Source organism: Marinobacter sp. Hex_13, from assembly GCF_001566815.1.
In the GTDB taxonomy this organism is placed as follows: domain Bacteria; phylum Pseudomonadota; class Gammaproteobacteria; order Pseudomonadales; family Oleiphilaceae; genus Marinobacter; species Marinobacter salarius.
The window spans coordinates 1-57671 of the sequence record NZ_LSMM01000078.1 but is presented as its reverse complement, the minus strand read 5'-3'; the positions used below and the strand labels follow the sequence as shown (position 1 = coordinate 57671).

Sequence of the window (57671 nt, the reverse complement as noted above, 5' to 3'; positions counted from 1 at the left end):
GGTCTATACCCTCATCAAAGTCCAGGGCAATAGGAGCGGTTTGGATGGTCAAGGCGACTCCGCGGGAGAGGTTCTTTCCGATACCATTATCAGTATGATGACCGAATCGTGGCAAAATCGGCAAAAAAATAAAAGCGGGAGAACATTAGCACGCTCCTGCCACAACTTGGCTGAGGCTTTTCCGTCGTGAAAGAATTCTTTATCCGTCGAGACCGTTCCGACACCCCCCAGGGTGCCGAACGTCGAACCCTGATCCGCATCAACGACGACGGCGTCATCCTGTTCGCTGATCATCACGCCGAGGCAGTGCTGGGCTACGACGCCAGCGAACTGGAGGGTCGCAAGGTTCAGTGCATCCTGGCCGCACGCCAGGACGATCCCTTTGCACCGGCCCATCGCCACCGAATTGAAAATGGCGAGTCGATACTGATCACCTTCCGCCACAAGGAAGGCTTTTTCTTCACAGCGGGTCTCAGCCTGCGCATGGACATTCGCGATTCCGACCAGGCCGCCAGCGCATTTATAAGCCAGCGGGATCATTCCCCCATCGACCACCGCCTGATTCGGCTGACTGAAACTTCCGCCGGCGTTGGTATCTGGGAGCTGGACCTCCACAGCAATGAGTTGATCTGGACGGACGGCATGTATCATTTGCTGGAATTAAGACCCGGCAGCGAAATCACGCCCGAACAGGCACTTTTCTACTGCCAGTCCAGCCAGGGCAGGATACGCGCCCTGTTCCGTCGCTGCATCCGCACCGGGCAGCCCTTCTCCCTGACGCTGGATCTGATAACCGCGCGACAGAACGTTCGCCAAGTGACGTTGACTGGCCGGGCCCTGAAAGCCGGCGAACGGATACAGCGACTGGGAGGAACGCTGGTTGACCACACGCCTGAGCGCAATCATACCCTCGCCCGCCAGCAGGCGGAGCAAATGCTGGGCGCCACGATCAACGCCACCAACGACCTGGTGGTCGCCGTTGATCGCCAGCTAAACCTGTTGCATTTCAACCGTGCCTTCAGTCGCCAGTTCGAGATTACCTTCGGCCTCCGGCCGGAATCCGGAAGCAACCTGAGCGCCGCATTGCAGGGCTTCCCCAACGAACGACGGCTTATCGAGCGACTCTGGCACCGCGCCTTCGAACGCGACAGTTTCGTGGTGGAAATGCCCATGGCGCAGCAACACCGGGAGCTGCCCCTGTACGAGATCCACTATCAACGCCTGACCAATGACCAGGGCGACGTGATTGGCGCCGTTCATGTGGCCCGGGACATCAGCGACCGCCTGCAGAACTCCTCCAGCAGCGAATACCGCGTCCAGCATGATCCGGTCACCGGCCTGATGAACCGCAAAGCCTTCCTGGGCCGCCTGCAACGAACACTGGAGCAGAAGCCACGGCGGGAGAGCAGTGACAGCCTGCTCTATCTCGACCTGGATGGGTTTGACCACTTCAACGACATCGCCGGCAGCGGCACCTGCGACCGTTACCTGCGTGAGCTGGCCGGCAATCTCGGGGTCAAGATCCGACAGCGGGATGCGCTGGCACGACTGGCCGGCGACACCTTCGCCCTGCTGATCGAAAACTGCCCCGAAGCGCGCGCCCGCAAGATTGCCGACAGCATTCTCGAGCTGATCGGCGGCTTCGTGTTCCACTGGCAGGACAAGCAGTTACAGACAACGGCCAGTGGCGGCCTGCTGTTTCTGGACGACGACGCGCCCACCGATTCCGAACAACTGCTGACCCAGGCGGCTGACCTGTGCCACACCGCAAAAACGTCCGGTCGCAACCGGATTCATGCCGCCCGGGCCATGTCCCTGTCGCTGGACGAGGGCACGGCCAACGAGGTGCTGGCACAAATCCAGCAGGCACTCGACAGTGGCCACCTGAAGCTTGAATACCAATCGCTGCGCCCCGTGGCCAGCGTTACCTGGGGCGACCACATCGAAATACTGACCCGGATTCCCGGTGAGACGCCTGACAGCCCTCCCCTGACCCCGGACGCTTTCCTGCCCGTTGCCGAACGATTTGACCTGGCCAAGCGCCTGGATCGCCAGGTGATCCGTCAGACCCTGGCCTGGCTCGAACAGCACCGTCTGCTGGAGCCGCGCCTCAAGTACTGCGGTTTCAACCTGTCCCTGGCCAGCGTACTGGATGACTCGTTTGCGGACTTTATGGAAGCCGCACTGAAAGGATCACCCTTTGCCCCGGAATGCTTCTGCCTGGAGATAAGGGAAGCCCACGCCACCCAGTATCCGGACGATGTCGCGGTGCTGTGCGACAGCCTGCACCGCATTGGCTGCCGGGTAGCGCTGGATGGTGCGGGAGCGTCGGTGGAAAGTTACGGCCTGGCGGCGAAACTGCCGGTGGACATCATCAAGCTGGACCACAAGATCATGCAGCACCTGAACGACGATCCGGTGCAGCAGGTAATGGTAGAGGCGCTTCATAAAATAGCGGAAGCCTCGGGCAAGGTGACGGTCGCCACCTTCATTGAGAACGACGACACCCTCCGAAAGGTACGAACCCTTGGCATTCACTACGGCCAGGGCTTCCGCCTCTACCGGCCACGCCCACTGGAGGAGCTGAAACCGGTGGAGGTTACCCTGACCACGGGGAAGATTGGCGGCTAGCTAGAGTGCCTGGCGCGCGCGTGCGACTGCAGCGCGCACCTGCTTCGGCGCAGTGCCGCCAAGGTGATCACGCGCCTGCACGGAGCCTTCCAGCGTCAGCACATCGAACACGTCTTCGCCGATGACGTCGGAGAAGCGGGTGAGTTCTTCCGTGGTCATCTCGGAGAGGTCACGCCCTTCGGCAACGCCAAACGCAACCGCTTTGCCCACAATTTCATGGGCATCGCGGAAAGCCACGCCCTTCTTGACCAGATAGTCCGCCAGATCAGTTGCGGTGGAGAATCCCCGCTTGGCCGCCACGCGCATGTTGTCGGCCCGCGCTTCGATGGCCGGGATCATATCCGCGTAAGCCTTGAGGCAGCCTTTCACGGTGTCCACGGTATCGAACAACGGCTCCTTGTCCTCCTGATTGTCCTTGTTATAGGCCAGCGGCTGGCTCTTCATCAGGGTCAGCAAACTGATCAGGTGGCCGTTCACCCGGCCGGTCTTGCCACGTACCAGTTCGGGCACGTCCGGATTTTTCTTCTGGGGCATGATCGACGACCCGGTGCAGAAACGGTCCGGCAGGTCGATGAAATCAAACTGGGCAGAGGTCCACAACACCAGTTCTTCGCTGAAGCGCGACAGGTGGGTCATCAACAGGGCGGCAAAGCTGCAGAATTCGATGGCAAAATCCCGGTCACTCACGGAATCCAGGGAATTCTCACTGGCCCGATCAAAGCCCAGCAGTTTTGCAGTGATACCGCGATCAATCGGATAGGTTGTACCCGCCAGCGCCGCAGCACCCAAGGGCATCACATTCACACGCTTGCGGCAGTCCTGCAGGCGCTCGGCATCCCGCACCAGCATTTCGTACCAGGCCAACAGGTGATGACCGAAGGTAACCGGCTGAGCGGTCTGCAGGTGGGTGAATCCCGGCATGATAGTCTCGGCCTCGCGCTCGGCCAGATCCAGCAGGCCGGCTTGCAGGCGCCGAAGCTCTTCGGCGATGACATCGATTTCGTCGCGCAGGTAGAGGCGAATATCCGTGGCCACCTGATCGTTGCGGCTGCGACCGGTGTGCAACTTCTTGCCCGTGATGCCAATCCGATCCGTCAGTCGCGCTTCAATGTTCATGTGCACGTCTTCCAGACTGACCGACCACTCAAAGGTGCCGGCCTCAATGTCCGCCTTGACGGCTTTCAGGCCGTCAATAATAGTGTCACGCTCTTCCACAGTCAGCACACCCACTTCCGCCAGCATGGTGGCATGGGCAATGGACCCGGTAATATCGTGATGGTATAGGCGCTGATCAAAGCCCACGGAAGCGGTGAAACGCTCCACAAAGGCATCGGTGGGTTCGGTGAAACGACCGCCCCAGGGTTTCTCGGCGCTCTTGTTCTGATCCGTCATGGTCTATCTTTCCTGCTGACAGCCCGGCATCATTCTGCGGGAATGGGTAAATGGAATATCGCAGGATTATAGCATTCCGCGGCGCCCAGTTGCCCTCCCCCAAATCAGGAACAGGAATCAGGAACAGGTTCAATGGCCGCAAGACACAACAGGGAACGCCCAGCCCAGGCACTCGCGGAAAGCGACGCCGATTTCTATGTGCCGGACCTGTGCCGGGTCAGGGCCGTTTTCCTGCTGGTGGTCACCAGTGAACTGCTGGTGCTGGTGCTGTCCATCGTTCAGGCCGAAAGCCACTGGATTGACTGGAACTACTTCGGCCTGCTGTCCCTGTTCGTGCAATGGACGGTGCTGACCAGCGCCGCCCTGATCTGCCCCATGCGGCGCTGGCTCTCACGGCTGACAGTTACCCGTGCCACCACAGTGATTGTTACCATCGTGATGCTGGATGTGCTGGCCTTCAGCCTCTTCGCAGACAGCGTGCTACACCCGCAACCCGGCCTCGAAGCCTGGCAGGGCGTGGCCAAGAAACTGCTGCTGGCGCTGTTGATCACACTGATGGTGCTGCGATACTTCTACCTGCAGTTCCAGTGGCAACAACAGCGGGAGTCAGAAATGCAGGCCCGGCTGACCGCCCTGCAGGCACGAATCCATCCACACTTCCTGTTCAACAGCATGAACACCATTGCCAGCCTGATTGTCGTTAACCCGGAACGGGCCGAAGACGCCGTGCTGGATCTGTCCGAACTGTTCCGCGCCAGCCTGCGCACCGGTGACCGCCTGATTCCTCTGAGCGCCGAACTGGACCTGTGCAAACGCTACCTGGCCATTGAAAAGCTGCGTCTGGAAGACCGGCTGACACTGGAATGGCATATCGAAGATGGACTGGAACAACAGGCCATCCCTCCCCTGACCCTCCAGCCACTGGTCGAAAACGCCATTTATCATGGCATTCAGCCTCGTCCGAACGGAGGTACCGTAAAGGTTGAGGCCTACCGCAAGGGCCCCTCGGTCTACCTGATGGTGCAGAACCCGCGCCCGGATTCTGACCAGGGTAGCCACGAAGGCAACCGAATGGCGCTGGCCAACATTCAGTCCCGCCTGCACGCCCTGTTCGGTGAGCCCGCCGTGCTGAAACACAGCCACCAGAATGATATCTATACTGTCACTCTCCGGCTGCCATGGCAGACAGCGAGTGGCAACGGAAAACCGGCAACAGGGAGCAAGTAGGCAAGCATGGGCGACAACAATCACCGCAGCGTACTGATTGCCGACGACGAACCTCTGGCCAGGGAGCGCATACGCCGACTGGTGGAGGCGTTGCCTGGCTACAATGTCTGTGACGAGGCTGGCGACGGCGACGAAGCACTGGAGAAAACCGCGCGCCTGGCGCCGGACATCCTGCTGCTCGATATCCGCATGCCGGGTACCGATGGCATGGAAGCCGCCCGACGGATGGCTTCGTTGGAGGCCCCTCCGGCCATCATCTTCTGCACCGCTTATGATCATTACGCCATCCAGGCGTTCGATGTACACGCGGTGGCCTACCTGCTCAAACCGGTACGTCGTGAAGCGCTGACCGACGCCCTCAATCGGGCTGGCCGAGTCAACCGGGTGCAATTGCAGGCGCTGACTGAAAAGCAATCGGGTACGGACGAACAGCTGGCCATCCGCACCCACCGCGGGACTGAACTGATCGACATCCAGGGCATTCTGTACTGCGAAGCCGATCAGAAATACGTCACCATCCATCACCTGCGCGGCGAAACCGTCACCGATTACACCCTGAAAGAACTGGAAAGCACCTACTCGCAATACCTGCTGCGGATTCACCGACACACCCTGGTAGGCGTGCGCTATATCCGAGCGCTGCTGAAACAACGGGATGGCCAGAACCTGATTGATCTGACAGACCAGCACGGGCAACTGCCCGTAAGCCGGAGACACGCCGCCTCTTTACGGCAATGGCTAAAGGAGCATCGCCCCGGGTAGCCTGGGCGCTCAACATTCGGCTCCACAATTTGCCTCACAAAGAGTACCCTTGGCGTACCATTTTTCAGATCCGGCAACGTACACCATGTCAAAACGAACCCTTCGCATTGCAACCCGCAGCAGCGCACTGGCGTTGTGGCAGGCGGAATTTATCAAGTCTGAACTGGAGCGGCTCCACGACAACGTGACCGTGGAACTGGTCAAGATCAAAACCCAGGGCGACAAGATCCTGGATGTGCCGCTGGCCAAGATTGGCGGCAAGGGTCTGTTCGTCAAGGAACTGGAAGAGGCCATGCTGGCAGGCAGTGCCGACCTGGCGGTGCACTCCATGAAAGATGTGCCGATGGAGTTTCCGGAAGGGCTGGGGCTGGTGGCCATCTGTGAGCGGGAAGACCCCACCGATGCGTTCGTCAGCAATGACTACGATAACGTGGACGCCCTGCCCCACGGCGCCGTAGTCGGCACTGCCAGCCTGCGCCGGGAAGCCCAGTTGCGTGCCTACCGGCCCGACCTGGAAATCCGCACCTTGCGTGGCAACGTCAATACCCGCCTGGCAAAGCTGGATGCCGGCGATTACCAGGCCATCGTCCTGGCCAGCTCCGGGCTCAAACGCCTCGGTTTCCATGACCGTATCCGCTACTGCCTGCCAGACAGTATATCCCTGCCTGCCGTGGGCCAGGGTGCGCTTGGCATCGAATGCCGCCTCGATGATGCCGAACTGATCGCCATGCTGGAGCCCCTGGATCATCGCGACAGCTCGGACCGAGTGAAAGCGGAACGGGCCCTGAACCGGCGATTGCAGGGCGGCTGCCAGGTACCCATCGCGGCCTACGCGTTGCTGGAAGACGATGACATGCTCTGGCTTCGGGGACTCGTGGGCGCCGTCGACGGCACCCAGGTATTCCGCGTTGAAGGCCGCGCGCCCCGCAGCGAAGGCGAGCGCCTTGGACGCGAACTGGCGGAAGACCTACTCGCACTGGGTGCAGACAAGGTACTGGCTGACATCTATGGCCACACCCCAACCTGATTCGCTACCCCTTGAGGGCCGGCGGATACTCATCTGCCGGCCACAACCGGAAGCCGACCGGCTGGCCTCGCGCTTTTGCGATGCCGGCGCCGATGCGCGGGTCATGCCGCTTATCGCCCGCGAGCCGCTCCCGGAAGACCCCGCAACCCGCACGCTGATCCTCAACTTGGACGAGTTCGCCCACGTCATTGCCGTCAGCCCCTATGCCGCCGCCTTGCTGCTCGACTGGCTGGACGAGTGGTGGCCCCAGACACCCACCGACATCCACTGGTACGGCGTCGGGGCAGGAACCGCCACGGTGCTGAGCAACTATGGCCTGGAAACGCGGCAACCGGAAACCGGCCACACCAGCGAAGATTTGCTACAGTTGCCGGAGCTGGCCACACTGGAGCACGAAAAGGTTCTGGTGGTGCGCGGACAGGAAGGCCGGGAACTGATCCCGCAAACCCTGGAACGCAGAGGCGCGCGAGTCACCGTGCTGCCCCTTTATCGTCGCTTCTGTCCCGACTATGATAAAGCGACGCTGAACGCGATGCTGAACGACTTTTCCCCCGAGGCCATCGTCACACTGTCGGGAGAAACATTGAACAATCTCATCGCACTCAGTGACAATACCGGCCATAATCTTGAAAACACTTTACTGGTTGTCCCCGTTGAGCGGATTGCCGAACAAGCACGTCTGGCCGGCCTCCGGCGAACGTGTATACCAGGAAGCCTTGCCGATAGCTCGATTGTGGCTGCAGTTGCAGAACAACTTGCCAGCCTGGACGGAGGCTCCGGAAACACCAAGTAAGGATGCCCGTGACAGAATCAAACGCACAACTGCCTGCCCCGATCGAAAAGCATCAGCAAACACGGCAAAAACTGTGGCCCCTCTGGATCATTACACTACTGGCGCTCGCCCTGGCCGTTGCCCTGTCTCTTTGGAGCTGGCAGCAATGGAACAACTACCAGGCACTGCAACAGTCCATCACCGATCTGGAGAGTGACACCGAGCAACTGGACCGGATGTACGGCCAGACCGGCAGTGAGCAGAGCCGTCGCCTGCAGGCGCTGGAAGACAAGCTGTCTGAACAGCGTGAACTGATCGCGACCCAGCAACGGCAGATCGACCACAACGCCCGTGAACTGCTGGAGGCCGGAAACCGCACTCGTACTGACTGGCTGCTGGCCGAGGCGGAATATCTGCTGAGGGTGGCCAACCAGAGGCTCATGATCGAAAAGGACATTCGCGGGGCCTTGGCGGCACTGGAATCCGGTGATGAAGTTCTGGCGGAATCAGACGATATCGGCGTTTACCCGGTTCGCCAGCAACTGGCCAAGGAAATCCTAGCGCTCAAGGGCATTGTCGATGTCGACCGCACCGGGCTCTACCTGAAACTGGAAGCGGCTATCGACAGCATCCACCAACTGACAGACAGTGCACTGATTCATGATCGCGCCCCAGGATTTGTCAGTAGCGGCGAGAACCCGGAAGCCGATGCTTCCGGGCAGGGCCTGGTTGCCGAGGGATGGCACAAGGTCAAGCAAACCCTGTCTCAGGTGGTTGTGGTCCGCAGGCTCGATGAGCCGGTCAAACCCCTGCTGTCTCCGGAGCAAAGCGCCTATGCACGGCTCAATCTGCAGTTGATGCTGGAAGAAGCCGAGCTGGCCGTACTTCGCGGTCATCAACAGCTCTACTCACGCTCCCTGACCAAAGCCAGCAATGCCATCAATAATTGGTACGACAGCAGCAACACCCGCATCATCGCGCTCTCGCAGACCCTGGAGGAACTCTCACAAAAGAACGTTGATCCGGAACTGCCAGACATCAGCCGCTCACTGGAACTGCTCAAGGCACGACTGGCCGGTCGACTGGACAACGGAGAGGCCGAAAAGAATGGCAGCAACGGTGAACAGGGAGACGCATCATGATCCGCATTTTGCTGATCATCCTGGTCGCCTTACTGCTGGGCACCGGGCTTGCGCTGGGGTTGCAGTACGACCTTGGCTACATCCGCATCAGCCTGGGCAACTATCTGATTGAAACCAATTTCTGGATTGGTCTGGCGTTGCTGGTACTGCTGGTGGCAGCGTCCGTGCTAACCATCAATCTGTTCCGTCGACTGCGCCATGGCACCGGCATGGTCGCCGGCTGGCTGGCCCGCAGCAATGAACGCCGAGCCCGGCGCAGAACCACTCAGGGGCTGCTGGCCCTGGCGGAGGGTAACTGGCCACGTGCCCGCAAGCTGCTCACTTCTTCAGCAGAGCACGCGGACACGCCACTGATCAACTACCTGGCAGCGGCCCAGGCCTCGTTTGAATCCGGCGATCACGAGGCCGTTGACGAACTGTTGCGCAAGGCCTTTGAAAGCACCCCGGGCTCCGACATGGCCGTGGGCATTACTCAGGCCCAACTGCAACTGGCGGGCAACCGACTGGAGCAGGCCCTGGCAACCCTGGTGCGGCTGCGCAAGCAGGCGCCCCACCATCCGTTTGTACTCAAGTTGCTGAAAAACACCTATGTGCGCCTGGAAGACTGGCGCGAGCTGTCCCGCCTGTTGCCGGAAATCCGCAAGCGCAACCTGATGGAGAGTGAAGAACAGGGCGACCTGGAACGCCTGGTTTGGCAAAACCTTCTGCAGCGTGCCGCAGAGGAGTGCCGCCGCCACTCGGGTGAGCCTTCAGCGTCCCTTGAGCCTCTCACCAAGCTTTGGGATGAGCTGCCAGGGTTTCTCCGCCGTGACGAACACACCATTCGGGAGTATGCCCGGCTGCTTGCCGATCTGGGCGACGAAGCCCAGGCTGAAACCCTGCTGAGGAAAGTCCTGCGCAATCACTGGGGTGATGAACTGGTCAATCTGTATGGCCGCGTAAAAGGCCTGAAGCCGGATGAGCAGTTGCTGGTAGCGGAGCAGTGGCTGAAGGATCGTCCCAACAATGCAGAGCTGCTGTTGGCACTCGGCCGTCTGAGCCTGCGCAACGAGCTCTGGGGCAAGGCGCGGGAGTATTTCGAAACCAGCCTTCGGCTACGCCGCAGCCGTGAAACCATGGCCGAGCTGAGCCGCCTGAATGCTCACATGGGAGAGGGTGAAAACAGTGTGAAGCTGTTGATGCAGGGATTGGTTAACGATAGTGGGTTGCCGGATTTGCCGATGCCCAAGGCCTGAGGGGCTGGCCCCGGGCCTCAACCTCTCGGGGCGTATTCCAGTACATCGGAGAAAAATGCTTCCTGCGGCAACCCCACCTCCAGTAACGCATCCATCAAGGTATAGACCATCGTCGGCGAGCCGCTGGCGTGAACTTCCACGTTGCTCCAGTCCATGCCCGACGCCAGCACGGTTCGCACCAGCTGGTCGTGGTGGCCACTCCACTCGTTGTCTTCGTCATCTCCTACCACGGGCAGGAAAATAAAGGGCGGCCATTCTTCCTGCCACTGCTGGGCCAGGGATCGCAGGTACATATCCTCGTGGCGGCGAACGCCCCAGTAGAATTTCACAGGCTTGTCGTAAGACGTTTTCTGCAGGTAATCCACTAGGCTCTTCATTTGGGCAAACCCCGTTCCGGCGGCAACCAGCAACAGCGGTTTGTCGGGCGCGGACGCCAGGCAGGCTCGGCCGTGGGGTAATTCAACGGTCACCTCTCCGCCAGAGGTCAATGCATCAATCACTTTCTGTGCAGACACCCACTCCGGTGTCGCCTGGATGTGCAGCTCGATCAATTCTTCAGACGGACTGCTGGCGATGGAAAAATAGCAGGGGTCTGTATCCGGCAGATTCACGGACAGGTACTGGCCGGCGTGAAACGACAGTTCCCGGCGACGGGGCAGTTGCAGTTCCACACGGTAAACATCGTGGCTGATGGAACGAACGTCCACCACCTTTGCCTGGAACTTGCGAGGCTGGTTGTCTCCGGCTGCCATAACGGCGTCTATCTCCAGTTCAAGGTCACTGAGCGCCAGGGTGCGACACATCATCAGTCGCCCGGTGACCGGAATTGTGTGTTGATTGCGGGTATTCAGGGCCTCGCCACTGACCAGGCGAGCCTCACAGAGCTCGCACACGCCATTGCGACAGGCGGCGGGAACCGCAATGCCCGCCCTGCCGGCTGCCGTAAGCAGCGTCTCGTCGGCGGCTGCGGTAAAGGACAATACCGCCGGCACGAGTTGAATACGACATTCACGACTGGCCATATCAATCGGGGCGATCGGATGAAACTTCAATCCCCAGGCTGTCCCAGATGTCGTCCACACGCCTTTTGACGTCGTCGGACATGGTGATGGGCGTGCCCCACTCCCGATCGGTTTCGCCCGGCCACTTGCTGGTGGCATCCATCCCCATTTTCGAGCCCAGCCCGGACACCGGCGAAGCGAAGTCCAGGTAGTCGATGGGAGTGCTCTCAACCAGCGTGGTATCCCTGGATGGGTCCATGCGGGTGGTCATGGCCCAGATCACGTCTTTCCAGTCCCGTGCGTTTACGTCGTCGTCGGTAACGATCACAAACTTGGTGTACATGAACTGCCGCAGGAATGACCATACTCCCATCATCACCCGTTTGGCATGGCCGGGGTACTGTTTCTTCATGGTCACCACTGCAAGACGGTAGGAGCACCCCTCGGGAGGCAGGTAAAAATCCACAATCTCGGGGAACTGCTTCTGCAGGATGGGAATGAAGACTTCGTTCAGTGCCACACCCAGAATGGCGGGCTCATCGGGTGGGCGGCCAGTGTAGGTACTGTGGTAAATCGGGTCCTTGCGGTGCGTCACCCGCTCCACGGTGAACACCGGGAATTCATCCACTTCGTTGTAATAACCGGTATGGTCCCCGAACGGGCCTTCCGGCGCTACGTCGTCCGGATAGATGAACCCTTCCAGCACAATCTCGGCACTGGCCGGCACCTGCAGATCGCTGAGACCACACTGCACCAATTCGGTTCTTCCGCCGCGAAGCAGGCCAGCAAAGGCGTATTCCGATAACGAATCCGGCACCGGCGTCACCGCACCCAGGATGGTCGCCGGGTCCGCCCCAAGGGCAACGGCCACAGGGTAGGGTTTACCCGGGTTGGCTTTCTGGAACTCCTGAAAATCCAGCGCACCTCCACGATGGCTCAGCCAGCGCATGATCAGCCGGTTACGGCCAATGACCTGTTGCCGGTAAATACCAAGATTCTGGCGTTCTTTATGGGGCCCACGGGTTATCACCAACGGCCAGGTCACCAAAGGCCCTGCGTCCCCGGGCCAGCAGTGCTGAACCGGTATCTGGTACAGATCCACCTGGTCCTTTTCGATCACCACGTCCTGGCAGGGCGCCGAGCGAAGCACTTTGGGGCTCATACGCATCACCTGCCTGAACAGCGGCAGTTTCTCGATGGCATCTTTGAAGCCCTTGGGAGGATCCGGTTCTTTCAGGAAAGCGAGCAGCTTGCCGATGTCCCGCAGCGCGGTCACGCTGTCTTGCCCCATGCCCATGGCCACGCGTTTCGGCGTACCAAACAGGTTGGCCAGCACGGGCATGTCGTAGCCTTTGGGGTTCTCGAACAACAACGCGGGGCCACCTGCCCGCAGCGTGCGGTCGCAGATTTCGGTCATTTCCAGGTGGGGATCGACTTCCACTGAAATACGCTTCAGCTCTCCCAGCTTTTCAAGCTGGCCTATGAAGTCTCTCAGGTCGTTGTATTTCATCGGCTACTCCGGTTGATTCCGGCATTGTACGCGAATTCTGGTTATTTGGTTCGGCTCTGGCCTAGGTTTCAGCTTTGGTGCAGGAACAGGAGATGGGGAGACGTGCGCGCGAGAAGTCTGGTCGGTAACGCCGGGGATCGTCTCCCCGGACCGTGCATTGCCAAGGATGGCAATGCCGAGCCCCCATGGATGGGTTCACGGCGTGTCCGGGGAGACGACCCCCGGCGTTACCAGCCCCCAAGCTCAGTGCGCAAAGAGGGCCCGAACCGAAACCAAAACTTAACGACGCTTCATCGACTGGAAGAATTCGTCGTTGGTCTTGGTTTCACGCAGCTTGTCCAGCAGGAACTCAATGGCACCAGTATCGTCGTCCATGGAGTGCAGCAGCTTGCGCAGAATCCAGATGCGCTGGATATCCGCCTCGCTCATCAGCAGGTCCTCACGGCGGGTGCCAGAGCTGCGAATATTGATGGCGGGATAGGTGCGCTTCTCGGCAATCTTGCGATCCAGATGGATCTCCATGTTACCGGTTCCCTTGAACTCCTCATAGATGACTTCATCCATCTTGGAGCCAGTGTTGACCAGCGCGGTGGCAAGAATGGTCAGGCTGCCGCCCTCTTCCACGTTACGGGCCGCACCAAAGAAACGCTTGGGCTTCTCAAGGGCGTGGGCGTCCACACCACCGGTCAGTACCTTGCCGGAGGACGGAATCACCGTGTTGTAGGCACGGGCCAGACGGGTGATGGAATCCAGCAGAATCACCACGTCTTTCTTGTGTTCGACCAAACGCTTGGCCTTTTCGATGACCATCTCGGCCACCTGCACATGACGGGCCGGGGGCTCATCGAAGGTGGAGGCGATCACTTCACCACGCACGGTGCGCTGCATCTCGGTTACTTCTTCCGGACGCTCGTCAATCAGCAGCACCATCACATGGCACTCTGGATTGTTACGGGTGATGGACTGGGCGATGCTTTGCATCAGCAGCGTCTTACCGGCTTTGGGCGGAGACACGATCAGGCCGCGCTGGCCCTTGCCGATGGGCGCTACCAGATCCAGAACCCGTGAGGACAGATCCTCGGTGCTACCATTACCGGCTTCAAGCATCAGACGCTCGTCCGGGAACAGCGGTGTCAGGTTCTCGAACAGGATCTTGTTTCGGGCGTTGTCCGGCTTGTCGAAGTTAATCTCGTTAACTTTCAGCAGGGCAAAGTAACGCTCGCCGTCTTTCGGCGGGCGTATCTTGCCGGCAACGGTGTCACCGGTCCGCAGGTTAAAACGGCGAATCTGGCTTGGCGACACGTAGATGTCGTCAGGACCGGCAAGGTATGAGGCGTCGGCGGAACGGAGGAAGCCGAAACCGTCCTGCAGAATTTCCAGTACGCCGTCACCATAAATGTCTTCGCCGCTTTTAGCATGCTTCTTCAGGATCGTGAAGATGACATCCTGCTTGCGCGAGCGAGCCAGGTTATCGAGGCCCATCTCTTGCGCAATATCGAGCAATTCGGGCATGGAGTTCTGCTTGAGTTCAGTAAGGTTCATAGGTTGTTAGATAGTCAGGAATGGAAGTAAACGAATATTGAAATGAAAGGGGTGCCCCTAAACGGATTGATCGGATATACGTTGAACTTGGTGCTGGCCAGATGGAGCAACCGGTGTAGATGGAGTCCGGAAAGGTACTGAAGCCAGAGACAGGAAGAACAACCGTTCGCCGGGCAAGAGCGATCATCAGCCACCTTGCGTACCAATGTCAAGTAATGTCGCGCACTTTTGAACCAATTTCTCTTTAAGGGGTCGCCCACAGCCTCCGCAAATGCCCCGTATCCCTCTGATGAATGTCTCCCCTTCCATTCATCATTCCCAATAGAGATACTGTTAGACAGACCTATAAAAACTTTGGAGAGCATCCATGAGTATCGACGCCACCGTCGAACTGAAACCCCTGAGTATCGCCCTGCTGACGGTGTCCGACAGCCGGGGTGAAGCAGAAGACTCATCAGGAAAGTTCCTGGAGAACAGCATCATTGAAGCGGGCCACCGACTGGTTGCCCGACGCATCCTGCCGGACGATGTCTATCTCATACGGGCGCTGATGTCCGGCTGGATCGCCGACCCGGAGATCAATGTGGTGATCATCACCGGCGGCACCGGCTTCCATGAGCGCGATAGTACGCCAGAAGCGGTCTCCCCATTGCTGGACAAGGCCATCGACGGCTTCGGTGAGGAGTTCCGCCGGCTTTCCGCCAGCGAGATTGGCTCTTCCACGATTCAGTCCCGAGCCTTTGGCGGATTGGCCAATCACACGGTGATTTTCTGCCTGCCCGGTTCAACAAGTGCCTGCCGCACCGGCTGGAACGGCATTCTCGTCAGTCAGTTGGACAGTCGCCACGGCCCCTGCAACTTCTCAGACCTGGCCCTCGGCAAACCGGACAAGCCTCTCAGCCGGATCGACCAGGTTATTGGCGAGCGCTCGGAGCGATAATCCATGGCAAGCTCTGACCTGACTCCCGTTGAAGAAGCCATTGACCATCTGGTTGCCCGGGCGCGCCCGATCACGCGCTCGCAAACCGTGGCACTGACAAACAGTCTGGACCGGGTTCTGGCCCGGGACTACACAGTTCCGGCGGATGTACCACCAGCGGATAACAGCGCCGTCGACGGTTACGCCGTGCGTGCCGGGGATCTTGCTGGCGGGGAACCACTACCGGTGTCCGGGCGCACAGCTGCTGGTGAAGAACGCCTGACCCTCAAGCCTGGAACGGCCGTGCGTCTTTTCACCGGTTCGGAAATCCCCTCAGGCGCGGACGCGGTCATCATGCAGGAACGGGTCAGCGTTTGCGGCGACGGTATCACCGTCAATGGGCCTGTCAGCGAAGGCCAGAATATCCGTCGCCGTGGCCAGGATCTGGCTCAGGGCGAGCTGGCATTGGCGGCGGGCACCAGGATCCGCCCCCAGGAAATGGGCCTGCTGGGCTCCATTGGTACGGCAGACGTTGCCGTGTACGCAAAACTGAAAGTCGCCGTTCTCACAACCGGTGACGAGTTGGTGGATCCCGGACAACCACTGGGGCCTGGACAGATCTATAACAGCAATCGCTACACCCTGCTGGGATTGCTGGCGAAAGCAGGCTGCGAGGTGGTGCTCTGTGAGGCCCTGAAGGACGCTCGGGAAGCGACCCGCAAGACTCTTGAGCGGGCCGCAGCCGAGGCCGACCTGATCATCACCAGCGGCGGCGTGTCGGTGGGCGAGGAAGACCATGTTCGGGCGGTGCTGGAGGAATCTGGCAACCTGTCCCTGTGGCGGCTTGCCAGCAAACCTGGCAAACCAATGGCCTTCGGTACGATTGGCGACACGCCGGTGCTGGGCCTGCCCGGCAACCCGGTGGCCGTGCTGGTCAGCTTTATGGTGATGGGCATGCCGTTTATTCGCGCCTGCCAGGGCCGAACGGGGGTTACTGGTGGCGGAGAACAGATCCCGGCCGGATTTTCGACGGAGAAGCCCTCAATTCGTCGACAATACGTCCGTGCCCGCAAGAGCATTGGCGATGACGGCCTTATGATCACGGCCTATCCCAACCAGAGCTCCGGCGTCCTGAGCTCTGCCTGCTGGGCTGACGGATTGGCTGTGGTACCTGAGAACACGACCATTAACCTCGGTGACCCTGTTACCTATTACTCGTTTGCGGAGCTGCTGGAATGACCATGGCTACGGATAATTCTATTACGGTGAAGTTCTTTGCCCGCCTGAGGGAGGAACTGGATACAAGCACGCTGACGGTTGAGGCCCAACCCGGGCTGACTGCCGGTCAACTGCTGCACAGCCTTGCTTCTAAAGGGGGAAACTGGGCCCAGCTGGACGGCGCGCAACCGGTGATGATTGCGGTCAATCAGGTAATGACCAAGCCTGACAGGGCGCTACAGCCCGGTGATGAAGTGGCCTTTTTTCCGCCAGTGACAGGAGGTTGATGTGATCCGCGTCCAGCAACAGGATTTTGACCCGGCTGAAGAGTACCGTGCCCTTCGGAACAGCGGTTCCGGCACCGGGGCCATCGCGACGTTTACCGGACTCGTTCGGGACAGTGGTGACCTGAGCGGTGTGACGGGGCTGTTTCTGGAGCACTATCCGGGGATGACGGAGCAGGTTATCGAGGGGCTGGTTCATGAAGCCTCACAACGCTGGGATGTGCGGGACGCGCGGATTATTCATCGGGTGGGATCGCTGGCATTGTCTGATCAGATTGTGTTTGTGGGGGTGTGCAGTGCCCATCGTGGTGATGCATTTGCGGCCTGTGAGTTCATCATGGATGCACTAAAGACGTCGGCGCCGTTCTGGAAGAAGGAGATCACGGGCGACACGGAGCACTGGGTTGAGCAGAAGGCTGCTGATTTGGATCGGACTCAGAGCTGGGACTAGCGCTCGACGCCGCATAGCAAGACGGCAAGCAATGACGAACACCCCTTCCGAAAAACGCTTTGAATACGTCCGTGTACGCTTGGGCTCCGCCATCCATGGCTCCGCACATTTTCGGAAGGGGTGTTCGTCATTACTCGCCTGATTGGTTGTTGGCCTGGCAATAAAAAACCGCCCGTGAGCGTTTGCTCAGGGGCGGTTTTTGGCCAACTCGCAGCAATCAGAGGTTGCTGTCGAGGAACGCAGCCAGCTGTGACTTGGACAGTGCGCCTACTTTGGTGGCGTCCACGTTGCCGTTCTTGAACAGCATCAGGGTGGGGATGCCGCGGATGTTGAATTTGGGCGGGGTCTGCTCGTTTTCGTCGATGTTCAGTTTGCAGACTTTCAGCTTGCCTTCGTACTCTTCAGCCATCTCTTCCAGGACTGGCGCGATCATCTTGCATGGGCCGCACCATTCTGCCCAGTAGTCGACCAGTACCGGTACGTCTGACTGCAGTACATCCTGCTCAAAAGAGGCATCTGTAACGTTTACAATATTTCCGCTCATTTCAGTTTCCCGATTCGTGCACCCACCAGCGGCTCTGGCCGCCTGAATGATGCTGTTGACTGTTCTGACAGTTGCCGCAAAAGGCTTGGGGCAACCGATTTCCTAAATTATTGTAAGCCTTACTTTACGCGATTGGTCAGGCGTATGTGAAGCGCTTCGTTCCACCCCGGCACTTCGGATTACCCTCATCCTGAGCAATACCGCCCCATTGCGTTACACCGCATATCGCTTATAGTAATCCCCAGGCATGGTGGTTAAACGTCCACTTTCGCCCTGATAACAATGGTTACATGAACGCTGCCGAGTTTCCGGCATGCAGTCTTTCAAGCTCCCTTCCCTCTATTTAGGGCCTGGCAGAAGGAATTCATTACACGTGACGGCCAACTCTTCCGCCACCCCGCCAGAACTGCTCGCTGCAATCGATATGGGCTCCAACAGTTTCCACATGGTGGTCGCCCGCCTGGTTCACGGTGAGATCCGCACCCTGGAGAAGATGGGGGAGAAGGTACAGCTCGGTGCCGGGCTGGACAGTCATAACCGTCTGACCGAAGACGCCCAGGAACGTGCCCTGGCCTGCCTTAGCCGTTTTGCCCAGAGGCTTCAGGGCATGCCACCGGAGGCGGTTCAGGTGGTGGGCACCAACGCGTTGCGGGTGGCGCGCAACGCCCATGAATTCATGACCCGGGCGGAAGAGGTGCTGGGATACCCGGTGGAGATCATTGCCGGCCGGGAGGAGGCCCGTCTGATTTACCTGGGCGTATCACACACCCTGTCGGATGACAGTGGCCGGCGACTGGTGATTGACATCGGGGGCGGTAGTACCGAGTTTATCATCGGGGAACGCTTCGAACCCCAGGAGCTCGAAAGTCTGCACATGGGCTGCGTGTCGTTCCGCAACCGATACTTTCCTGACGGCAAGATCACCCGCAAGCAAATGGATAAGGCCGTTACCCACGCCGAACAGGAACTGCTCAACATCCGTCAGCATTTCCGCAACAAGGGTTGGCAAAGCGCTGTAGGGTCATCCGGCTCAATCAAGGCGATTGCCAGCGTGTTGACCAGCCTCAGGATCACGGACGGCACCATCACCCTGGACGCGATGATGGAACTCAGGACCCGGCTGGTCGACATGGGCAAGGCTGAGAAACTCGGCGACCTGGGCGTCCGCGCCGATCGCCAAAGTATCTTCCCCGCGGGGTTTGCGATTTTGATGGGCGCGTTCCAGTCGCTGCGGATAACCGAAATGACGTTCGCTGATGGCGCCCTGAGGGAAGGCCTGCTGTACGACATCGCCGGCCGGATTCAGCACGAGGATGTAAGGGTACGAACAATTCAGGCCCTGCAGGAACGCTACCACGTAGACCAGGAACACGGCAGCGCGGTGGAACACACCGCCATCGCGGCCTGGAGACAGGTGGCGAGCACTTGGGAGCTGAACACAGCAGTTGATGAAGAAGTGCTGCGCTGGGCCTGCCGGCTGCATGAAATCGGCCTGACCATTTCACACAGCCAGTACCACAAGCACGGCGCCTACCTGTTGCGGTATTCCGACCTACCAGGCTTCAGTCAACAGTTTCAGCGCGATCTGGCAACCCTGGTTCGTGGGCACCGGCGCAAGTTCTCTTCCGCCATTTTCGACGGGCTGAACCCCGAAGACATTCCCCGTCTACGCTACCTGTGCGTGCTGGTTCGACTGGCAGTGCTATTGCAGCATCCGCGGAATCATGAGCAGCCGCCCGAATTCCGCCTGCACCCGTCCACCAATGGTCTGGCCGTGGAATTCACTGAAGGGTGGCTGGATGAACGCCCGCTAACCCTGGCCGATCTTGAAAACGAACGGGATTACCTGGCCAAACAGGATTTCACCCTGGAGGTGAAATTCTAGGGCGTTAGCTCTGCCTCAAGGCTCTCGACCGTTTCGCTGATTTCAAGCCATTCGGCTTCTACCTCTGCCAGACGACTCTTTGCTGCGGCCTGTTGACCCAAAAGCTCCTTTAGCTTCTGCTTACCCTGATCGGCATAGAGCTCCGGCTCTGAAAGGCTCTGCTCCAGTGTCACCAACGTGGACTGGAGCTGATCCATCTCTTTCTCCAGAGCCCCCTGTTGCTTGCGATAGGGGCTAAGTTTCTGGCGAATGGCCGCCTCCGCCCGCTTGCGGGCCTTGCGATCTTCGGCGTTCTCACCCGCACCACTATCCGCAGCCAATGCGTTACCGCCTGCGGCCTGGGCCTCACTACTTTCCCGGCGCGGAGCTTCGGTTTCGTCCTTGCGACGGTCCGCCAGCCAGCGCTCATAGTCTTCCAGGTCGCCTTCGTATTCCGTAACCCGACCCTCGTTCACCAGCCAGAAGTCATCAACCGTGTTACGCAGCAGGTGACGATCATGGGAAACCACCACAATCGCCCCCTCAAAGTTTTGCAGCGCCATGGTCAGGGCTTGACGCATCTCCAGGTCCAGGTGGTTGGTGGGCTCGTCCAGCAGCAACAGGTTGGGCTTTTGCCAGGCAATCACCGCCAGCGCCACACGGGCCTTTTCACCACCGGAGAATGAACGAATAGCACTCAAGGCCTCGTCGCCGTGGAAGTCAAAGCCTCCCAAAAAATTACGGACACTTTGCTCGGAGGCTTTCGGGGCCAGCCGCTGCAGGTGCAGGAACGGGCTTGCGTCCAGGTCCAGCGACTCCAACTGATGCTGGGCAAAATAACCGATCGCCACATGTTCTCCCGTGGTCCGCTCCCCCCGCAACAGGGTGCTTTGCCCCCGCAGGGCATCCATCAACGTGGACTTGCCCGCACCATTGGGGCCCAAGAGACCAATACGACTGCCCGGCAGCAGTGACAAGTTGATGCCTTCGAGTACAACGGCGTCGCCATAACCCGCCGCGCCGTTACGAATCGACATCAGCGGATTGGACACTTTATCGGCTACCGGAAACTCGAAACTGAACGGGGAATCCACATGGGCCGGAGCAATCTTTTCCATGCGCTCCAGCGCTTTGACCCGGCTCTGGGCCTGGCGGGCTTTGGTGGCTTTTGCTTTAAAACGATCGATGAAACGCTGGATCTCGGCAATTCTTGCCTGCTGGCGCTCATACCCGGCCTGCTGCTGGGCAATGCGCTCACTGCGCTGGGTCTCAAATGATGAGTAATTACCCGTATACAGGTCCAGCCGCCGCTGGTCGAAATGCACCAGGTGAGTCGCCACACGGTCCATGAAGTCCCGGTCGTGGGAAATGAACAGCAGGGTGCCCTCGTACCGCCGCAGCCAGTTCTCAAGCCAAAGACAGGCGTCCAGGTCCAGGTGGTTGGTGGGCTCGTCCAACAACAACAGGTCGGACGGGCGCATCAACGCCTGGGCCAGGTTGAGGCGTATCCGCCAGCCGCCGGAAAACGAAGACACTGGCCGATCAGCGTCGGCATCCGAAAACCCCAGACCTCTCAGCAACGCTTCCGCGCGGCGAGGCGCAGACCAGGCTTCATGGATGTCGAGCTCGCCATGAATACGGGCAATGCGGTGATCGTCACCCCGCTCTTCGGCGTCAGCCAACTCTGACTCCATGCGTCGCAGATCATAGTCGCCATCCAGCACAAAATCCCGGGCCGTGCGGGACGAGGCGGCCACTTCCTGAGCCATGTGAGCGATTCGGCACCCTCCGGGCAAAGACGCACTGCCCTGCTCCGGCGCCAGCTGCCCCAGCAATAACTGGAACAAACTGGACTTGCCAGCGCCATTGGCACCCACTATCGCTACCCGTTGGCCGGGCTGGATGGTCAGGTTGACGGCTTCTAGCAACCAGACGCCACCTCGTTGTAAACTGAGATCGGTTATCGTAAGCATAACGTAATGGTATCAAGGAACGTTTGATAAGGAACCGGCCTGGCCCCTATGGCGTGTAGCGGTAGCAAGATACCTGAGGATGCAGATCCGGAAAACCCATTGTGGCGGTTTGCCTGCCGTTTCTGGGAGTCCTCTGCAGCACGGGATGCGTGCCTCGGCCTGCAGGACCGAGGCTGGAGCGTTACCCGGATTCTCTGCGCAGCGTGGCTGGCCACCTCAGGCAACGTGCTTCCGGGCACTGAGAGCGCGCAGGTAACCGCATGGCGGCGCCAAGTCACGGAGCCGCTTCGATCAGCGAAGAAAACCATTACGAAGAATGACCCCGGCACTGCTATTGTAAGAGAGTGCATCGCCCGTAGCGAACTTGAAGCGGAACGGGTGGAGTTGGCCTTGGCCTATCAGGCTCTGGTTTCAAACAAACATACAGGCAGCGGTGAGGCAACAATGGCCAATCTGGCCCTCAGCAACTTGCTCGCCGCAGCACCAGAGAAGACAATGGATAACGAGACCGGCAGCTTGCTGGACATTTTGACCAGAGAACTGTCGACCCTCGTTGAAGGAGATAACAAGCCATGTTGATGAAATGGCTAATCCGGCTGGCGTTTCCCGCTCTCGGCGTCCTGGTGGCACTGATGTTTTTCGGCCTGAATGACCCCGCCGAAACCACCAGCAAACCCGCAAAGGCCGAAACCAACGCCGAAATTCCCGCGTTTGAGGGCCTGGTTCCCTCACCGGTTCCAACTGAAGGGCCCGACATCGTCTTCAAGTGGAAGGATAGCGACGGCAGCTGGCACTACGCTGACAAGCCACCTGCGCAAGGGCCCTGGAACGCACTGGCAATAGAGCGATCTGAAAGCAAGAGCGTACGCCCGCCCGTGTCCGACTCGGAAACCGATTGGCAATCGCCCTATCGCGCACCTTTTTCGCTCGGCCCTGACACTGCCAATAACGGTAGTTGAGATTACTCCCTTCCTTAACACATGTTCAGTGGCATCTGGCGACAGAACCCGTTACCTTTTGTGCGTTCCCGATCATTCAACGCAAGCTTAACTAAGGACGATGTAATGAGAAAAACCCTGATCGCACTGTCTGTGGCCGGTGTCATGGCAGGCTGTTCTTCTTCCCAGGAAGCGGTTCCGGAAGATCCGGCGCTGGAATCCACGGATGAGAAAGTCAGCTACGGCATGGGCCTGGTCATGGGCCAGAGAATGAGCAACGACCTGCCGAACCTTAAGATGGAGCAATTCCTCCAAGGCATTCAGCACGGCCACGACGGCGATGAAGAACAGACGCGAATGAGCCGTGAGGAAATCCAGGAAGCCCTGATGGCCTACCAGACTCAGCTCCAGGAGCAGGAGTCGGCCCAGGCGGAAGAACTGGCGAAGAAAAATCAGGAAGCCGGGGAACAGTTCCTCGCGGAGAACGCCAAACGCGACGGCGTCAAAACCACGGAATCCGGCCTGCAATATGAAATCCTGGAAGAAGGCGATGGTGAAAAGCCGACGGCCGAAGACCGCGTGCAGGTGCACTACACCGGCGAGTTGATCTCAGGCGAAGTGTTCGACAGCTCCCGCGAGCGCGGCGAGCCGGTCACCTTTGGACTGAACCAGGTCATACCGGGCTGGACCGAAGGACTGCAACTGATGTCTGAAGGCAGCAGGGCGAAACTCTACATTCCTTCGGAACTGGCTTATGGGCCTGGAGGAAACCAGCGGATCGGGCCCAACGAAACCCTGGTCTTCGACGTGGAACTTCTGGAAATCAATCCGGAATAAATAAGCCGCTTGGCAACAACGGCCACTCCCCCCATCTCCTTTTGGAATCGGGGGGAGGTTTCAAGCCTTCACCTCAAGCCGACGACATTACCTTGTCAGCATGAGCATTGTGCAGATGCTCAATCAGGAAATCTTCCATCTCAAACCGGCTTTCCAGAGTTTCACCGAGCTCTGATAGCTGCTGGAACAAATCGCGAACTTCGCTCTCCGTCAGCGACTGCCCGTTAAGGCGATCGTTGAAATTGAGTGCCGTTTCCGTGGTCTGCTCAATTTTCGGGTACAGCTTTGCCGCCAGCTCCAGTCCACCGTCGTTAAATTCACGGGCTTCCTGAACCAATTGCTCGTAAATTTCGAAGTGCCCTGCCGACACGTAATCCACCAGCACCTCACACAGCTTGATAAATTTCGTGCGCAGCGCCTCTGTCTGGGAATAGTCCGTCGTACCGGACAAATCGCAGTAGTGTACCAGCAGTTCCTGCCTTTCTTTCAGCCAGCGATCAATCAGCTCGCTGACGCCACCCCAACGCTCCCTGGCATTACGGCAATTATCCAACATGACGCCTATCTCCGGTTACCGCGTTCTGGTTTGATTTCTGTTGTATCGAAACTCAAGTTACCCCATGCCAGCGGTCGGTCGCAACCGTTTCATCCCTGTATCCATTCCGGCTTTCTTGGGGGCCGGAACAGCATCACCAGGCCGACAATCACCAGCAACAAGAAAAAGATGGCCGTCCAGCCAGGAATACTGAGCCCCAGGAAACGCCAGGTCACTTCGGCGCAATCGCCCGTGCCTTTCAGCGCCGTGGTCAACACCTCCATCCAGGGCAACACATCCAGCATGTAATCCACCGATGGCCCGCAGGCCGGCACCTGATCCGCCGGCAGGCTTTGAAGCCACAGTTGTCGGCCCGCCATCGCCAGGCCAGCACCGGCGCTGACAGACAACAATAACCCATAGACCCTTGCACCGAACCCATGGGGGCCATGGAGCGCTGCCAGGAGGCTGACGATGCCAGCGGCCATAAAACCGAATCGCTGCAGCCAACACAGAGGACAGGGCTCCAACCCCATAACGTGCTCCATGTAGAAGGCCACGCCAAGCAGCCCGGCGCACAGCAGGAATATCAGAAAGAAAACGGCTCTGGAGTTCAAAGGGGTACCTCGGGTTAACGTTCAGGTCAGTCTGTCGCCCGCCTTGGGCGGTAAAGCATCGGATGCTGCAACCGCGCATCGAGCCTGCTATTCTCCCAGCATCAGGTGGCGGCTGCGTGCGCCCAGCCACTTAACCTTAAACCAATACGAACTTCAAGCCTATGACACTTAAGCCAAAGTACCTTCTGCTGGCCCTGTTTTTTGCCTTTCCCCTGGCTCCAACCGCCTTTGCCCAAGAGGAAGAAGGGGGAGACGAGACACAGGAAGAGCAGGAAAAGGAACCAGCCATCACGGACTACATCGAAATGGATCCGCCCTTTGTCACCCACGTGGGGGACCCGGGCACCAAACTGACCTATCTCAAGGCAGCGGTTACCATCAGGGCGTCGAAGGAAACCACCCGTCCGGCGGTGGAGGCACACATGCCCAGGCTACGTCATGAGCTGGTGATGCTGTTCGGGGAGCAGACTGACGCGGAACAGCTGTCCTCGACAGAGGGACAGCAGTCGCTGCGTGAAGAGGCCACGAAGAGAATAAACACGGCCCTGGAAGAGCAACAGACCGGTGAGAGCATTACCGGTGTGCTGTTTACGGAGTTCGTTGTACAGAAGTAATACAACGGCCGGGTGAGCAGGCGGCAAGCACAGGTATCAGGCGATGCGGGAGAACAGGTCGTCGACCGGCCGCGCCTCATTGGTAACCTGTTCAGCGTCTTCCCATCCTGCTTCCCAGGCGGCAACAACAACTTCTCCGCGATAGGGACAGCGGCTGCGTTCCATGCCCATAGAGGCGGCCATATAGCCCTGGCGATAGGCTTTATTCAGGGACTCAACATCCCACCCTAACTTGATGTCTCTGGCCATACCGGTTCTCCCTTTACCTGTAGCCACCATCAGATGCTGTCACTCTGCTTACAGAAATTAACAGCGCTAACCGAAGCTGACAAACGTTAATTACGTTTCTGTGCGACAGGTCCGGGGAGAGTGTGACGCCCGACCGGGAGGGGCACTCCCGGTTCAGGATTGCAGGTATTGCTCCAGGAATTCTCCGAATGGCTGGTTTTCGGCTTGCTCCATTTCATCCTGCTCGGAAAGCGAATCAGCGGTCATTTTGTCAAACGCCGCCATCACATCCGGCGACAGCCCTTCCCCTCGCAGCGTTTGCTGGTGCTGCCTGGACATTTCCAGCCCCCATTCCCGATGACCCATGCCGGAAGCTTCCATGGCTTCAAGCACCTTCGCTGAAGGTAACTCACGCGGATCGTCGAGCTTGGCACGCTGGTCATCCAGCGCTCGCCGATAGGTGGAATCTCCGTTCAAGCTGTCCAACTGTTCTGCAAGGGGGGCAAGACGGTCCATCAGGGCAATGGCAGCGTCACCGACCCGGCCGCGTTCACCGGAGCGACAGATCGTCAGGTCCGGATTCCGGCCCCTAGCCACCACATCCTGGTAATTGTCATCCAGGCGATCGCATTCGTCATCGTCAATGCGGGGGCTGTCTGACAGCAGGCAATCCAGCAGGAACAGGTCAAGAAAATCGATCTGGCTTTCGTTAACGCCAACCGGGGAGAACGGATCCAGGTCCAGGCAACGCACCTCAATGTACTCCACGCCCCGTGACTCCAGGGCCTGTATCGGCTTTTCCCCACGCTCGGTGGTGCGCTTTGGCCGCACGGCGCTGTAGTACTCGTTCTCAATCTGCAGCACGCTGGTGTTGATCTGGATGAATTCGCCGTCGCGCCGGGTTCCCATCTTTTCGTAAGCTGGCCACGGGGTATGAATCGCCCTGAACAGAGTGTCGGTATAGGTCTTCAGTTCATTGAAACAGATATTCAGCGATGCCTGAGCGTTGTTGTGATAGCCCAGGTCGCCCATGCGCAGCGATGTGGCCTCGCGGCCATACCAGGTATCATCGCCGAACCTGCTCAGGTCATGACGTACACCCGCCACAAAGCTGGCATCCAGCGCCGGAGAAGCGCCGAACAGCAGCATCAGCATCCAGCTGCGACGACGGAAATTGCGGATCAGCCAGAAATACTGGTCCGACTTGAAGTCCTGCAGGCTTTGTTGGTTACCAAGGGCGTCCTGCCAAAGCCTCCAGAAACTGTCAGGCAGCGACAGGTTGTAGTGGGCGCCAGCAATGCTTTGCATCATGCGACCGTAACGCACGGCCAGCCCCTGGCGATACACATGCTTCAGGCGACCGATATTGGCAGTGCCATACTCGGCAATGGGAATGCTCGCGTCGCCGTCCAGCTCACACGGCATACTCGCGGCCCAGAACACCTCATCCCCAAGATTGCACTGAACGAAGCGATGGGTATCCCGGAGCGAATCGAGCATCCCTCGCGTGGTATCGAACACCGGGGTAATCAGCTCCAACAAAGCTTCGGAGTAATCCGTGGTGATACGGGGATGAGTCAGTGTGGAACCCAGCGAGCGGGGGTGCGGAGTCTGTGCGATAAAGCCGTTGCGATCGACCCGCAGGCCTTCTTTCTCAACGCCTTTTCGAAATCCGGCCCATTGGTTGGCCGTGAACTGCTGAAAAAGCTGATGGCGGGATTCACCCATGAATGACTCCTGCTTGAATGGCCGCCGGGAACACCGGCGGCCATTACGGTAGTGTGTAGCGGCGCGGGTTAACGGCCGTCTTTGCGGGCCGACGCCAGAGCCTGTGCCAGCGCTCCGGCCATGGCACCCTTTTGCCCGCTGTCTGCGCCCTTGTGGCGGTCATTTCTTGCGGAAGGTTTGCCACCTTTACTGCTGGAGCCGGCGCGGTTGTCGGATTTCTCCCCGGGCTGGTCATCCATACGCATGGAAAGCGCAATCCGCTTTCTCGGGATATCCACGTCCATCACTTTCACCTTGACGATATCCCCTGCCTTGACCACTTCCCTCGGATCTTTCACGAAGGTATTCGACAACGCAGAGATATGCACAAGGCCATCCTGATGGACGCCGATGTCCACGAACGCGCCGAAGTTGGTCACGTTGGTGACCGACCCTTCCAGCACCATGCCCGGCTTCAGGTCATTGAGGGTTTCCACTCCTTCCTCGAAGCTGGCAAAGCGGAACTCCGGCCGGGGGTCACGGCCCGGCTTTTCCAATTCCGTAATAATATCCTTTATGGTCGGCAGACCAAACTGTTCGGTGACATAGTCCTGCGGGTTCAACGAGCGCAGGAAATCGGCGTCGCCGACGATACCTTCAATCTTGCGATTGTTCTGGCGGGCAATAGCCTCAACCACACCATAGGCTTCCGGGTGCACCGACGAGCGGTCCAGCGGATTGTCGCCCCCCGCAATGCGAAGGAAACCGGCCGACTGCTCAAAGGTACGATCACCAAGGCGGGACACTTTAAGCAACTGCCTGCGATCACGGAACACGCCATTCTGGTTACGAAAATCGACGATGTTCTGGGCAATACTCTGGTTCAGGCCGGACACTCGTGCCAGCAGGGGGATGGATGCGGTGTTGAGATCCACACCAACACCGTTAACACAGTCCTCCACCACGGCATCCAGGCTGCGGGCCAGCTGCACCTGAGACACGTCGTGCTGGTACTGCCCCACACCGATGGACTTGGGTTCGATCTTCACCATTTCCGCCAATGGGTCCTGCAACCGGCGGGCGATGGAGACCGCCCCGCGAATGGTTACGTCCAGGTCCGGCAGTTCGCGGGAGGCGAATTCAGAGGCGGAATAGATCGAAGCACCGGATTCGCTGACCACAATCCGCGCCAGCTTCAGCTCCGGGTAACGCTTGCTCAGGTCCGCGACCAGCTTTTCGGTTTCGCGGGAGGCCGTACCGTTACCAATGGCCACCAGTTCAATGCGGTACTGCCGACACCAGCTCGCCAACTGTTCAATGGACTGGTCCCACTGGTTGCGGGGCGCGTGCGGGAAAATACCACCGTGCCCCACCACCTGGCCGGTGCCGTCGATGATGGCCACCTTCACACCGGTGCGCAGGCCGGGGTCCAGCCCCAGTGTGGCGCGGGGGCCCGCCGGCGCCAGTAACAGCAGATCCTTGAGGTTGGCGGCAAACACATTGATGGCCTCGGTTTCTGCCGCTTCCCGCACCTGGGCCATAAGGTCGGTTTCGATCTGGGTCGACAGCTTTACGCGCCAGGTCCAGCGCACCACTTCCGACAACCAGCGGTCGGCAGCACGGCCGTTGTCACGGATATGCCAGCGCGCGGCAATACGCTGTTCCGCCGGATGGGGCTGGCGACGGTCGTCTTCCGCATCGCCAACCACAATGGAGTAGGTAAGCACGCCTTCATTGCGCCCCCGGAGGATGGCAAGCGCACGATGGGATGGCACCTTTTTCAGCGGCTCGACATGGTCGAAGTAGTCGCGGAACTTGGCACCTTCATTTTCCTTGCCGTCCACCACGGTGACCTTGAGCTGCCCCTGCTGCCAGATAAAATCACGCAGCTCACCCAGGAGTTCCGCATCCTCGGCAAAGCGTTCCATCAGAATGTAGCGGGCACCATCAAGCGCGGCCTTGGTGTCGGTAACACCGGCCTCATCATTGACATAGCCTTCCGCTGTGCTCTCTGGCTCCAGCGTGGGGTCGTCATACAGGGCGTCGGCCAGGGGCTCCAGACCGGCTTCACGGGCAATCTGCGCTTTGGTTCGGCGCTTGGGCTTATACGGCAGGTAGAGGTCTTCCAGGCGATTCTTGGTGTCCGCCGAATCGATGCTGGCACGTAGTTCATCGGTCAGCTTGCCCTGCTCCTCAATGCTGTTGAGGATCGTGGAACGACGGTCTTCCAGCTCACGCAGATAACGCAGGCGGTCTTCCAGGGACCGTAACTGGCTGTCATCGAGCGAACCGGTGACTTCCTTGCGATAACGGGCAATAAAAGGAACGGTGGCGCCACCGTCCAGCATTTCAACGGTGGCATTCACCTGCTGTTCACGAACACCCAGTTCGTCAGCAATGCGCCTGATGATACTGTTCATGCAACCTCATCTGATGCTTACGAGTCAAAGCGCAAAGGTACAGCGGCTTATTGCTGCAGGCAAGCAGCGCGGCTACGGTTGTCCAGGAATTGCACAAGATCTGCCCATGGCATGGGGCGCGCGTAGTAGTAACCCTGAATTTCATCACAGTGTTGCTGGCGCAGGAATTCCAGTTGTCCTTCCGTCTCCACCCCTTCCGCCACCACGCTGATTTGCAGGCTGTGAGCCAGGCTGATAATGGCACGGATGATATGCTCGGCGTCGGCAGACTGCCCCAACTCCTGAACGAAAGACTTGTCGATTTTTACGAGGGATATAGGCAGGTGCTGAAGATTGCTGAGTGAGGAGAACCCGGTTCCGAAGTCATCCAGGGCAAAACTGATACCCAGTTGATTGAGCTCCCGCAGACATCGCTGGGCATATTCCGGGTCATGCATCATGGCGCTTTCCGTAAGCTCCAACTCCAACAGACTGGTGTCGATATTGGCATTGAAGATAATGCGGAAAATGGTTTCGGTCATCTTGCGATCATGGAACTGACGGAACGAAAGGTTCACGGCAAACACCAGCCCCGGGTGCCCGAGATCTGAACACTCCTGAAGACGCTTGCAGGCCTGCTCGATCACCCAGTAGCCGATAGGAACGATCAACCCGCTGCGCTCTGCCACTGGAATGAATTCGTCCGGCCCCACCAACCCCCTTTCCGGATGATTCCACCGGAGCAGGCACTCCACCCCCCGAACTTCTTCCGACGCGAGGTCGATACGCGGCTGATAATACACTTCCAGCTCATTGCCCCGCAGAGCGTTACGGAGATCCGCCTCCAGGCGCAGTTGGTATCCGGCCGTTATGTGCAACTGACGATCGTAAAACCGGTAACTGGTACCTGGGTCGCGCTTGGCTTCAAACATGGCTCGGTTGGCACGTCGCAGAAGGTTTTCCGGGCTGTCACCCGCTTCCGGGTAGGTGGCCACACCGAGGCTGGCGCTGACGACGACATTCTGGCCGTCAAGGCTGAATGGTTCACCCATCGCAGTCACGAGCTTGCGGATGATCTGGGTAATATCCAGGGAGTCTTCCACTTTCTCGACAATGATCGCAAACTCGTCGCCGCCAATGCGCATCAGCGAATCCACTCGCCGCAAATTCTGTCGCAGCCGTTCCGCCAGCTTCAGCATGATCTGGTCACTCTTCTGGTAACCGAAGGATTCATTGAAGCTGCGGAAATCATCCAGGTTGATGTGCAACAACGCCAGCCGCTGGCTGGCACGCTCGGCCCTCAGCAATGCCTGTTGCAGGCGATCGAAGAACAGGTCACGGTTGATAAAACCACTGGCCACTTCCCGGCCCAACTGGCCGTGAGCGGACTCCGAAAGCTGCTGCCGATACCAAAGACAGCGTACCGCGCGGCGCAGCCCCCACTCTTCCAATGACTGGCGACTCAGGTAGTCCGAAGCGCCATTGGCAAGCAGGTCAACAGCGCGCTCGGAGGCTGGCTCGGCACTCAGTGCCAGCACCGGTTTTTCGTTGCTGGACACGGACAGGTACTGCAGGAAAGCGTCTTCGGAACCGCCATGAAACACACAGTCCCAGAGGATAACGTCAAAATGGGTATTGCGAATCAGATCATCGCAGTCGATAAGATCCGGGCACCAGGTCAGGTCCGGTTCCATTTCACAATCACGTGACAGGAGCGCACCCAGCCAGAGAAAATCCGCATACTCCGGCGTCAGCACCAGCAGCCGTACATGGCTGGGATTGGGTTGTTTTACTGCCAGGGTCATTAAGAAGCGTCCCGTTCCTCGTGATCAAACATCTCCGTTCCCTCAAGAATAGCTGATAGATCGTCAAGGTACAGCATGTCTGCCTAGTGTAGAATGTTTGCTTCCCAGGTTATCTCGGAATTTCCCGGATTGGCGCAATTATTGTGAACAAGCTCAACCCCCGACAGAGTGAAGCCGTCCGCTACGCGGAGGGTCCTATGCTGGTACTGGCTGGTGCCGGCAGCGGTAAGACCAGCGTGATCACCCGCAAAGTGGCTTATCTGATCGAACACCTTGGCATTCCAGGGCGTCATATCGCCGCCGTGACCTTCACCAACAAGGCCGCGCGCGAAATGAAAGAACGTGTCGGACGCCTGGTGGATCGCAAACTGACCCGGGGATTGATTGTTTCCACCTTCCATAACCTCGGGCTGAACATGATCCGCGAGGAGCACGAGCACCTGGGCTATCACCCCGGTTTTTCGATCTTCGATGCGGAAGATGCCAAGGCCCTGCTGCAGGACCTGATGATGCGCGAGGCCAGCGCGGATGCCGGCGATGAACTGTCTGACGTGCAGATGACCATCTCGTCCTGGAAGAATGCCATGCGCAGCCCCCAGGACGCCTGGAGCCGGGCCGCTGATGAGCGGGAGCAGCGTATTGCCATCATTTACCGCCACTACAACGAATACCTGAAGGCCTATAACGCGGTGGATTTCGATGATCTGATCCTGCTGCCGGTACAGCTGTTCCGCGACAACCCCGAGGTGTTGCAGAAATGGCGGCGAAAGATCCGCTACATGCTGGTGGACGAATACCAGGACACCAACCTGTGCCAGTACGAACTGGTCAAGCTGTTGGTGGCAGAACGGGCCGCCTTTACCGTCGTTGGTGATGACGACCAGTCGATCTATGCCTGGCGCGGCGCCCGGCCTGAAAACCTTGCTCAGCTCAAGGAAGACTTCCCTAGCCTCAAAATCGTCAAACTGGAGCAGAACTACCGTTCCACGGTTCGCATCCTTCGTTGTGCCAACACGGTCATTGCCAATAATCCCCACGTGTTCGAGAAAGCCCTGTGGAGTGATCATACGGTCGGGGACGAGCTAAGAATCGTCCGCTGCCGCAGCGAAGACGCGGAAGCCGAACGGGTGGCTACGGAAATTCTCGACCAGAAACTCAAGAAAGGCCTGGCTTTCCGGGACTTCGCCGTTCTCTATCGGGGCAACCACCAGGCACGGCTGCTGGAAATGAAACTGCAGGCTTACCAGATCCCCTATCACATATCCGGTGGCCAGTCGTTTTTCTCCAAGAACGAGATCAAGGACGCCATGTCCTATCTGCGTCTGTTGGTGAACCCGGATGACGACGCGGCATTCCTGCGCGTCGTGAACGTGCCCCGCCGGGAGATCGGCCCCCGCACGCTGGAACAGCTCAGCCATTACGCCCGCTCCCGCAACGTCAGCCTGTTTCGTGCCCTGGGCGATATGGGGGCCGAAACCCACGTTACCGAGAAGGGGCTGGACCGTCTGCGGCGCTTCGCTCACTGGGTGGACAACACCTGCGAGCGCCTGCACAGCGAAGATCCGATTCCGGTGATCAAGCAGTTGTTCACCGATATCGAATATGAGGAATGGCTACACCTGCATTCCGGCTCGCCAAAACAGGCGGAACGGCGAATGGAGAACATCTGGTATCTGGTGGAGTCCATCCAGCGCATGCTGGACGACGGCAAGGGTACGGCCGACGAAATGGGCATTGAAGACGCCATCAGCCGGCTAATCCTGCGCGACATGATGGAGCAGCGCGAAGAAGAGGACGACAGCGACAAGGTCCAGCTACTGACCCTCCACGCCTCAAAAGGCCTGGAATTCCCCCACGTGTTCATCATGGGTCTGGAAGAGGAAATACTGCCCCACCGCTCCAGCATTGAGGAAGGCAATGTCGAGGAAGAACGGCGACTGATGTACGTGGGTATCACCCGAGCCCGGGAAACCCTGACCCTTACGTTTGCCGCCCAGCGAAAACAGTACGGCGAAAAGCTGGAAACTATTCCAAGCCGGTTTCTTGATGAGCTGCCCGAGGACGACCTGAGATGGGAAGGCACCGGCGACCTGGACGTGGAAGCCAACCAGCAAAAAGGTAAGGCCACCCTCAGTGCATTACTCGGCGACCTCGGAAGCTGAATTTCACGTTTTTTCACAATCCCTGCAACCTTATGACCTCCTGATCCGTAACAGCCTAGGGAGCTTTGCTTCCGGCAAACACAAAAACAAGATCAGGAGAACACCATGTCCCGTCGATTCAATCGATTATCAAGCGTCACCGGTTCGCTGATTCTGCTCATCGCAGGATCAGGCACCGCCAACGCGGGCCTTCTCGGCAGCCTGCTGGGCGGCTCATCCGAGGACTCAACGACCCAGACTGAGGAACCGGCAGCTCCTGACAGTTACAACAGCAAGGGCACGTTCAGTGAGCCCTTTGCGGAACCCACCATTATTGTGGATGGTGAAGCTGTCGAAACGGACGAAAAATGCATTACCCGGGCTGATGGCATGGATGAGTGCAAACCCGCGGCCGGCACCATGGCACTTCTCAAAGACGGTCGCCTGCTTTACCTGAACGCCCTGGAAGGCACTGAGAACGTTGAGTTATCCATTGTTGCGGAATTTGGCGAAGTGTCCGTCAACGATCAGACCCGCGTTCTGTCGCTGGATGAAAACGACAATCCATCCTGGATCAAACCCTCTCCCCTGGACGCCGGCGCCAACCCGGATGGCAACGACAGTGAAACACTGCTGAATGGCACCGAGCTGGATGGCCTGCTCGATACCGCCGACAACACCAGCGCCAACGACGGCGCCCTGTTCTGCTCCGACGTCATCGGCCTGGCCAACGGTGATGTGATGGCCGTTGGCGGCACCGACTACTATTCCGAGCCAGGCATTGATGGCCTGCCTCTTGGGGTGGCGGAACTGGAAGGCATCAAGAATTCGAGAATATTCGACGAGGAGACCAACACCTGGCGCCAAAGTGGCGATATGACCTACGGGCGCTGGTATCCATCACTCGTAACCATGGGCAACGGCAACGTCTTCGTCGCCAGTGGTGTCACCAAGCTGCTGAAGCCAGTGTACCCGGATGAGCCACTGAACAGCGGACGCAACGTGGTGCAAACGGAGACCTACGACCCCTGCGCCGGTGCCTGGACGCAGAATCCGTCCACCGCTGATCGCTCCTTACCGCTCTATCCACGCATGCATCTGCTGCCGAATGGACACATCTTCTACAACGCTGGTGGCCAGGCCTTCAACCCATTCGGCCAGGGTTACGATCAGGCATTGTGGAACATTGTCGCCAGTTTCAACCCGGATACCCAGCGCTGGAACGACATTGGCTATGCCGGCCTCCCACTAAGGCTGGATGAAGCCGGGCTGGGTCAGTTGAGCAGCACCCTGAACATCACCAACCTGTCGCTTGATCAGGTCGGCTCACTGCTTGGCGATGTTCTTGACTCGCCCACGGATTTGCTGACCAGCGCAGCTGATCTTGGGGTATCTGAAGAAGATCTGCGCATGGCGATCGCCGGTGGTATGCGGGGCTCCACGTCGTCCACCATGTTGCCGCTGAAACCAGACGCCAGCGGTAACTACAATGAAGTGGAACTGCTGACCGCGGGCGGCGTACCCAGTTATGCAGTACTGACGAACCCCGGCGGCTACCTGCCCACCGACCAGACCCGCATCGATACTGTCACCACCAACGGCGACGAAATCGGCTACGAGTCGCGTTTGGCCGGCCCACTGAATCAGCCTCGCTGGTACGGCACAAACGTTGTGATGCCCGACGGCACCGTGATGGTGTTCAGCGGCGGCAATCGTGACGGTGTGGTAGCGCCCGGCCTGGAAGGCCCGATCCGCACCGCCGAGCAGTTCAACCCGGAAACCGGAGAATGGACGGAAATGGCTACCGGCCACCGCGCCCGCACCTACCACAACACTGCGGTACTGATGGAGGACGGCCGCGTTATGGTTGCCGGCCACTCACCAATCAACACCGCTTACCTGACGTTCGTGGATCTTCAGGATTTCGGACTCGCACCCTATGACGGCCGTGATCCGAGTTTCGAAATCTACACTCCGCCCTACGCCATGCGGGACGACCGACCCAAAATCAGAAGTGCGCCCAGCAATCTGACCATTGGCGACCGATTCAACATCAAGGTCGACCAGGTGGATCAGATCGACAAGGCCTTACTGATTCGCCGTACAGTCATGACCCACGTCATTGACGGTGACCAGCGTGCCATTGAACTGGTCATGGAGCGGGGCCCTGGCAACAAGCTGACTCTGACCATGCCCGACAACCACAACGTGGTGCCCGCCGGCGAATACATGCTGTTCGTCAGCAAGGACACCCCAGATGGCCGCGTACCCTCGGTGTCCGCGCCGATCACCGTGGTGAATGAGAATCTCGCCTGCATGGCGCCCACGCAGGTGGCCAGCGATACCACCACCAGCGGTGGCATCATTGAGTCAACCCTCGAGCTGCTGTGACCGTCAGGAGGGTTGTTATGAAACACATCGAACAGATCGGAGCTCGCCTGGCGGCCCCGGTGTTATTCGGCCTGGTGTCCCTGTCAGCCTCCGGGCTGGCAGGGGCCCACGGTGCACTGGAGACAGAGGACGTTCCGGACGGCATCGTAAAGGCTCGAATAGCCCATCAACCCGACATTCCCGGACTCAGTGCAATCATTCTGGATGCACCGCGCCCGGGCATATTGCTTCGATATCAAGGTGAAGAACCTCTGACCGTATTGGGCACGGACGGGGAGGCGTTTATACGATTTACCCGAACCGAAGTCACCGTTAATACGGAGAGCCCCAGCTGGAAAGCGCTACCAAACCAGTCGGCGGAAACGAGCCAGACGTCCTGGGTGACAATGTCTCAATCCGGCGCTTTTGGCTGGCTGGACTCCCGGCTCAATGTTCTGCATGACAGCAACAGCGCAGATGGGCCCAAAACCTGGTCAATTGCAGTGACAACGCCCAAAAACGGCACTGAGCGAATCGAAGGGCAACTGACCTATATGCCCATTCACTAACGGGCGAACATTCCGCTAACCAATAAAAAGCCCCCGTAATATCGGGGGCTTTTTGATCTACCGTGGGCCGGAGTACAGTTGCTACTGGCTGGCCTCAACCATGTGCTCGACGGCGCTCTCGATTTCCTCATCAGAGCACCCGGAACAACCGCCCTTGGCCGGCATGGCATTGAAGCCGTTGATTGCGTGATTGACCAGTGTGTCCAGTCCTTTTTCAATACGGGGTGACCATGCGGCTGTGTCGCCCTTCTTGGGAGCGCCTGCCGCGCCAGTGCTGTGGCAAGCGGTACAGGCTGCATCGTAAACGTCACTTCCAGAACGAGGGCCCGAGCTTGCGCTTGCAGATGGAGCAGCTGCCTGCCCACAGTCCTCACCCTGGACGCACACTTCGCCAACCGGGGCAATGCGAGCACGAATTTCATCTTCAACATTGGCCATTACGGCACCTGCGGTCAGGCCGAAACCAAGCAATACGGCAGCCAGGACTCTCTTCATCATCACAATGCACCTCACAATTGGGCGTTATAATCGTTAGTGCACGCATTATAGCGACTGCGGCAGGCCAAAAAAACCAAACTGCAAAATGAACCCCCGATTTCAATCAATTTTCGTTGCCATTTCGTAAGTCAGAGCGCTCCGGAAGCACTTTCCGGGTACCATGCACCAAACAGATACCGAAGGTTCGAATGTATGCCTGATACCAACCAGCCACACCCCTGGCGAAAGCCATTACTGATCACCGAGTTTACCGCGGTAGCCATACTGCTGGCGTCCATGGGCTGGTTTTCCAGCCGCGCGGCAGAGGGTGCCGCACTGAGCCCTGTGTGGTTATTGATTCCCGCCGCCGCAAGTCTTGCGGTATTCATCAGTTTTATCGGGCTGATGTACCTGCGCTGGGTGGTCGCAGCAGCTGCTGAACGCAAACCCCGGCATAAAATCGTATTTTCCCTGCTGGTGATGACGCTGCTCGGAGTATGGGCTTACGGCGTCGCCAACACCTGGATCAGTGTTTCCAACGCATAAGGACTGGACCATGCCCATCGTTCGCCGCCCTGAACTTTTGAGGTTTACTGGCTTGCTGTTGTCTCTGAATCTGTTCCTTCCCGGAACGGCCACCGCGCAGGACGAGCCCCCCGGGAACCGGAATTTTGAGGGAGTGAAGCCGGAAGACTGTGCCCTGATCAAGGATGGCGTTCAGCGTCTCGCATGTTACGACGCCATCAATGACCCGGCCAGCGCTCGCAATGGTGCCTCTGATGAGAGCCTGGACGCCATCGACAAGTCGACGGAGGCGCTGCAGTACGAAGAGGCAGCGAATGCGGAAAACGGCGATGCAACACTGGGGCCCGCGGAAGAAAGCACGACAGGAGAGGACGGAGAAGATACCGGCGTGATGTCGGCGATCCTGAACCGTTATGTCGCCGCAGAGAAGGCTATTTTCTCGTTTTCCGGCAGTTTTGTTGGCCATCGGCCGATGTATATCCTGCCGTTCAGCTATATGAAGAATGCCAATCGTGAACCCACAAATCCGAGACTGGGCGCAACCGATTACGACTATGGCATCGACAACCAGGAAGCCAAGTACCAGATCAGTTTCAAGGTACCCTTGTTGACTGGCTGGCTGGATGACCGCACGACGCTCTGGTTCGGCTACACCCAGAAATCGTTTTGGCAGGTGTATAACACGGATGACTCAGCGCCATTCCGGGAAACCAATTATGAGCCGGAAGTCTTTGTACGCTATGAGACGAATTATGACCTGGGCCCTGGCAGGCTGAATGGTGTCACGCTGGGCTTTAATCATGAGTCCAATGGCCAGTCGGAACCCCGTTCCCGCAGTTGGAACCGGATCGTGGGGTCGGCAGCCTACAGCTATGATCGCTGGCTGTTCATCCTTCAGCCTTGGTATCGACTGCCGGAGGATGACAGCGAGGACGACAATGAGGATATTGAGCGCTATCTGGGCTATGCGAACTACATGGCGATCTACAAGTGGAGTGAGGATCGAACGCTGTCGATGAAGCTGATGAACAACTTGCGGTCAGACAACAAGACGTCGATTGAGTTGGGTTATAGCTTTCCGATGGGGGATACGATCAAGGGGTATGTCCATTATTACAATGGCTATGGTGAGAGTCTGATTGACTACAATGAGCGGATTCAGCGGATTGGCATCGGGATTATGTTGAACGACTGGCTTTGAGTGGTTCCCGGCTTTTGCCATTGGTGCAAGACAGTCCGTCATGATTCCCTCTCCCGAAACACGCTCCTTGCGGCACATCCATGTGACGCTTGGGCTTCGCCATCCATGGCTCCGCACAGTTTCGGGAGAGGGAATCATGCCGGCCTGCCTCAGAGTTCGGAGTTAGCCTTCCTCGTTTAGCCTTTGCATTTCTGCCAGCAGTTCTGCCGTTTTTTCCTTCATCAACGCAATATCCCCCCTCGATTCCACATTCAGGCGAACCACCGGTTCGGTGTTGGACATACGAAGGTTGAACCGCCAGTCGTCGAATTCGATGCTGGCACCGTCGACGTGGCTGACACTTTTGGCGCCCGGGCTGTACTTGGCCTCGATGGCGGCAATGACCTTGGAGGGATCATCGATCGTGCGGTTGATTTCGCCGCTGGCCGGATAGGCCTCGATTCTGGCGTCTATCAGGGAGGACAGCGTCTGGCCGGACTGGCACAGGCGTTCGGCGACGAGCAACCAGGGGATCATGCCGCTGTCGCAGTAGGCGAAGTCGCGGAAGTAGTGGTGGGCGCTCATTTCGCCGCCGTAGACGGCATCTTCGTCGCGCATGCGTTGTTTGATGAAGGCGTGCCCGGTTTTGCTTTCGATGGCTTCGCCGCCAACGGCGTTGACGAGGTCGATGGTGTTCCAGGTCAGTCTTGGGTCGTGGATGACTTTACCGCCGCCGGTTTTGCGGAGGAACTGGTCTGCCAGCAGGCCGACAATGTAATAGCCCTCGATGAAGCGGCCGTTTTCGTCGAAGAAGAAGCAGCGATCGTAGTCGCCGTCCCAGGCAATGCCCATGGCAGCGCCATACTCCACAACCGCATCCGCGGTGGCGGCGCGGTTTTCTTCCAGAATGGGGTTGGGAACACCGTTCGGGAAATGACCATCGGCCTGGTGGTGCACTTTGACGAAATCGAACGGCAGGTGTTGTTCCAGCTCGTCGACAATCAACCCCGCCCCGCCGTTACCAGCATTGACCACGATGGTTTTGGGCTTGAGCGATCCTGCCGCTATATAACCCAACAGGTGATCGATATAGGCGGTAACCACTTCCAGCGGCTCATATCGTCCCTGTTCCGGCGCATCACCGAAGGGCTCAGGCACCCGGTCCCGGATGTCATTCAGGCCGTTGTCGGAACTGATAGGGCGCGAGTCCGGCCCCACCATCTTCATGCCATTGTGATCACGCGGGTTGTGGCTGGCGGTGACCATGATGCCGCCGTCCATTTTGTAATGGCTGGTGGCGAAGTAGACCAGCTCGGTACCACACAGGCCGATGTCGAAAACGTCGGCACCGGCGGCCATAAGGCCGGAGCAGAGGGCGTCGGCGATTTCACGGCTGGACAGCCGGATGTCGTAGCCGACGATGACTCTTTTCGCCCCCGTCACTTCCACATAGGCGCGACCGATGCGTTCGGCCAGCTCTGGGTTAAGCTGGTCCGGCACTCGGCCACGAAGGTCATAGGCTTTAAAACAGGACAGATCCATTGTCACTGATGTTTACTCCGCGGCGGACGACTGAAGCTGGATGTAGTTCTGGATACCCATCTTGCCGATCATGTCGAGCTGGGTTTCGAGCCAATCGATGTGCTCTTCTTCGCTGTCGAGGATGCCACGGAACAGTTCACGACTGGTGTAGTCCTTCACCTGCTCACAATGAACAACCGCATCTTTCAGGTCCTGATGGGCGATCATTTCCAGTTTGAGGTCACAGGACAGCATTTCCTCGACGTTTTCACCGATCAGCAGCTTGTTTAGGTCCTGGAGGTTAGGTAGCCCTTCCAGAAACAGGATGCGTTCGATCAGCAGATCCGCATGCTTCATTTCGTCGATGGACTCTTCGTATTCCTTGTCCGCCAGTTTGGTGATACCCCAATCCTTGTACATGCGGGAATGGAGGAAGTACTGGTTGATGGCGGTCAGCTCGTTGGCGAGTACTTTATTCAGGAACTGGATGACTTTCTTGTCGCCTTTCATGACGGATCTCCTTTCGTGAGTGTGCGATCCTTACAAGGATAGTCTTTCACGCGGGGAGAAAAAATCACATTTAGGAATCAGGTGCAGGCAAGAACGGATTCCGCACTCTCCCTATCACTACCCTATCCGTCAGGCGGGCTGGGCTAGCATGTCAGCCATGGCCAGGTAATCGGGGGTGCGGCTTTCGCGGAGAATCTCCCGTGCTGTACAGGCACAACGACCGCATTGCGTGCCAACACCGAGCTCCTTGCCAAGCTGGCGCATGGAACTGACGCCATTGTCGGCGGCTTCACGGATTTCTCGGTCTGTTACACCATGGCAGAGGCATACGTACATAGGAGCATCTCACTAACGATAACAAAGCTAGTGATAATTATTGTCATTTGCATGCAGCTTTGCAAGCCCAAAGAGCGATTTTTGTGCAAATTCTTTTTAACCGCCCGCCTCACGGGTCAGGTTTCTGGCGCCATCGCGTGTAACGACCACATTATCCTCAATGCGAATACCGCCGCACCCTCGTAATTCATCGATCACTGAACGGTTAAAGTTCTTCCCCAGTGGCCCATCCAATACCGGGTCCAGCAATGAAGGAATGATATAAAGCCCCGGCTCTATGGTGACGACCATGCCTGCCTCCAGGGTCCGGGTCAGGCGTAGGAATGGGGCGTCTGACGGCGGTGGTTCTTTCTTGCCAGAGACGTCATGCACCTGAACTCCCAGGAAATGACCAATACCGTGCGGAAAGAACGCCCTGGTAACGCCCTGCTCCACCAGGGTTTCGTCATCCACCCCCTGAACCACTCCGGCGGCATTCAACAGTGCCGCAATGCCTTGGTGGGTCTTGCGATGGATCGCCACATACTCCACGCCGGGTGCAACCATCCCGCACAGCCGTTGCTGCAATTGTTCCAGCCCCTGAATCAACGCGGCAAAACGCCTTTCCCCTGCCCCGGGCGTGGTGCGGGTAATGTCGGAACAGTAACCGCGAAAACGGACACCGGCGTCGATCAGAAGGCTGCGGGGACGCGCAGGGGCTTCGGTGTCATAGTATTGGTAATGCAGGGTGCCGGCGTGTTCATTTACGCCGATAATACTGTGATACGGCGCTTGGGCTTCACGCTGCCCGGTCGCCTGCTGGTAGGCCAGGTTTATTTCAAACTCACTGCCTCCGTCCAGAAACGTCTTTCGGGCCGCCCGGTGGCCCTGCATGGCAATGTGGTTGGCACGAGCCAGGCAGGCTATTTCATACGGGGTCTTATGCACCCGGGTTTCGTCCAGAGCAGACAACAGGCCCTCCGGATTATGCTCCCCATCAACCCCGGACAACTGGGACGGGTCGCCCACAACGGCAAGCCTGCCATTGACGTTCATTACCGGCGCTTCCCGACGATCACTGGAACGCACCTCCATCGACTGCAGCCAGGGCTCGTCCGGCAATTCCGGAGTGGCATGCCAGAAGTCCACGGGGTGATAAAGACTGAGCAGCGGCTTATGCCCGGGCCGGATAAGTAACCAGCTGTGTTCCTGCCCGGTCAGCCCGGTCCAGTGCAGGAAGGGGCCATAGCCCTGAAAATGCCATGCCTGGTCGTCACCATAACGCACGGGTGCGGCGCCGGAACTGATCAGCAGACCGTCATAACCCTGCTCGGCGATGGCGTGCTCGTAACGCTGCTGAAGCGTGCGAATATGGTCCGTCTGCAGTGACAGTAACTCGGTGTCAGACATGCTTGTTTTCCAGTGTTTTCCAGAGGGTTAGCAGATCGTCGGAACGGGGCTCACGCAGGCGAATCAAGCGAATCTCCAATGGCACATCGCAACGTTTGTCCCCGGCCCGGGTAAGACTGCCGAAACGCTCGCTCTTTTCCGTCATTCGTTGTGGCAGCCACCCCATGCCAAAGCCCTGTTTTACCAGCGCCTTGATACCGGCCGATTGGGTATTTTCATTCAGTGGCAATAAGTTGGCTGGCAGCTTGCACCTGTTCAGGTGCCCCTCAATGGCAGACTGCAGGAACCCCCGGGAGTGATAGGCAATCAGCGGGACGGGCTGCTCCGGCGTGCCCGGCAGCGCAAATCGTGGTTGCCCGTTTTCATCGGCCACACTTACAGGCACCAGAAATTCCCTCGCCAGCGTCACCCATTCGTAGCGGTCCTCGCTCAGATGATCCTTCCAGGGCAGATCCTCATGCCAGTAGCACAGCACCAGATCACATTCGCCGCTATCCAGCGCATCCAGAAACTGCTCCCCCACCCAGTTGGTGGCCTTCAGGTTCAGTTGTAGCCGCTCGGCCAATCCCTCCTGCCGTGCCCACCCCTGATAAAAGTGGGAAAACAGCCCCTGGGTTGATCCCACACTGATCCGGGCAGACGCCTCGGACTCCATGTCGCTGATCCGGTCTTTGGTTTCACGAACGTCCCGCGTTACGCGCTCGCACAGCTCAACGAAAGCCTCCCCCGCCGGTGTCAGCGACAATGGCAGGGTCTGGCGGTTGATCAGTGTTGCCCCCATGGCTTCCTCGAGAAGCTTGATGCGGCGGCTGAACGTCGGCTGGCTCACATGCTGCAGTTCAGCGGCACGTGAGAAATGACGCGTTCGGGCCAGCGCCATGAAGTCTTCAAGCCAGCGTATTTCCATGGTGTTACCAGCGTCGGGAATGGTTGTCAGGCATCATAGCCCATCGTGGGGAACTGGCTATAGCCGCCCTTCCTCCACCGCATGACACGCAACCTGGGCGCCGCCATCCGTCGCTATCAACTGAGGTATTTCCTGCCGGCATCGGTCGTCGGCATACGGGCAGCGACCATGGAAGACGCAACCTGACGGCAACTGCACTGGTGTCGGAACCTCGCCCTGTAACCGGATATGGTTGGGCCGGTCGTCCTCCAGCTTTGGAATGGCCGACAGCAACGCCTGGGTATATGGATGCCTCGGGGTATTGAACAGCGTTCTGGTATCTGCCAACTCGCATACCCGGCCAAGGTACATGACCGCGACCCGGGTACCAAAATGCTCTACCACGGCCAGATCATGAGTAATAAAAAGATAGGTCAGGTTGCGGCTTTCCTGAGCTTCCATCAGCAGGTTGAGCACCTGCGCCTGAATGGAGACGTCCAGCGCCGAAATCGGTTCGTCCGCAACGATGAACTCGGGGTCCACCGCCAGCGCCCGGGCAATGGCAATGCGCTGGCGCTGACCGCCGGAAAATTCATGACCAAAACGGCTACCCCAGTCCGGGTCGATCCCCACCGACTCCATAACATCCTGCACCTTGTCACGGATCTGGGACTCCGAGGCATCCGGCTGATGAAAGCGAATTGGCTCTTCCAGGGTTTGCTGGATGGTCATCCTCGGGTTCAGCGAGGCGTAGGGGTTCTGGAATATCATCTGCATCTTGCGGCGGTACGGCAGCACCTCTTTACCGTCAAGATTGTCGATACGCTGGCCGTCGTAGTGGATCTCACCAGCGCTGGGAGACAACAACCCCATAACGGTACGGGCCACGGTCGATTTACCACAGCCGGACTCGCCCACAACACACAGCGCTTCGCCTTTCTGGACCTGCAGATCAACGCCATTGATCGCGTGCACGGCTTCCTGTTTGCGGTGGAAACGACCGCCTTTGAATGAGATCTGCTCCAGCAGGCCACCGGAAAGATCAAACTTCTTCTCCAGGCCGCGTATATCGACCAGCGTGGATGACCGGGAGGTCACGATTCCACCTCCTGCATGCGTTTCTCCTGCTCAATAAGGTTGCTGACTTCGTAACAGGCCACATCCACATTACCCGACCGAACATACTCCGGCATCCGACGCTTGCACTGATCAGTGGCGAAGGAACAGCGTGGGTGGAAGGGACAGCCTGTGGGCACATTCTTCAGGGACGGCATGGAACCCGGGATCTGGAACAGCCGCTCGCCGGGCTCACCCATCTGGGGCAGCGCGTTGATCAGCCCCTGGGTATAGGGATGCTGGGCATCATTGATGATTTCGCGAGTGGGCCCCTGCTCAATGATTCGGCCGGAATACATCACCAGCATGCGCTGGGTGACCTGAGACACCACGCCGAGATCGTGAGTGATCAGCATCAGCGCCACGTTGTCCTGCTCGCACAGCTCCAACAGCAACGCCATGATCTCAGCCTGAATCGTCACATCCAGGGCCGTCGTCGGCTCATCCGCGATGATGATCTCCGGGTCCAGCAGCAATGCGATGGCGATGATAACGCGTTGGCGCATGCCGCCAGACAGTTCATGGGGGTATTGATCCAGGCGCTTGTCCGGCGACGGAATCTGTACCTTCCGCAGCTTGTTCAGGGCGATATCCCGGGCCGCCCTGGTGCTGATCCGGCGATGCGCCTTGAGCGCTTCCACCATCTGGGTGCCAATGGTCAGAACCGGGTTCAGGGTCATCATCGGGTCCTGGAAAATCATGGCGATGCGGTTGCCGCGAATCTTGCGCAGTTCCCGCTCGCTCATGGCGGCCAGGTCCTTACCCTCGAACAGGATCTGGCCAGCGGCAATGTAACCGGGCCGGGCGATCAGGTTGAGAATGGAGAAAGCCGCTACGGATTTACCCGCGCCAGATTCCCCCACCAGCCCCAGGCGCTCGCCCTTGTCGAGGCTGAAACTGATGCCACGCAGAGCGGTAAGGTCCCCGCCACGGACAGCGAAGCGGGCCTCAAGATCTTTTACTTCCAGCAATGGCATGGCGTTACCCCTTGTACAGCCGTGGGTTCATGACATCCCGCAACCAGTCACCCAGCAGGTTGATGACCAATACGAGTACCACCAGCACCAGACCGGGGATCAGGGTGATCCACCAGGAACCACTCTGGATGTAGTCAAAACCGGATTTGATCAGCGAGCCCAGCGACGGCTGGGTTTCCGGCATGCCCAGGCCCAGGAACGACAATGCCGCCTCTGAAATGATCGCGTTGGCGATCTGTACCGTGGCAATGACGAAAATCGGTGACAGGGTATTGGGCAGGATGTGGCGGAACATGATCCGGCGGGTGCGAAACCCCATCACCTTGGCCGCATCCACGTATTCCTTTTTCTTCTCCGCCAGTACCGAGGCCCTCACTGTACGGGCAATCTGAGGCCACTCTGCCACACCAATGATGAAGATCAGCATGTAGATAGCGACTTCGCCGAACATCAGATTGCCAAAGCTGGCCTTGAACACGGCACCGACAATGATCGCGACCATCAGGGTAGAGAACGACAGCTGCACATCGGCAATCCGCATCAGGATGGAGTCGACCCGACCGCCCAGATAGCCCGCCAGCAGGCCGAACAGGATGCCCAGCGCCGCTTGCAGGACAACCGCGCCAAACCCGATCAGCAACGACACCCGGGTGCCATACAGAATGGTGGAGAGCAAATCCCTGCCCTGGGCGTCGGTGCCCAGCGGGAAGGCCGGATCGGAGCCATCCAGGCCGACCGGTGGCAGCTCGGAGTTCATGATGTTGATCTGGGCCAGGTCGTAGGGGTCGGCCGGCGCCAGCAAAGGCGCAAAGACGGCCGCCAGCACCATGGACAACAGCACGATAAAGCTGGCAATCGCCACCTTGTCGCGCTTGAAGCTGTACCAGAGGAAGGACTCGCGAAAGCGATCCCAGCGTGAAAGAGTCGCCGTCGTCATGCTTTCTTACCTGTCAGTTTTACGGTGGGATTCACCAGACCGTAGATCAGATCCACCACGGTATTGGTAATCACGAATATCAGGCCTACCACCATCAGGTACGCCACGATCAGGGGAATATCGCTGCGGGTGATGGCCTCCAGGAACATCAGCCCGACACCGGGCCACTGGAACACGGTTTCCGTAAGAATGGTGTAGGCCACCATGATGCCGATCTGCACACCGCCCACGGTAATCACCGGCAGCATGGTGTTCTTGAGCGCGTGCAGGAAATAGACCCGGGAAGAGCTCAGGCCCTTGGCGCGGGCGTACCGGATGTAGTCGCTCTGCAGCACTTCCATCATTTCCGCACGGATCAGGCGGATGAACAGCGGCAGCATGATGGACGCCAGCGATACCGACGGCAGAATCAGGTGCAGGAGGCCGCCCTGGGAGAAAAAGCCGGATTCCCAGGTGCCGAATAACGGCGTCAGGTCATCACCCCGACCGTAGGACGGCAATCCGCCTTCAGTGGATAGTGCGGCGTTCAGCCACTGCCCCCAGCCAGCATCCTGCGGGAACCAGTCGACGGTGATACCGATCGAGAAAATCTGAATCAGTACGATGGCGGTCAGGAACACCGGAATGGAAATCCCGACGGTACTGACCCCCATGAAGAATTTGGACAGCCATGCCTGAGGGCGAATCGCGGCGAACACCCCGATGGGCACCGAGAACACAATAATAATCAGGCTGGCGCCGATCACCAGCTCGAGGGTGGCCGGCAGGTGCTCGAGGATTACGTCCATGGTGGGCTTTCCGTAAAAATAGGAAATACCCAGGTCACCCTGCAGGGCGTTACCGGCAAACCGGACGTATTGCACAACCAATGGGTCATTCAGTCCCATTTCCTCACGGATCGCTTCCCGCTCATCCTGCGAGACGGACATGCCCACCATCTGTTGAAGCGGGTCGCCCAGGCCATCCTGAATGGCGAAAGCAATCACACTGATCACGAACATGACCAGTACGGCCTGGGAAATTCGCTGAACCAAAAACGCTAACATGAAAAATTCCGGGTCAAGCTGCAAACAAAAGGCCGGCTCCAGGCTGATCCGAAGCCGGCCCGCCCATAAAGGCTGTTACTCCACGACCAGGTCGCCCAAGTACGGGAAGTTCATCACGTTGAGGATCGGTTCGATCTTCACGTTCTTCTTGCTGGCCCAGGCCAGATCCTGCCAGTGCAGGGGAACGAACGCTGCGTCGTCATACAGGCGCTGCTCCACCTCTTTCAGCATGGCGGTGCGCTTGTCCAGATCCGTCTCGACGTTGGCCTTATTGACCAGCTCATCGATCTCCGGGTTGCAGTAGTTACCGGCGTTGTACTGGCCCGAACCGCTGTCCGCATCCGGGCAGAAGGTCAGGAACTCGTAGAAGTTGGCGGAGTCCTCGGTGTCTGCGTGCCAGCCTATCATCATCATGTCGGCGGCGCGGGCGTCATACTCCGGCCAGTATTGGGCTTTCGGCAGCGTTTTCAGATCCACCTTGATGTTGATACGCGCCAGCATGGCGGCAACCGCCTGGGCGATCTTGTCGTCATTCACGTAACGGTTATTGGGCGCCATCATGGAGATGGTGAAACCGTCTTCATAACCGGCTTCTTTCATCAACTGCTGGGCTTTTTCGACGTCAAACCGCGTTGCCAGGGATTCGTTGTGGCCCTGGTAACCTTCCGGCGACATCTGAGCGGCCGGGGTAGCGAAGCCCTTCATGATCTTGGCGGCAATGCCTTCCTGGTTGATGGCATAGGCAATGGCCTCGCGCACTTTCGGGTTCTTGAACGCTTCAACCCGGTCCTGGTTCATGTGGAACAGGATGATGCGGGTACCGCTCATGGTCACCAGATCGGCGTTCTTGTCACGGCGAATACGCTCCAGATCGGTCGGCGGCACCGGTGCAATGAAATCCACACCGCCAGACAGCAGCGCGGAGACACGGGTGTTGTTTTCCTTGATCGGAGTCAGCACGATCTTGCCGACGTTACCCGGTGACTCGGTATCCCAGTAATCGTCGAAGCGCTCAAACTCGACACGCACGCCCTGCTGACGACCGGTAATGACATAAGGGCCTGTGCCGGACAGATTCTCGGAAGCAAAAGAATTGCCGTGCTTGGTGATGGCGCTCTTGTCTTTCCCGCTTTCGGTCTTACCGGTGTAAAACTCGCTGTCCAGCGGGAAGATGTAAGTCGCGGTGTTCAGCAGCAGCGGGTATGGCTCGTTGGTCACCAGCTCAAAGGTGTAGTCATCAATCACCTTGAGTTCGCTGAACGGTTTGAAGATGGCTTTATAGTCCTGGCTCTGCTTCAGGCGATTAAAGGTGAACTTGACGTCTTTGGCGGTCAGCTCGTTGCCAGAGTGAAAATTCACACCTTCACGCAACTCGAAGCGCATGGTGTTCTCGTCAATACGCTCCCAGCTTTTTGCCAGACGCGGCTCGAAGCCGAGATCCTTGGTCCAGCGGATCAGGGGATCAAAGGTCATGTGGCTTAGCTGCAACATGCCGCCGGAGAGCTGTTCGTGAATGTCCAGGCTTACAGGGTCGGCGTCGTACGCCATTTTCAGTTCCTTGTTCGCCTCGGCAGACATCGCCATCGGGGCTGTTGCCAGGGCCATGAAACCAACAAAAGCAGTCAGTAGTGTTTTCATCGCGTTTTCCGTCGCTGTTTTAAGAATTTTTGCGGCACATCGGCGCAACTTCACGCCAGATGTCTGCGCTAAAAACTAGTCGTGGAAAACCCGAACAGCAATCGAAATTGCGACTTGGCGTTATTCGTGAAGTGAATGCCCCTGTTTGGGGCGCTTACCAAAGGCGAAACGCCAGCGGCAGAATCAATGCGGTGAACACCCCTGTAAGCCCCATTCCCAGGGAGGCAAAGGCACCGGCTGTGCGACTGATCTCGAACGCTCGCGCCGTTCCCACCGCATGGCCGTTCAGCCCGAGCGCAAAACCCAGAATGCGGTCGTCGGTGATCGACAGCGCCCTGGAAAGCAGGTCGACAAAGAGCGTTGCGACAACACCGGTCACCAGAAGCCCGCCCATCATCAGCGGCACCGAACCGCCCAGTTGTTCGGTAATACCAATGGCAATGGGCGCGGTCACCGACTTCGGCGCCAGGGACGCCAGCACCAGAGGTGTCGCCCCGAGAGCCCAGGCGATCACGACCGCATACACGGCCGCCAGGGAGGCTGCTATTGGCAGGGTGCACAGAATCGGACGCCACAACGCCCGCACGTGGTGCATCTGCTGGTACAACGGTATACCGAGCGCGACGGTGGCTGGCCCGAGCAACAGCATCAGCCACTGGGCTCCCTGCTGATAACGGGTGTAATCCAGTGACAGTAGCGCGATGGTGGCCGACAACAGGAAGGCCGAAAGCACCACCGGTGGCAACCAAAGCGGTCGCCCCATCCTCCGGAAAAGCCAGTTGCCCGCGAAGAACGCGCCCAGGGTTAACCCAATCGCCAGTATCGGGCTCGCAGACAGGGTATTGGGAAGTGCGAGAAAACGCTCCAGGAGATCAGTCATCCGACGCTCTCCGCTGCCCTGCCTTGACCAGAGACGCCATCAGCAGCAGCGTGGTCAGCACACTCAAAAAGGTGCCCACCAAGAGCGCCCCCGCCACCGCCAGCCACTGGCCGCTGAACTGATCAGCAGAGAAGAACACACCCACCACGCCCGGCATGATCAGCAGCACCAGCACCGAAATCAGTCCCTGGCTCGCCGTGGCCAAGTCATCACTGACACTGCCCTTAAGCATCAGCGTGATTGTCATCAGAATCATGCCCAGCACACCGCCGCTGACCGGAATCAGGAAAACCAGTCGCAAGGCTTCGCCAAGCATGAAACATAAAACCAGAGTCAGGAAACCCCGCAACATCGACATATTGTCATGCTCATCAAGTAACGAATTGCTCTACACTAGCCCATACCCAAAGTTTGACACCAGTTCGGATACCCCATGGCGCTCAAGGCAACCATCTTTAAAGCAACACTGAACATCGCGGATATGGACCGGCACTATTACGGTGACCACCACCTCACCATCGCCCGCCACCCGTCAGAGACCGACGAGCGCATGATGATACGCCTGCTGGCTTTCATACTGAACGCCAGCGAGAGCCTGGAATTCACCAAAGGGATCAGCACGGACGACGAGCCGGATCTGTGGCAAAAAAGCCTGAGCGACGAGATCGAACTGTGGATCGAGCTCGGCCTGCCCGACGAGAGCCGCCTGCGCAAGGCCTGCAACCGGGCGGGTCAGGTTATCCTGTACACCTACGGTGGCCGCGCCGTGCCACTTTGGTGGGAGAAACACCAGGGCAAACTGACTCGCTTCGACAACCTCACCATCATCGACCTGCCGACAGACGACACCGAGTCTCTGGCTGCCCTGGCTGAGCGCGGCATGAACCTGCAATGCACCGTCCAGGACGGCACCGTCAATATTGGCAATGACGACACGCTCGTCAGTGTGAAACCCCTGCCGCTCTACCCTGAGTAAAAAATCCCCCGCCGGGGTCTACCAGAACGATCCAGTTTACGTTAAGGTAAACTTTAGCCGATATTGACCCGGGCCGCACCAGGTTCCGTCAGTTTGGCTATACTCAAAGCAAGCATCGACACCCTCACAAGGGGTGTTTTGTTCCTCAGGCCACTACCCCAGGAAGAGGATTATGACAACAACAAAATCCAAAGTTGTTTATAACCCGGTTTTTACCGACGGTGCGGAGTTCCGAATTCCCACCTTCAAGTTACTCAAGCAGGACGGCTCGCTCTACAAAGGCGCCAAGGCTCCTGAGCTCGACAAAGACAAAGCCCTGCGCATCTACCGGGCGATGGTCACCACCCGGATTCTCGACGAACGCATGCTCGCGGCCCAACGGCAGGGGCGCCTGAGCTTTTACATGCAGTGCACCGGCGAGGAAGCCGCGGTTATTGGCAGTACCGCCGCACTGGATGACGCCGACATGATCATGGCTCAGTACCGTGAACAGGGCTCTCTGACCTATCGCGGTTTTTCTATTGATGAGTTCATGAACCAGCTGTTCGGCAACGAACTGGACTATGGCAAAGGTCGCCAGATGCCAGTTCATTACGGTTCCCGCAAGCTGAACTACATGACCATTTCCTCGCCACTGGCCACGCAAATCCCTCAGGCCACGGGCTACGCCTACGGTCAGAAACTGGCGGGCGAAGGCCACTGCACCATCACCTACTTTGGCGAAGGCGCCGCTTCGGAAGGAGACTTCCACGCTGCCCTGAACATGGCCGCCGTCCACCGCGTTCCGGTTATTTTCCTGTGCCGGAACAACGGCTACGCCATTTCCACCCCCGCCGCCGAGCAGTTCGCCGCTGACGGCGTGGCACCCAGGGCCTACGGCTATAAGATGGACGTGATCCGTGTTGACGGCAACGACATCCTCGCCGTGCATGAGGCCACCAAGGAAGCCCGCAAGCTGGCGGTGGAGCACAACCGGCCGGTGCTAATTGAAACCATGACCTACCGCCTGGCGGCACACTCATCCTCGGACGACCCCTCCGGCTATCGCAGCAAGGACGAGGAAGCGGTATGGCGCGAGAAAGACCCTATCCTGCGCATGCGTCTCTGGCTCGAACGCAAGAAGTGGTGGAGTGAGGACGATGAGAAACAGCTGCAGGAAAACATGCGCCGGGAAGTGCTCGAAACCATGAAACGGGCACAGAAGCGGCCGCCACCCGCGCTCGACACCCTGGTGAGCGACGTCTACGACGAGGTACCGCCGGGGCTGGCCGAGCAATTCGACAAACTCAAGGCGCACATCCGCCGGCATCCGGACGAATATCCGAAAACCGCAGAACAAGCAAAGGGAGGTGCGTGAGATGACCCAGATGAATATGCTCCAGGCCATCAACAACGCCCTCGACACTGCCATGGCCGCCAACGAGCGGGTGCTGTGTTTCGGTGAAGACGTGGGCATTTTCGGTGGTGTATTCCGCGCCACCAGCAACCTGCAACAGAAATACGGCAAGGACCGCTGTTTCAACACGCCGCTGGTCGAGCAGGGTATCGTCGGTTTTGCCAACGGCCTGGCCGCACAGGGTTCCGTGCCCGTGGCCGAGATTCAGTTTGCCGATTACATTTTCCCGGCCTTCGACCAGATCGTGAACGAGTCGGCCAAGTTCCGTTATCGCTCGGGCAGCCTGTTCGACGTGGGCGGGCTAACGATTCGTGCGCCCTACGGCGGCGGCATCGCCGGCGGGCTTTACCACTCACAGTCGCCGGAAGCCTACTTTGCCCACACACCGGGCCTGAAAATCGTGGTGCCCCGCAACCCGCATCAGGCCAAAGGTCTGCTACTGGGCGCCATCCACGACCCCAACCCAACCCTGTTCTTTGAACCCAAGCGTCTCTATCGCGCCTCCGTCGGGGAAGTGCCCGACGAAGACTACCGGCTACCGCTGGGCGAAGCCGAAGTGATCAAGGAAGGCACCGATATCACCGTATTGGGCTGGGGTGCGCAGATGGAAGTGATTGAGCACGCCGTCGAACGGGCGGAGAAAGAAGGCATTTCCTGTGAAGTCATCGACCTGAGAACCATCCTGCCCTGGGATGTGGAAACCGTGGCCAAGTCGGTACTCAAGACCGGGCGCCTGGTGGTCACCCACGAAGCGCCACTGACCGGTGGTTTTGCCGGTGAAATCGCGGCGACCATACAGGAGCGCTGCTTCCTGTACCTGGAATCCCCGATCGCTCGCGTGACCGGGATGGACACCCCCTTCCCACTGGTGCTGGAAAAAGAGCACCTGCCCAATCACCTGAAGGTCTACGAGGCCATCAGGTCGAGCGTGGATTTCTAGGTTGATATCAGGACAGGAGAGCAATCATGAGTGATTTTATACTGCCCGATATCGGCGAAGGTATCGTGGAGTGCGAACTGGTCAAGTGGCTGGTCAGCGAAGGCGACATCATCGAAGAAGACCAGCCGGTGGCCGAAGTCATGACCGACAAGGCGCTGGTGGAGATCCCGGCGCCCTATAAAGGCAAGGTGACGCGCCTCTATCACAAGGAAGGGGACATCGCGAAAGTGCACGCCCCGTTGTTTGAACTGGTGGAGGAAGGCGGCGACAGCCAGCAAGATTCAACGCCTGAGCCCAAAGCCCCGGAAACGGCCAGCGAAACGCCGGCAACCCAGGCACAAGCAAGCTCCGGCGAAGCCGATGGCGATGACCCAACGGAGGACTTCATCCTTCCCGACATCGGCGAAGGCATCGTCGAATGCGAAGTGGTGGAATGGCGCGTGGCCGAGGGCGACGAGATCGAAGAAGATCAGCCGGTGGTGGACGTCATGACCGACAAGGCCATGGTCGAGATCACCGCCCCCAAGGCCGGCCGTGTCACGAAGCTTTACCATAAGCAGCAGGAAATGGCGCGGGTGCATTCACCGCTGTTTGAGTTCGTTCCCCGTGAGCGTGACGAGACGGCTCAGGCCCAGAAAACGCCACACGCAGCCCCGGAAGCAGAATCGAAACCAACGCCGACCACCGCGCAACCCGTCGTATCCCGCAACCAACCGCGGACACCGGCCAGCCCGGCTGTACGCCGCATTGTTCGCGAACACGACCTGGACCTGGCGGACATCACAGGTTCCGGCAAGGATGGCCGGGTACTGAAGGCCGATGTACTGGCTCATCTCGACAAACCCGCCACAACCTCACCGGCACAGGACAGCTCCGGCGAATCGCAACCGGCAAGCTCAGGCGGTGAGCGCCGCCGGCCATCCCGGGAACAGGAAGTGCGCGTTGAGCCCATCCGCGGCATGAAAGCCGCCATGGCTCGCAGCATGGTTACCTCGGCGACCACCATTCCCCACTTCATCTACAGTGAGGACATCGATGTCACCGACCTGCTCAAACTACGGGAACAGCTGAAACCAGAAGCCGAAGCCAGCGGATCAAGGCTGACTCTGATGCCCTTCTTCATGAAGGCCATGGCCCTGGCGGTGCAGGAGTACCCGGTACTCAACAGCCGCCTCAACGACGACGTCACCGAGATCCACTACCAGCCGCAGTGCAATATCGGCATGGCCGTGGACGGCAAGGCCGGGCTGATGGTTCCCAACATCAAGGGTGTGGAAGACCTTACCCTGCTGGGCATTGCCGACGAGGTAGCTCGCCTGACCGAGGCTGCCCGCTCGGGCCGTGTCAGCCAGGAGGATCTCAAGGGTGGCACCATCACCATTTCCAATATTGGCGCTTTGGGTGGCACCTACGCAGCCCCGATCATCAACCCACCGGAAGTGGCGATTGTGGCCCTTGGCCGTACCCAGAAACTGCCGCGCTTTGACAGCTATGGCCAAGTGGTCGAGCGGTCCATCATGACCGTGAGCTGGGCAGGCGATCATCGCATCATCGATGGCGGCACCATTGCGCGCTTCTGCAATCGCTGGAAAGGCTACCTGGAATCGCCGCAGTCGATGCTGCTGCATCTGGGCTGACGGAGCATCATGGCGCAGAAGACGCAACTGCAGCAGTTCTACATCCCAGAAGAGCAGTCGATCTATCTGCTCAGCCATGACGATGCCAAGAAGCTCAAGGACTGGGTGGCGCTCTGCGCCGCCCAGCTCCGCCAACTGGGTTACCAGGACATCGAACTGATCGGCAAAGGCGCCTACGGCTTCGTATTCGCCGGCCGCCTGCCACACCAGGACAGCTCCGGCCCCGAACACGTCTTCAAATTCACCCGCATCAACCTTCCCCAACACCTGCAGGACCGACTGGAGGATGAAGCCTATATCCTCGAGCAGGTCCGGCATCCGAGGGTGCCTCGCCTGGTTGCCTATCAACGGGCCCACAACCAACCCATCCTGGTGATGGAACGCGCGGCAGGCCTGAACCTGGAAGAGGTGTCCCTGCGGGAGGGCCGACTGAAGCCCCGGCTGGTCATGCGGATTGCCGACCAGATTGCGGATATCCTGCGCAACCTGCGCCGCGAGAATGGCCCCTCGGGGCGCCCCATCGTGCACGGTGACATCAAACCCTCGAACCTGGTGTTTGACGCCAGCACCGAGAACATTGCCCTGATCGACTGGGGCTCGTCGGTGTTCGCCCAGCTGGACGCTAACCAGCAGTTCCTCACCACCAACGTGATGGAATTGATGTCCGATAACCTGCAACAGACCAACGCCCGGCTGGGGGATGTCTACTTCATCGGTGAGGAACAACTGAACGGTGGGCTGTCTTCCCCTCGCTTTGATGAACAGGGCGCTGCGGGCACACTGTATGCGCTGGCATCCGGCCAGTCTTGCCGGTTCGGGCACCAGGCCATTCCCGCCGCGTCCCTAGGGCTGCCCATGGAATTCGCCCGCATGCTCGACGGCATGCTATCCCCGGACCCACAAATGCGCAGAAAAGCCGGTGACCACTACCTGAACGAAATGCCGCGAATGGCACGCACGGTGATGATCGACCTCAAGGAACCACCGCTGGCCCCCATGGTCCCGGTGTGGACCCGGCCCTCAGACCACGAAATCGACACCGTCGTCTACAGCTCCCGGAAATCTTTCCTCCGCCAGGAAGGCGCGCCGGAAACCCTAAATGATGTGAACGATGTGCAGCTGGACCGCTACTATAAAAATTTCATGCAAGGCATGGGAGAAACCGAAAAAGCCTTCCTGGCCGCCGTCAGCCGGCTGGGGCGCTACCCTGTCGAAGGCGGCCTGGCCGTGCGCTGGGAAACCGATGGCGTGTATATCGACACCTCCCTGAACCTGCATGACCCGACACTGAAAACCGCGTTCATCCGCGCCGTCAACAACATGGTCTACCTGGCCCAGGCCATTTACCGCCAGGGAATTTTCAAGAGCTGCCTGTTCAACGCCCGTAACACCCTGCACATCGACCGTGCCGAACCCGACCAGCCTTTCACGCCCGAGCGCGGCATGCAGCTGAAATACGAAGTCAGCGCCGCGCCGGAAGTGGAAGACGAATCCCGGGTGCACTCCTACTTTGAAGACGGCCCCGACCCGGAAGAATTCCTGGTACTACCGCAAACCATCATCACCGCGCTGGAATCTCTCAACGACATCCATCACACCGGCATGATCATCTTCGAAGCCCTGCCCCGCCACCTCAAGATCCACAGCCACTACCGCCTGCTGGACCCGGACCGGGAGAGTGAATTCAGCCGCCTTCTGGGCGAGATACTGTCCGCTGTGAATCAAATCACTGGCTTGGGTGTCTCGGGCTTTATGAAAATGCCCTACAAGGACACCCGCTTCTTCCCTCATATCGAACGTCTGCCGGAGCGTTACTACCCCAAAAATCCAAGGGCGAAGAGCGGTTAATCGAAAGCTTGCCGCTGCATATATCAATACCAACAGGACTGGACAGAGCCCCCCATCACACGTAAGATTGCGCACTCGAAATTGACGCCAAAGCGTTGGATTTCATCCGCCCGTAGCTTTTATGCTGGGAGCGAAGCGAGACAGTACAGCTGAGTCATGCGAAGCATGGCCTCTCAACCTCTCGAACAAAGTTTAATCCGCCCGTAGCTCAGCTGGATAGAGCGTTGCCCTCCGGAGGCAAAGGTCTCAGGTTCGAATCCTGACGGGCGGGCCATTTTCATGAAAAATCAGTAAGTTACACCTCCCGCCTTTAATCATCTTCAAGATTCAAATTTACTCCCTTTCAAATTTCAACCTAGGCAATGACATTCATCCTGGTTCTGGTGTAATACCCCCAGAAACTGATTCTATGGCCAAATTGTGTCCATGGTGCATCCACTCAATTGAAGAAGCTCCTTTCAGCAAGAAAACTCTGTGTAGTGGTCAACTAATTTCGGAAAGTATTTCAAGACTGTCCGCAACAGACGAAAAACTCTTATCAGTGGTGCAAATGTTTTGGGTGCTTGGTAGCGAACTGTTTGGTGCAAAAGAGCCCCTATGATGCCCTCGTGGATGACGGCCGAACTTTATTGAGTGACCACTCAATAAAAGCTAAAGTACCGGGCAGTCATAAAAATCCAAGAATCACTGATCAGGAGTCAACAGCAATGAGCCCCACCATTGATTATTACTTCAGCTGCCTTTCACCGTTTACCTACCTGGGACATAAGGCTTTCCTTGAAACCGCAGAACAGGCGAAAGCCAGCATCAACTTCAAGCCAATAAGGCTGCCAAAGGTGTTCGCCAACTCGGGCGCGAAACCGCTACCCGAACGCCCGGCATGCCGCCAAGAGTACCGCCTGCTTGAAATCCAACGATGGGCAAAAAAACGCGGCTTGTCCGTCAACCTCAAACCAGCGTATTTTCCCGCAGACCCGAGTCTGGCTGACGGTTGTGTCATTGCCCTCCAAGCGACAGGCCAGAATCCTGGAAATTTTGTGCAGAGAGTGCTGGCAGCCTGTTGGGCAGAGGAGAAGAACATCGCGGATGAAGCGGTAATTCGTGACATCCTGAACACCCTTGAACTGGATGCAGAAGGCCTGCTTGAAGCGGCCCGGTCATCAGACGTTACTGAACAGTACGACCGTCATACCGACGAAGCG

At 58.5% G+C, this 57671-nt stretch carries 53 protein-coding genes and 1 tRNA gene (1 of these 54 running past the window's edge); 28 read left to right on the top strand and 26 right to left on the bottom strand.

Annotated elements, in window-relative coordinates:
* Nucleotides 1-52 carry the 5' end (the start) of a class I adenylate cyclase gene (locus AXW11_RS18575; RefSeq protein WP_075195008.1) on the bottom strand. Its footprint begins 2819 nt before the window's first position, so the window shows 52 of its 2871 coding nt (coding positions 1-52); its start codon is at nt 50-52; the stop codon falls past the left edge of the window.
* A gap of 134 nt (nt 53-186) precedes the next feature.
* Between AXW11_RS18575 and AXW11_RS18570 the strand changes: the two genes are divergently transcribed.
* A complete protein-coding gene (locus AXW11_RS18570; RefSeq protein WP_041332615.1) occupies nt 187-2631 on the top strand; it encodes an EAL domain-containing protein in 2445 nt (814 codons plus the stop codon).
* On the opposite strand, the gene argH is transcribed toward AXW11_RS18570, so the two are convergent.
* Nucleotides 2632-4023, bottom strand: a complete 1392-nt coding sequence (gene argH / locus AXW11_RS18565) for an argininosuccinate lyase (protein WP_036203046.1) — start codon at nt 4021-4023, stop codon at nt 2632-2634.
* Nucleotides 4024-4155: 132 nt separating this feature from the next.
* Between argH and AXW11_RS18560 the strand changes: the two genes are divergently transcribed.
* From AXW11_RS18560 to AXW11_RS18535, 6 genes are all read left to right on the top strand, one after another.
* The gene (locus tag AXW11_RS18560) at nt 4156-5250 is read left to right on the top strand and encodes a sensor histidine kinase (RefSeq protein WP_075195007.1); all 1095 of its coding nucleotides are present in this window, start codon (nt 4156-4158) and stop codon (nt 5248-5250) included.
* Nucleotides 5251-5256: 6 nt separating this feature from the next.
* Nucleotides 5257-6012 carry a LytR/AlgR family response regulator transcription factor gene (locus AXW11_RS18555; RefSeq protein WP_075195006.1) on the top strand — a complete coding sequence of 252 codons (756 nt, stop codon included), beginning with the start codon at nt 5257-5259 and terminating at the stop codon, nt 6010-6012.
* A gap of 85 nt (nt 6013-6097) precedes the next feature.
* Entirely contained in the window at nt 6098-7039 is a 942-nt protein-coding gene (gene hemC / locus AXW11_RS18550) for a hydroxymethylbilane synthase (RefSeq protein WP_036203041.1), read from the top strand.
* On the top strand, nt 7020-7832 hold the full coding sequence (locus AXW11_RS18545) for a uroporphyrinogen-III synthase (protein ID WP_075195005.1): 813 nt from the start codon (nt 7020-7022) through the stop codon (nt 7830-7832). The genes hemC and AXW11_RS18545 overlap by 20 nt, the downstream gene beginning before the upstream one ends.
* Nucleotides 7833-7834: 2 nt before the next feature.
* Complete coding sequence (locus AXW11_RS18540) at nt 7835-8953, top strand: uroporphyrinogen-III C-methyltransferase (RefSeq protein ID WP_075195004.1); 1119 nt, start codon at nt 7835-7837, stop codon at nt 8951-8953.
* Nucleotides 8950-10188 carry a heme biosynthesis HemY N-terminal domain-containing protein gene (locus AXW11_RS18535; protein ID WP_036203032.1) on the top strand — a complete coding sequence of 413 codons (1239 nt, stop codon included), beginning with the start codon at nt 8950-8952 and terminating at the stop codon, nt 10186-10188. The genes AXW11_RS18540 and AXW11_RS18535 overlap by 4 nt, the downstream gene beginning before the upstream one ends.
* A 17-nt stretch (nt 10189-10205) precedes the next feature.
* Here the strand turns inward: AXW11_RS18535 and AXW11_RS18530 are convergent, their stop codons facing one another.
* The 3 genes from AXW11_RS18530 to rho form a co-directional block, all read right to left on the bottom strand.
* Nucleotides 10206-11210, bottom strand: a complete 1005-nt coding sequence (locus tag AXW11_RS18530) for a 2Fe-2S iron-sulfur cluster-binding protein (protein ID WP_085681700.1) — start codon at nt 11208-11210, stop codon at nt 10206-10208.
* Nucleotide 11211: 1 nt separating this feature from the next.
* Nucleotides 11212-12699: a 4-hydroxy-3-polyprenylbenzoate decarboxylase gene (gene ubiD / locus AXW11_RS18525; protein WP_036203027.1), complete on the bottom strand. Its 1488-nt coding sequence runs from the start codon at nt 12697-12699 to the stop codon at nt 11212-11214.
* A 279-nt stretch (nt 12700-12978) separates the two neighbouring features.
* On the bottom strand, nt 12979-14241 hold the full coding sequence (gene rho, locus AXW11_RS18520; protein ID WP_036203025.1) for a transcription termination factor Rho: 1263 nt from the start codon (nt 14239-14241) through the stop codon (nt 12979-12981).
* A 367-nt stretch (nt 14242-14608) separates the two neighbouring features.
* On the opposite strand from rho, the gene moaB reads away from it, so the two are divergent.
* Genes moaB through AXW11_RS18500 form a run of 4 tightly spaced genes read left to right on the top strand, consistent with a single transcriptional unit; the run spans nt 14609 to nt 17113 of the window.
* Entirely contained in the window at nt 14609-15181 is a 573-nt protein-coding gene (gene moaB / locus AXW11_RS18515) for a molybdenum cofactor biosynthesis protein B (RefSeq protein WP_036203020.1), read from the top strand.
* A 3-nt stretch (nt 15182-15184) separates the two neighbouring features.
* Nucleotides 15185-16399 carry a molybdopterin molybdotransferase MoeA gene (locus AXW11_RS18510; RefSeq protein ID WP_036203017.1) on the top strand — a complete coding sequence of 405 codons (1215 nt, stop codon included), beginning with the start codon at nt 15185-15187 and terminating at the stop codon, nt 16397-16399.
* Nucleotides 16396-16665 carry a molybdopterin converting factor subunit 1 gene (moaD, locus tag AXW11_RS18505; protein ID WP_051946533.1) on the top strand — a complete coding sequence of 90 codons (270 nt, stop codon included), beginning with the start codon at nt 16396-16398 and terminating at the stop codon, nt 16663-16665. The genes AXW11_RS18510 and moaD overlap by 4 nt, the downstream gene beginning before the upstream one ends.
* Before the next feature lies 1 nt (nt 16666).
* On the top strand, nt 16667-17113 hold the full coding sequence (locus AXW11_RS18500) for a molybdenum cofactor biosynthesis protein MoaE (RefSeq protein ID WP_036203014.1): 447 nt from the start codon (nt 16667-16669) through the stop codon (nt 17111-17113).
* A gap of 217 nt (nt 17114-17330) precedes the next feature.
* Here AXW11_RS18500 and trxA read toward each other — a convergent pair whose 3' ends face one another.
* Nucleotides 17331-17657 (bottom strand): thioredoxin TrxA, encoded by a 327-nt coding sequence (gene trxA, locus AXW11_RS18495; protein WP_007153552.1) that lies wholly within the window; start codon nt 17655-17657, stop codon nt 17331-17333.
* Between the two features lie 373 nt (nt 17658-18030).
* Between trxA and ppx the strand changes: the two genes are divergently transcribed.
* Nucleotides 18031-19542, top strand: a complete 1512-nt coding sequence (gene ppx / locus AXW11_RS18490) for an exopolyphosphatase (protein ID WP_085681705.1) — start codon at nt 18031-18033, stop codon at nt 19540-19542.
* Here the strand turns inward: ppx and AXW11_RS18485 are convergent.
* Entirely contained in the window at nt 19539-21494 is a 1956-nt protein-coding gene (locus AXW11_RS18485; RefSeq protein WP_085681706.1) for an ATP-binding cassette domain-containing protein, read from the bottom strand. The genes ppx and AXW11_RS18485 overlap by 4 nt on opposite strands.
* A 48-nt stretch (nt 21495-21542) precedes the next feature.
* Here AXW11_RS18485 and AXW11_RS18480 point away from each other — a divergent pair, with 48 nt between their 5' ends.
* The 3 genes from AXW11_RS18480 (at nt 21543) to bamJ (ending at nt 23269) form a co-directional block, all read left to right on the top strand.
* Nucleotides 21543-22073: a DUF2390 domain-containing protein gene (locus tag AXW11_RS18480; protein WP_091642217.1), complete on the top strand. Its 531-nt coding sequence runs from the start codon at nt 21543-21545 to the stop codon at nt 22071-22073.
* Nucleotides 22067-22453 (top strand): hypothetical protein, encoded by a 387-nt coding sequence (locus tag AXW11_RS18475; RefSeq protein ID WP_036203003.1) that lies wholly within the window; start codon nt 22067-22069, stop codon nt 22451-22453. The genes AXW11_RS18480 and AXW11_RS18475 overlap by 7 nt, the downstream gene beginning before the upstream one ends.
* A 105-nt stretch (nt 22454-22558) precedes the next feature.
* Complete coding sequence (gene bamJ / locus AXW11_RS18470) at nt 22559-23269, top strand: BamJ family beta-barrel-assembly machinery protein (RefSeq protein ID WP_036203000.1); 711 nt, start codon at nt 22559-22561, stop codon at nt 23267-23269.
* 73 nt (nt 23270-23342) lie between these two features.
* Here the strand turns inward: bamJ and AXW11_RS18465 are convergent, their stop codons facing one another.
* A complete protein-coding gene (locus AXW11_RS18465; protein ID WP_041332608.1) occupies nt 23343-23825 on the bottom strand; it encodes an Rsd/AlgQ family anti-sigma factor in 483 nt (160 codons plus the stop codon).
* 89 nt (nt 23826-23914) lie between these two features.
* The gene (locus tag AXW11_RS18460; RefSeq protein ID WP_036202995.1) at nt 23915-24421 is read right to left on the bottom strand and encodes a disulfide bond formation protein B; all 507 of its coding nucleotides are present in this window, start codon (nt 24419-24421) and stop codon (nt 23915-23917) included.
* A gap of 161 nt (nt 24422-24582) precedes the next feature.
* On the opposite strand from AXW11_RS18460, the gene AXW11_RS18455 reads away from it, so the two are divergent.
* On the top strand, nt 24583-25035 hold the full coding sequence (locus AXW11_RS18455; protein ID WP_085681708.1) for a flagellar basal body-associated FliL family protein: 453 nt from the start codon (nt 24583-24585) through the stop codon (nt 25033-25035).
* Between the two features lie 36 nt (nt 25036-25071).
* On the opposite strand, the gene rmf is transcribed toward AXW11_RS18455, so the two are convergent.
* From rmf to AXW11_RS18435, 4 genes are all read right to left on the bottom strand, one after another.
* Nucleotides 25072-25284 carry a ribosome modulation factor gene (gene rmf, locus AXW11_RS18450; protein WP_036202988.1) on the bottom strand — a complete coding sequence of 71 codons (213 nt, stop codon included), beginning with the start codon at nt 25282-25284 and terminating at the stop codon, nt 25072-25074.
* A gap of 153 nt (nt 25285-25437) precedes the next feature.
* Nucleotides 25438-26991 (bottom strand): glutamate--cysteine ligase, encoded by a 1554-nt coding sequence (gene gshA, locus AXW11_RS18445; protein ID WP_091642214.1) that lies wholly within the window; start codon nt 26989-26991, stop codon nt 25438-25440.
* Between the two features lie 68 nt (nt 26992-27059).
* A complete protein-coding gene (locus AXW11_RS18440; protein ID WP_091642212.1) occupies nt 27060-29390 on the bottom strand; it encodes a Tex family protein in 2331 nt (776 codons plus the stop codon).
* Nucleotides 29391-29437: 47 nt separating this feature from the next.
* The gene (locus AXW11_RS18435; protein WP_075194994.1) at nt 29438-31174 is read right to left on the bottom strand and encodes an EAL domain-containing response regulator; all 1737 of its coding nucleotides are present in this window, start codon (nt 31172-31174) and stop codon (nt 29438-29440) included.
* 143 nt (nt 31175-31317) lie between these two features.
* On the opposite strand from AXW11_RS18435, the gene rep reads away from it, so the two are divergent.
* The 3 genes from rep to AXW11_RS18420 all read left to right on the top strand — a co-directional run bounded on the left by rep (nt 31318) and on the right by AXW11_RS18420 (nt 36254).
* Nucleotides 31318-33336, top strand: coding sequence for a DNA helicase Rep (rep, locus tag AXW11_RS18430; protein ID WP_075194993.1), 2019 nt, complete (start codon nt 31318-31320; stop codon nt 33334-33336).
* Nucleotides 33337-33441: 105 nt separating this feature from the next.
* Nucleotides 33442-35706 (top strand): galactose oxidase early set domain-containing protein, encoded by a 2265-nt coding sequence (locus tag AXW11_RS18425; protein WP_075194992.1) that lies wholly within the window; start codon nt 33442-33444, stop codon nt 35704-35706.
* A 17-nt stretch (nt 35707-35723) separates the two neighbouring features.
* Nucleotides 35724-36254, top strand: coding sequence for a hypothetical protein (locus AXW11_RS18420; RefSeq protein ID WP_036202972.1), 531 nt, complete (start codon nt 35724-35726; stop codon nt 36252-36254).
* Nucleotides 36255-36335: 81 nt separating this feature from the next.
* Here AXW11_RS18420 and AXW11_RS18415 read toward each other — a convergent pair whose 3' ends face one another.
* A complete protein-coding gene (locus AXW11_RS18415; protein WP_036205573.1) occupies nt 36336-36749 on the bottom strand; it encodes a c-type cytochrome in 414 nt (137 codons plus the stop codon).
* Nucleotides 36750-36944: 195 nt separating this feature from the next.
* Here AXW11_RS18415 and AXW11_RS18410 point away from each other — a divergent pair, with 195 nt between their 5' ends.
* Complete coding sequence (locus AXW11_RS18410) at nt 36945-37277, top strand: hypothetical protein (protein WP_036202970.1); 333 nt, start codon at nt 36945-36947, stop codon at nt 37275-37277.
* A gap of 10 nt (nt 37278-37287) precedes the next feature.
* The gene (locus AXW11_RS18405; RefSeq protein ID WP_036202968.1) at nt 37288-38457 is read left to right on the top strand and encodes a phospholipase A; all 1170 of its coding nucleotides are present in this window, start codon (nt 37288-37290) and stop codon (nt 38455-38457) included.
* A gap of 162 nt (nt 38458-38619) precedes the next feature.
* Here the strand turns inward: AXW11_RS18405 and AXW11_RS18400 are convergent, their stop codons facing one another.
* From AXW11_RS18400 to AXW11_RS18345, 12 genes are all read right to left on the bottom strand, one after another.
* Entirely contained in the window at nt 38620-39978 is a 1359-nt protein-coding gene (locus tag AXW11_RS18400) for a phosphohexomutase domain-containing protein (protein ID WP_091642209.1), read from the bottom strand.
* A 12-nt stretch (nt 39979-39990) separates the two neighbouring features.
* Nucleotides 39991-40467: a bacterioferritin gene (gene bfr / locus AXW11_RS18395; protein ID WP_007153572.1), complete on the bottom strand. Its 477-nt coding sequence runs from the start codon at nt 40465-40467 to the stop codon at nt 39991-39993.
* A gap of 129 nt (nt 40468-40596) precedes the next feature.
* Complete coding sequence (locus AXW11_RS18390) at nt 40597-40803, bottom strand: bacterioferritin-associated ferredoxin (RefSeq protein WP_007153573.1); 207 nt, start codon at nt 40801-40803, stop codon at nt 40597-40599.
* Nucleotides 40804-40899: 96 nt separating this feature from the next.
* Nucleotides 40900-42192, bottom strand: coding sequence for a Xaa-Pro dipeptidase (gene pepQ / locus AXW11_RS18385; RefSeq protein WP_091642206.1), 1293 nt, complete (start codon nt 42190-42192; stop codon nt 40900-40902).
* Nucleotides 42185-43099, bottom strand: a complete 915-nt coding sequence (locus AXW11_RS18380; RefSeq protein WP_036202957.1) for a LysR family transcriptional regulator — start codon at nt 43097-43099, stop codon at nt 42185-42187. Before AXW11_RS18380 ends, pepQ begins: the two co-directional genes overlap by 8 nt.
* Nucleotides 43100-43156: 57 nt before the next feature.
* Nucleotides 43157-44176, bottom strand: coding sequence for an ABC transporter ATP-binding protein (locus tag AXW11_RS18375; protein ID WP_091642204.1), 1020 nt, complete (start codon nt 44174-44176; stop codon nt 43157-43159).
* Nucleotides 44173-45171, bottom strand: coding sequence for an ABC transporter ATP-binding protein (locus AXW11_RS18370; RefSeq protein ID WP_085681715.1), 999 nt, complete (start codon nt 45169-45171; stop codon nt 44173-44175). Before AXW11_RS18370 ends, AXW11_RS18375 begins: the two co-directional genes overlap by 4 nt.
* A gap of 4 nt (nt 45172-45175) precedes the next feature.
* Complete coding sequence (locus tag AXW11_RS18365) at nt 45176-46108, bottom strand: ABC transporter permease (RefSeq protein WP_036202948.1); 933 nt, start codon at nt 46106-46108, stop codon at nt 45176-45178.
* Nucleotides 46105-47154 (bottom strand): ABC transporter permease, encoded by a 1050-nt coding sequence (locus AXW11_RS18360; protein ID WP_075194986.1) that lies wholly within the window; start codon nt 47152-47154, stop codon nt 46105-46107. Before AXW11_RS18360 ends, AXW11_RS18365 begins: the two co-directional genes overlap by 4 nt.
* A gap of 75 nt (nt 47155-47229) precedes the next feature.
* On the bottom strand, nt 47230-48792 hold the full coding sequence (locus AXW11_RS18355; protein ID WP_091642201.1) for an ABC transporter substrate-binding protein: 1563 nt from the start codon (nt 48790-48792) through the stop codon (nt 47230-47232).
* A gap of 154 nt (nt 48793-48946) precedes the next feature.
* Nucleotides 48947-49672: an LrgB family protein gene (locus AXW11_RS18350; protein WP_091642199.1), complete on the bottom strand. Its 726-nt coding sequence runs from the start codon at nt 49670-49672 to the stop codon at nt 48947-48949.
* Nucleotides 49665-50030: a CidA/LrgA family protein gene (locus AXW11_RS18345; RefSeq protein WP_075194983.1), complete on the bottom strand. Its 366-nt coding sequence runs from the start codon at nt 50028-50030 to the stop codon at nt 49665-49667. Before AXW11_RS18345 ends, AXW11_RS18350 begins: the two co-directional genes overlap by 8 nt.
* A 75-nt stretch (nt 50031-50105) precedes the next feature.
* On the opposite strand from AXW11_RS18345, the gene AXW11_RS18340 reads away from it, so the two are divergent.
* The 7 genes from AXW11_RS18340 to AXW11_RS18310 all read left to right on the top strand — a co-directional run.
* A complete protein-coding gene (locus AXW11_RS18340; RefSeq protein WP_091642196.1) occupies nt 50106-50648 on the top strand; it encodes a YaeQ family protein in 543 nt (180 codons plus the stop codon).
* A 172-nt stretch (nt 50649-50820) separates the two neighbouring features.
* Nucleotides 50821-52005, top strand: coding sequence for a thiamine pyrophosphate-dependent dehydrogenase E1 component subunit alpha (locus tag AXW11_RS18335; protein WP_036202922.1), 1185 nt, complete (start codon nt 50821-50823; stop codon nt 52003-52005).
* A 1-nt stretch (nt 52006) separates the two neighbouring features.
* On the top strand, nt 52007-52984 hold the full coding sequence (locus tag AXW11_RS18330; protein ID WP_036202919.1) for an alpha-ketoacid dehydrogenase subunit beta: 978 nt from the start codon (nt 52007-52009) through the stop codon (nt 52982-52984).
* 26 nt (nt 52985-53010) lie between these two features.
* Nucleotides 53011-54621 carry a dihydrolipoyllysine-residue acetyltransferase gene (locus AXW11_RS18325; protein ID WP_091642193.1) on the top strand — a complete coding sequence of 537 codons (1611 nt, stop codon included), beginning with the start codon at nt 53011-53013 and terminating at the stop codon, nt 54619-54621.
* Nucleotides 54622-54630: 9 nt separating this feature from the next.
* Nucleotides 54631-56469 (top strand): protein kinase domain-containing protein, encoded by a 1839-nt coding sequence (locus AXW11_RS18320; protein WP_091642190.1) that lies wholly within the window; start codon nt 54631-54633, stop codon nt 56467-56469.
* A gap of 197 nt (nt 56470-56666) precedes the next feature.
* A tRNA-Arg gene (locus AXW11_RS18315) sits at nt 56667-56743 on the top strand.
* A 334-nt stretch (nt 56744-57077) separates the two neighbouring features.
* A partial coding sequence (locus tag AXW11_RS18310; protein ID WP_286792542.1) for a 2-hydroxychromene-2-carboxylate isomerase occupies nt 57078-57671 on the top strand: 594 nt, incomplete at its 3' end.

Bases quoted from the DNA above. Each gene is read 5' to 3' on its own strand.
- AXW11_RS18345 (WP_075194983.1), bottom strand. From the start codon at position 50,030: ATGTCGATGTTGCGGGGTTTCCTGACTCTGGTTTTATGTTTCATGCTT.
- moaD (WP_051946533.1), top strand. From the start codon at position 16,396: ATGACCATGGCTACGGATAATTCTATTACGGTGAAGTTCTTTGCCCGC.
- ubiD (WP_036203027.1), bottom strand. From the start codon at position 12,699: ATGAAATACAACGACCTGAGAGACTTCATAGGCCAGCTTGAAAAGCTG.
- AXW11_RS18410 (WP_036202970.1), top strand. From the start codon at position 36,945: ATGCCTGATACCAACCAGCCACACCCCTGGCGAAAGCCATTACTGATC.
- AXW11_RS18390 (WP_007153573.1), bottom strand. From the start codon at position 40,803: ATGTACGTATGCCTCTGCCATGGTGTAACAGACCGAGAAATCCGTGAA.
- AXW11_RS18480 (WP_091642217.1), top strand. From the start codon at position 21,543: ATGGCGTGTAGCGGTAGCAAGATACCTGAGGATGCAGATCCGGAAAAC.
- AXW11_RS18560 (WP_075195007.1), top strand. From the start codon at position 4,156: ATGGCCGCAAGACACAACAGGGAACGCCCAGCCCAGGCACTCGCGGAA.
- AXW11_RS18455 (WP_085681708.1), top strand. From the start codon at position 24,583: ATGACACTTAAGCCAAAGTACCTTCTGCTGGCCCTGTTTTTTGCCTTT.
- AXW11_RS18365 (WP_036202948.1), bottom strand. From the start codon at position 46,108: ATGACGACGGCGACTCTTTCACGCTGGGATCGCTTTCGCGAGTCCTTC.
- AXW11_RS18465 (WP_041332608.1), bottom strand. From the start codon at position 23,825: ATGTTGGATAATTGCCGTAATGCCAGGGAGCGTTGGGGTGGCGTCAGC.
- AXW11_RS18440 (WP_091642212.1), bottom strand. From the start codon at position 29,390: ATGAACAGTATCATCAGGCGCATTGCTGACGAACTGGGTGTTCGTGAA.
- AXW11_RS18540 (WP_075195004.1), top strand. From the start codon at position 7,835: ATGCCCGTGACAGAATCAAACGCACAACTGCCTGCCCCGATCGAAAAG.
- AXW11_RS18355 (WP_091642201.1), bottom strand. From the start codon at position 48,792: ATGAAAACACTACTGACTGCTTTTGTTGGTTTCATGGCCCTGGCAACA.
- AXW11_RS18340 (WP_091642196.1), top strand. From the start codon at position 50,106: ATGGCGCTCAAGGCAACCATCTTTAAAGCAACACTGAACATCGCGGAT.
- AXW11_RS18545 (WP_075195005.1), top strand. From the start codon at position 7,020: ATGGCCACACCCCAACCTGATTCGCTACCCCTTGAGGGCCGGCGGATA.
- AXW11_RS18475 (WP_036203003.1), top strand. From the start codon at position 22,067: ATGTTGATGAAATGGCTAATCCGGCTGGCGTTTCCCGCTCTCGGCGTC.
- AXW11_RS18485 (WP_085681706.1), bottom strand. From the start codon at position 21,494: ATGCTTACGATAACCGATCTCAGTTTACAACGAGGTGGCGTCTGGTTG.
- AXW11_RS18510 (WP_036203017.1), top strand. From the start codon at position 15,185: ATGGCAAGCTCTGACCTGACTCCCGTTGAAGAAGCCATTGACCATCTG.
- bfr (WP_007153572.1), bottom strand. From the start codon at position 40,467: ATGAAAGGCGACAAGAAAGTCATCCAGTTCCTGAATAAAGTACTCGCC.
- AXW11_RS18425 (WP_075194992.1), top strand. From the start codon at position 33,442: ATGTCCCGTCGATTCAATCGATTATCAAGCGTCACCGGTTCGCTGATT.
- AXW11_RS18360 (WP_075194986.1), bottom strand. From the start codon at position 47,154: ATGTTAGCGTTTTTGGTTCAGCGAATTTCCCAGGCCGTACTGGTCATG.
- AXW11_RS18370 (WP_085681715.1), bottom strand. From the start codon at position 45,171: ATGCCATTGCTGGAAGTAAAAGATCTTGAGGCCCGCTTCGCTGTCCGT.
- rmf (WP_036202988.1), bottom strand. From the start codon at position 25,284: ATGGCCAGAGACATCAAGTTAGGGTGGGATGTTGAGTCCCTGAATAAA.
- AXW11_RS18330 (WP_036202919.1), top strand. From the start codon at position 52,007: ATGACCCAGATGAATATGCTCCAGGCCATCAACAACGCCCTCGACACT.
- argH (WP_036203046.1), bottom strand. From the start codon at position 4,023: ATGACGGATCAGAACAAGAGCGCCGAGAAACCCTGGGGCGGTCGTTTC.
- AXW11_RS18555 (WP_075195006.1), top strand. From the start codon at position 5,257: ATGGGCGACAACAATCACCGCAGCGTACTGATTGCCGACGACGAACCT.
- AXW11_RS18335 (WP_036202922.1), top strand. From the start codon at position 50,821: ATGACAACAACAAAATCCAAAGTTGTTTATAACCCGGTTTTTACCGAC.
- AXW11_RS18420 (WP_036202972.1), top strand. From the start codon at position 35,724: ATGAAACACATCGAACAGATCGGAGCTCGCCTGGCGGCCCCGGTGTTA.
- AXW11_RS18405 (WP_036202968.1), top strand. From the start codon at position 37,288: ATGCCCATCGTTCGCCGCCCTGAACTTTTGAGGTTTACTGGCTTGCTG.
- AXW11_RS18320 (WP_091642190.1), top strand. From the start codon at position 54,631: ATGGCGCAGAAGACGCAACTGCAGCAGTTCTACATCCCAGAAGAGCAG.
- AXW11_RS18350 (WP_091642199.1), bottom strand. From the start codon at position 49,672: ATGACTGATCTCCTGGAGCGTTTTCTCGCACTTCCCAATACCCTGTCT.
- bamJ (WP_036203000.1), top strand. From the start codon at position 22,559: ATGAGAAAAACCCTGATCGCACTGTCTGTGGCCGGTGTCATGGCAGGC.
- AXW11_RS18415 (WP_036205573.1), bottom strand. From the start codon at position 36,749: ATGAAGAGAGTCCTGGCTGCCGTATTGCTTGGTTTCGGCCTGACCGCA.
- moaB (WP_036203020.1), top strand. From the start codon at position 14,609: ATGAGTATCGACGCCACCGTCGAACTGAAACCCCTGAGTATCGCCCTG.
- AXW11_RS18325 (WP_091642193.1), top strand. From the start codon at position 53,011: ATGAGTGATTTTATACTGCCCGATATCGGCGAAGGTATCGTGGAGTGC.
- AXW11_RS18380 (WP_036202957.1), bottom strand. From the start codon at position 43,099: ATGGAAATACGCTGGCTTGAAGACTTCATGGCGCTGGCCCGAACGCGT.
- trxA (WP_007153552.1), bottom strand. From the start codon at position 17,657: ATGAGCGGAAATATTGTAAACGTTACAGATGCCTCTTTTGAGCAGGAT.
- gshA (WP_091642214.1), bottom strand. From the start codon at position 26,991: ATGGGTGAATCCCGCCATCAGCTTTTTCAGCAGTTCACGGCCAACCAA.
- AXW11_RS18400 (WP_091642209.1), bottom strand. From the start codon at position 39,978: ATGGATCTGTCCTGTTTTAAAGCCTATGACCTTCGTGGCCGAGTGCCG.
- AXW11_RS18435 (WP_075194994.1), bottom strand. From the start codon at position 31,174: ATGACCCTGGCAGTAAAACAACCCAATCCCAGCCATGTACGGCTGCTG.
- AXW11_RS18535 (WP_036203032.1), top strand. From the start codon at position 8,950: ATGATCCGCATTTTGCTGATCATCCTGGTCGCCTTACTGCTGGGCACC.
- hemC (WP_036203041.1), top strand. From the start codon at position 6,098: ATGTCAAAACGAACCCTTCGCATTGCAACCCGCAGCAGCGCACTGGCG.
- rho (WP_036203025.1), bottom strand. From the start codon at position 14,241: ATGAACCTTACTGAACTCAAGCAGAACTCCATGCCCGAATTGCTCGAT.
- pepQ (WP_091642206.1), bottom strand. From the start codon at position 42,192: ATGTCTGACACCGAGTTACTGTCACTGCAGACGGACCATATTCGCACG.
- AXW11_RS18530 (WP_085681700.1), bottom strand. From the start codon at position 11,210: ATGGCCAGTCGTGAATGTCGTATTCAACTCGTGCCGGCGGTATTGTCC.